Here is a 55,480-nt window from a genome sequence, read left to right on the forward strand (position 1 = left end):
GCACGCTGGAGGCGTCCAGCGGGTCGTCGCCGCCGGGGATGCGCAGGAAGCCGGCGCACTGCTCGAAGGCCTTCGGCCCGAGCCTGGCCACGCCCTTGAGGTCCTTGCGGGTGCGGAACGGGCCGTTGGCGTCGCGGTGGGCGACGATGTTGTCGGCGAGGGTGGCGGTGACGCCCGAGACCCGGGTGAGCAGCGGGGCGGAGGCGGTGTTGACGTCCACGCCGACGGCGTTGACGCAGTCCTCGACCACGGCGTCCAGCGAGCGGGAGAGCTTCACCTCGCTGAGGTCGTGCTGGTACTGGCCGACGCCGATCGACTTGGGGTCGATCTTGACCAGTTCGGCCAGCGGGTCCTGGAGCCGGCGGGCGATGGAGACCGCGCCCCGGATGGAGACGTCCAGGTCGGGCAGTTCCTGGGAGGCGAACGCGGAGGCCGAGTACACCGAGGCGCCGGCCTCGGAGACCATCGCCTTGGTGAGGTTCAGCTCGGGATGGCGCTTGATCAGGTCGTCGGCGAGCTTGTCGGTCTCCCGGGAGGCGGTGCCGTTGCCGATGGCGACCAGATCCACCGAGTGCTTCTTCGCCAGCTCGGCGAGGGTGGCCAGGGCGGCGTCCCACTTGTTGGCGGGCTGGTGCGGGTAGATGGTGCTGTGCGCGACGACCTTGCCGGTGGCGTCCACCACGGCGACCTTCACACCGGTGCGGAAGCCGGGGTCCAGGCCCATCGTGGCGCGGGTGCCGGCGGGGGCGGCGAGCAGCAGGTCGCGCAGGTTGGCGGCGAAGACCCGGACCGCCTCGTCCTCGGCCTCCTGGCGCAGCCGGGTGCGCAGGTCGATGCCGAGCCGGACCAGGATGCGGGTGCGCCAGGCCCAGCGGACGGTGTCGGTGAGCCACTTGTCGGCGGGGCGGCCCCGGTCGGCGATGCCGAAGCGGGCGGCGATCCGCTGCTCGTAGTCGCTCATCCCGGGCAGGTCGGTGCTCTCCTCGCCGTCCAGGGGCGAGAGTTCGAGGTCGAGGATCTCCTCCTTCTCACCGCGCAGCATGGCCAGGATGCGGTGCGAGGGGAGCTTGGTGTAGGGCTCGGCGAAGTCGAAGTAGTCGGCGAACTTGGCGCCTTCCTGCTCCTTGCCCTCGCGGACGGTGGCGACCAGCCGGCCGCGGGTCCACATCCGCTCGCGCAGGCCGCCCACCAGGTCGGCGTCCTCGCCGAAGCGCTCCACCAGGATGGCGCGGGCGCCCTCCAGCGCGGCGGCATGGTCGGCGACGGACTCGCACAGGTAGCCGGCGGCCACCGCCTGGGGGTCCTGGCCGGGGTCGGCGAGCAGGGTCTCGGCGAGCGGTTCGAGCCCGGCCTCGCGGGCGATCTGCGCCTTGGTCCGCCGCTTGGGCTTGTACGGCAGGTAGATGTCCTCCAGCCGTGCCTTGGAATCGGCCGCGAGGATCCGGGCGCGCAGGGTGTCGTCCAGCTTGCCCTGGGCCTCGATGGAGTCCAGGACGGCGGTGCGCCGCTCCTCCAACTCGCGCAGGTAGCGCAGCCGCTCCTCCAGGGTGCGCAGCTGGGCGTCGTCGAGCGAACCGGTGGCTTCCTTGCGGTAGCGGGCGACGAAGGGGACGGTGGCTCCGCCGTCGAGCAGGTCGACGGCCGCCTTCACCTGCCCTTCGCGGACGCCCAGTTCTTCGGCGATCTTGCGTTCGACTGGCATGGTCACGAAGCCGGCCACCTTCTCCTGGTTCAGAGTTGAGCGTTCCGCACCGGTGGTCTCACACGGCGTGCGGACGTCCTGCGGTTCGCCCTGCATTCTGGCAGGTACCCCCGCCCGGAGGGCGGTGCGGGCGTGTCCTTCGAGCGGCGTGGCGCGTTGTGCTGACGGTCGGTGACACGCAACCGAACGGTGATCATCCGACCTGATCCTTCTGATATGAGATAGATCACACAGCACCTTCTCGTGGAGGCGATGGTGGCTCAGGCCCCGACACCGGTCACCCAGTGGGGCATGCCCCAGGCGGGTCCGTTCCGCTGGACCAGACCGGAAACCTGGCCGCGCGAGGCGCTCGCCCTGGCCGGCTACTGGCTCGCCAGCCGCATGGTCATGATCGGGATGCTCAAGTCGGGCAAGGCCGAACAGGCCATCGAGGTCCACCGGACCTACCACGGCTGGTTCCAGGTCCTCCAGACCGGCACCTTCCCCGTCGGAGACGTCACCTGGCAGTACCCGCCCGGTGCCGCGCTGGCGATGCTCGCCCCCGGCCTGCTGCCCTTCCTGACCTACCTCCAGGCGTTCGCGCTGCTGATGCTCGCCACCGACGCGGTCACCCAGGCCGCCCTGGTCCGGGTCTCGCTGCGCCGCAACGGCGGTGTGCACCGCGGCCGTTCCACCGCCGGGGCGTGGATGTGGGCGATGGCGCTGCCGCTGATGCTCGGCCTGCCCTACGGCCGGTACGACCTGCCGGTCACCGCCCTCGCGATGGCCGCACTGCTGCTGCTGCCCAGCCGCCCGAGGATGGGCGGAGCGCTCGCCGGGATCGCCACCATGGTCAAGGTCTGGCCCGCGCTGGTGGTGCTCGGTGCGCCGCGCGGCCGCGGCAGCCGACAGGCCTGGGCGGCGATGTGCGCCTCGGCCGCCGCGCTGCTGCTGGTGCTGGCCACGCTCTTCCACGGCGCGTTCGACTTCCTCACCGCCCAGAAGGGGCGCGGCGTGGAGATCGAGTCGCTGGGCGGCAGCCTGCTCCAGGTGGCCCGTGTCCTCGGCTGGCCCGGTGACGTCGACCAGCACTACGGCTCGCTGGAGTTCCTCGGCCCGTACGTCCACACCGTTGCCCGGGCCTCGCTGCTGCTCACCGCGCTCGCCTTCGGCTGGCTGCTGCTCTGGCGCTTCCGCGCGCAGCGCTGGAGTGCCGCCACGCCGTACGACGCGGCGCTCACCGCGGTGCTGCTGTTCACCGTGACCAGCCGGGTGATCAGCCCGCAGTACCTGATCTGGCTGATCGGGCTCGCGGCGGTCTGCCTCACCCAGCGCGGCTCCAGCCAGCGGCCGGTCGCGCTGCTGGTCCTGCTCGCGACCGCGGTCACCACCGTCGACTACCCGCTCTTCTTCGACGCGCTGATCAGCGGCGGTTGGAAGGGCACCGTGGTCATCATGGTGCGCAACGGTCTGCTGCTGGCCGCCTCGCTCTCGTCCGCCGCCCGCCTCTGGCGTGCCACCGTCTCCCCGGCGGCCGCGCGGCAGCCGGCTCCGCAGCTGCGCCGCGGGCCCATCCGGGTGGCCTGACCGAGGAACGCCCAGGGGTTCGGGAAGCCCGTACGGCTTCCCGTGCCCCTGGGCGACCGGGGTTTCCCCGCCCGCGCCGCGCTGCCCCGCCTTCGCTCTCCGCCTGCCCGATCCCGTAATCACCCAGGTGTATACACCACGCGTATACACCTGGTGTATGGTCCTGCCATGGCAATCGGACAGGCATTTCTCGGGCTCCTGGAAGCCGGGCCCAGACACGGTTACGACCTCAAGCGCGCCTACGACCAGCGCTTCGGCCAGGGCCGCCCGCTCGCGTACGGGCAGGTGTACGCGACCCTCTCGCGACTGCTGAAGAACGGGCTGGTCGAGGTCGACGGCACCGAGCCGGGCGACGGCCCCGAGCGCAAGCGGTACGCGATCACCGCCGCCGGGGTGACCGACATGGCCGAGTGGCTCGGCCGCCCCGAGAAGCCCGAGCCGTACCTGCAGAGCGCCCTCTACACCAAGGTGGTGCTCGCGCTGCTCACCGGCCGCCCGGCCGCCGAGATCCTGGACGTCCAGCGCGCCGAGCACCTGCGGCTGATGCGCGAACTCACCCGCCGCAAGGTCGGCGGCGACCTCGCCGACCAACTGGTCTGCGACCACGCCCTGTTCCACCTGGAGGCCGACCTGCGCTGGCTGGAGCTCACCGCCGCGCGGCTCGACCAGCTGGCCGAGGAGGTCCGCCGATGACCGGCATACCGACGAACGGAACCTCCGACCTTTCCACGCCCCCGCCGCTGCTCTCCGCCCTCGACCTGCACAAGTCCTTCGGCCCCACCAAGGCCCTGGTCGGCGCCGAGATGCACGTCCGGGCCGGTGAGATGGTCGCCGTGATGGGCCCCTCCGGCTCCGGCAAGTCCACCATGCTGCACTGCCTGGCCGGGATCGTCCCGCCGGACTCCGGTGAGGTCCGCTACGACGGGCGGCTGCTGACCGGGATGAGCGACGCCGAGCGCAGTGCGCTGCGCCGCGGCGAGTTCGGCTTCGTCTTCCAGTTCGGCCAGCTGGTACCGGAGTTGAGCTGCCTGGAGAACGTCGCCCTGCCGCTGCGGCTGGCCGGCATGCGGCGCGGCGAGGCCGAACGGCGGGCCGCCGAGTGGATGGCCCGTCTGGAGGTCGACGACCTGAGCCGCAAGCGTCCCGGCGAGGTCTCCGGCGGGCAGGGCCAGCGGGTGGCGGTCGCGCGCTCGCTGGTCACCGGCCCTCGGGTGATCTTCGCCGACGAGCCGACCGGCGCCCTGGACTCGCTCAACGGCGAGCGGGTGATGCAGCTGTTCACCGCCGCCGCCAAGGAGTCCGGCGCGGCCGTGGTGCTGGTGACGCACGAGCCCCGGGTCGCGGCCTACTCGGACCGCGAGGTGATCGTCCGGGACGGCCGGGCGCTGAACGCGGAGCGGATCGGATGAGCCCGACCACCGCCGACCTGACCGGCGGCCCCGGTCCGACCGGGAGCACCGACCCCAACGCACCCGACCGGAAGGGGACTTCGGCCCGCACCCCGGTCCCGGCCCGCGGGCCGCTCCGGGTCTGGGCCGCCGACCTGCTTTTCGGCGGCCGGCTGGCGCTGAGCGGCGGCCGCCAGGGCTGGCTTCGCACCGCGATGACCGCCTTCGGGGTCGGTCTCGGCGTCGCCCTGCTGCTGGTCGCGACCTCGATCCCGGACGCCCTCCAGGCCCGCCACGACCGGAGCTACGCCCGGCTCGACTTCGACCGGGCGGACAAGCCCGCCGCGGACACCCTGGTCCTCTACACCGTCTCCACCAAGTTCCGCGGCGAGGACATCACCGGCCGCCTGCTCCAGCCCGACGGCCCCGGGGCCCCGCTGCCGCCCGGCCTCGGCACCATCCCGCGGCCCGGTGAGATGGTCGTCTCACCCGCGCTGCGCGGGCTGCTGGAGGCCCCCGGCAGCGCACTGCTGCGCGAACGCCTCCCACAGCGGATCATCGGCACCATCGGCGACGCGGGACTGATCGGCCCGGCCGAGTACTACTACTACGCGGGCACCGACCGGCTCGATCCCGCGGGCGGGGTGGGCCACCGGATCAGCTCCTTCGGGAGCCGGCCCGAGACCGAGCCGATGAGTCCGATCCTGGTGCTACTGGTGATCATCAGCTTCGTGGTGCTGCTGCTGCCGGTCGCCGTGTTCGTGGCCGCGGCCGTCCGGTTCGGCAGCGAGCGCCGCGACCGCCGGCTGGCGGCACTGCGGCTGGTCGGCGCGGACACCCGGATGATCCGGCGGATCGCCGCCGGGGAGGCCGCGTTCGGGGCGCTGATCGGTGTGCTGGCCGGTGCGGTGATGTTCCTCTTCGGCCGTCAACTCGTGCGCGGCATCGCACTGTTCGACATCAGCCTGTTCCCGGCCGACCTCCGGCCCAGCCCGCTGCTGGCCGCGCTCACCGTACTGGCCGTCCCGGCGGCCGCCATCGCGGTCACCCTGCTCGCCATGCGCGGCGTGGTGGTGGAGCCGCTCGGCGTGTTCCGGCAGGCCCAGGCGCCGCGCCGGCGGGTCTGGTGGCGGCTGCTGCCGCCGGTCGCCGGTGTCGCCCTGCTGACCCCGCTGTTCAGCGGCTCGGGCACCCGACAGGGCTTCAACGAGTACCAGGTGGCCGGCGGCGTGGTGCTGGTCCTGGTCGGCGTCGCCGCGCTGCTGCCGTGGCTGATCGAGTCCGTGGTGGCCCGGCTGCACGGCGGACCGGTTGCCTGGCAGCTGGCGGTCCGCCGGCTCCAGCTGGACAGCGGCACCTCGGCCCGGGTGGTCAGCGGCATCGCCGTCGCGGCGGCCGGGGCGATCTCGCTGCAGATGCTGTTCAGCGGGGTCGAGGGCGACTTCCGCCGGAGCACCGGCCGCGATCTGAGCAAGGCCCAGGCCTTTGTGACGGTCTCGGCCGGCCAGGGCCGGCTCGTCCCGACCGAGTTCGACCGGCGGCTGCGCGCCACCCCGGGGGTCACCGGCGCCCACTCCCTGCTGGAGCTCAACGTCGCCACCGGCGGCGACGCCCCCGAGCAACTCACCACCCGGTCGTTCTCCGTCGGCTCGTGCGAGGCGCTGCAGAGCCTCGCCGAGGTCGGTGACTGCCGCGACGGCGACGCCTTCTCGGTCGACAGCACCGACGAGCAGTCCGCCAAGGCGACCGGGTTCGCGCCGGGCCGACGGGTCGAGGTGGGCTACGACTTCGGCTCCGAGCCGCACGCACCCCGCCCGAACTGGACCCTGCCGGCCTCGATCCGCCCGATCACTCCGCGACTGGATTCGGTGCTCGGGATGCGCTCCGGGTTCCTGCTCACGCCCGGCGCCGCCAAGGACATACCACTGCTCAGAGCCCGGATCTCCGGCTACGTCAAGGTGGACGAGGGCGACCCGGACGCCTACGACCGGCTGCGCAACTCCGTCGCCGCGGTGGACCCGACCGGCACAGTGTTCCAGTTCAAGTCGGTCGACGAGAACCGCCGGTTCGCCGAGATCAGGCGCGCACTGTTCGCCGGGGTCACCGCCACCCTGCTGCTGATCGGCGCGAGCATGCTGGTCGGCACGGTCGAGCAGCTGCGCGAGCGGCGCAGGCTGCTGGCGGTGCTGATCGCCTTCGGTACCCGGCGCGGCACGCTCTGCGCCTCGGTGCTCTGGCAGACGGCCGTGCCCGTGGTGCTCGGCATCGCGCTGGCGGTCCTCACCGGGATCGGCCTGGGCACGGCCCTGCTGAGCATGGTCGACCACCCGGTGAGCCCGGACTGGGGCTCGGTCCTCGGTCTCGGCCTGATCGGCGCCTCGGTGGTCCTGCTGGTCACGGCGGCCAGCCTGCCGTCCCTGTGGCGGATGATGCGCGCCGAGGGCCTGCGCACGGAGTGACCCGTACGGCACGCAGGAGCGGTGCCGCCTGGACCGCAACGGCCGGGCGGCACCGCTCCGGTGCGTCATCGGACGTCAGACCGCGATCACCCGCAGCGCCGGGTGGTCGACCGTGTTGAGGTACAGCTTCTCCTTGGTGCCCTCCTGCTCCAGCTCGACCACCAGCCGGTACCGGTACAGGCCGGGCTTCGCGGTGCTCAGCACGGTGCCGGCCCAGTAGTAGTAGACCGGGGTCAGCGGGGACCGCATCCGGTCGGGCATCCCGTAGATCTTGAGCTCGGTGAAGAGCTTCCGCTCGGCGACGTCCTCCTCGTCACCCAGCTCGGTGTCGAGGACCACGATGTTGTTGATCTTGGGCATGGGCGGCCAGGTGCCGTCCGGCCGCCGTTCCATGTCGATCGGGCGGATGATCCAGTTCAGGACCTGGCCCTGCTTGCAGACCGTCTCCAGCTGCCGGGTGCCCTGGCCGGAGCCGCCGACGCTGTTGTCCATCATGTGCATCGCGTCGCTCAGCGAGCCCGTCGCCGTCGCCCGTTCCATGTTCACGAAGGTGACGATGTTGAGCTGTACCGAGTTCAGCTGACCGGGGTTCTGCTTCTGCTCCACGGTGTTGCGCGTACTGGTGGTCAAGGTTCCTCCTTCGGGCGCGCCGCCCGGAGTCGTCCGGGGCGCTAGCCGACCAGGGCGGGCGACAGGGTGGTGGTGATCGGCTCGGCCTGCGTGCCCAGCCTGAACTTGATCTGGTACGGGACGGCGGACAGGCCGTCCTTCTTCACCGTCCCGGTCCAGTACGCGACATCGGTGCCCGGGAAGACCTTGCGGACCGGCTCGCACACCTCCGGGTCGATCACGATGTCGTCGATCGCGACGAAGGCCTCGCACTCGAGCGCCAGCACGTTCCACAGCAGCTGGTCGCCGGTCCTGACCTTGGTCTTCAACTCCTCGGTGCCGAAGCCGACCGAACCGCCGGCCTTGTTGGTGTCGTACAGGTACAGGTGGCCGCTGGTGCTCCGGGCCGCCAGCATCCCGACGCAGTCCACCACCGCGGTGATCGAGATCGGGCGCTTCGGTGCGGTCTTCTGCCTTGGCTTGGTGGTCATCTGCTCCTCCTCGTCCTTGCTGGATCAGGGCTTAGGCGAACGTGGCCGGGGCGATGGGCAGGTAGCCCACACCGGCTCCGGTGAAGCCGTTCCGCCGGGGCTGCGAGGTGATCCGGAGCTTCGACTCGCAGGTGAGGTTGACCGGCTCCCAGGTCCAGTCACCGGCCCGCTGGATCAGCTCGTGCAGCTGGATCCGCATCTTGTAGACGTACGTCCCGGGCCTGGAGGTGTCGACCGTCGCGGACCAGTACCAGCCGTCGGTCACCAGGTCCGGGGAGCCGTACTCGGCCGGGTAGATGATCTTCTCGTCCACCGCCTCGCCGAAGATGTCGGTGATGACCGGAGCCGGGTAGCTGTGCGCACCCTGGCCGTGGTCGGAGACCACCTGACCGGTGACGTCCAGGACCTTCTGCCCGGACAGCGCGCGGGTGCGGGCCGTGGTCCTGACCCGGGTGCCGACGCTCTTCTGGATCCTGGCGAGCGCGGCGTCGGTGTCACCGTTGGCCGACGGCCGGTTCGCCAGCGCCGCCAGCTCGGCCAGCGCCTCCTGGTCGGCCTGCCGCGCCCGGGTGGTGTGGTAACCGCGGGGCACCGTCGGCGGGATCGAACCGAGGCTGTACGGCAGCCAGTTGAGCACCTGCTCGCCGGCCTGTGAACCGTCGCTCCAGTAGGCGCCGTTGACCGCGGTCACCAGCTCGCCGGTGCCCTGGTTCACCGAGCCCTGCAGCTTCATGTTGTCGAACAGGTAGGTGTTGCCGGTCAGCGTCCTGGACTCCAGCGCGCTGCCGACGTCCACGAGCACGATGATCGCTAGCTGTTGGGCCATGAGCCCACCCCTCCTTGTTGGTTGTCGCCTACAGGCACATCAGCGCGGGCGAGTCGATGTGCAGCACGCTGTGCTCGCCCTCGTACATCTGCAGCTCCAGCCGGTACCGGTACGGCACCCCGGGCGTCATGAAGTACGGCACCACGCCGGACCAGACGTTCAGGTCCAGCTGCCCACCCTCCGCCCGCCCGCCGGCCGGCGCCGCACCCTCGCCCTCGCCCTCGCCCTCGCCCTCGCCGGCGTACTCGGTCACGCTCGCGCCCTCGTCGGCCCCGAGGAAGGTGATGCTCCTGATCTCGACCGGCGTCTGCAGATCCACCGCCAGGGCGGACCACTGGACCACCTGGCCCGGGGTCACGACGGTGCACAGCCCCGGCGTCCCCTGGCCCTTGCTGTCGAACGCACCGTCATCGATCAGGCAGAGGTTTCCGCCCTGAAGCGCCCTGTCCGAGAGCGCCCCGATGACATCCACGACGACGGCGATGTTCACTTGCGGCTTCATACCCAACTCCATTCCTCATGCGTGACTGCCGGACCGGCAGTTGCTAGCCCCGGTCCCGCACCAGCGGGACCTTGCCGACATCCGTCCGCTCGATCTCGGCGGACGACCGGTGCACGAACCTGATCTGGAACCGGTAACCGGTCTTCTCGATCGAGGCGGGGTTCGCCTCGCCCTGGTTGAACAGTGAGAGCGAGCGGGGCAGCGCGTTTTAGCACCAGCGCGTCCTGGATCTCGTGCGGGATCTCGCTGTACGGCGTCCGGCAGATCCGCTCGCACTCCTGGAGCTTGCTCGCGAACGACGGGAGCTTCACGACGGTGTCGACGGAGTCCGGCTTCAGCTCCCAGTCCGGGATCAGCCGGCTCGCCAGCTCGGCGACGCCGCCGGGCGCCGGGCGGGCCTGCGCAGCACTCACTGCACTCATTGTCACTTCCCTGCTCATCGTTGACTTCGATTGACTTCGCGGCCCGGATCCGGGCAGCACGAATTCGCCGCGTGAACCGGCTTGTGGGAATTCCCGGGTCACTTGCCGCTGTCGAGCAGGTCGCGGCCGAGCCGCCTGATCTCGCCCAGCAGCATCCGGAAGTGTTCGGCGTTGATCTGGTGGTTCATCATGACCACGCGCAGCGCGGCGACACCGTCGATGTTCACCTTGGAGATGAAGAAATTTCCCTGGATTTTGATCCGGTTCCGGATCGCCACCTGGAAGCGGTGAACGTCCTCGTCCCTGAGATCGGCGGGGCGGTAGCGGAAGCACATGATATTGGCCTCCGGGCGGTGCACCGCCTCGAAATCCGGCTCGTCGAGGACGATCCGGTGGATTTCCTCCGTCAGCTCGCAGAGATACTCGATCTTCTCGGCGAAAAGGGCCCGGCCGTAGACCGACCACAGCGTCCACAGCGGCATGATCATCGGACGCTTGGTGCACTCGAAGTTCACACCGCCGCTGTCGAGCTCGGTGTAGCGGTCCGGCTCCTCGTCGAAGACGTAGCTGGCGCGCTGCTGGAACGCGCCGAGGCTGTCCTGCCGGTTCCGGTAGAACAGCAGGGTGCACGGCGCCGGAACGAACATCATCTTGTGCGCGTCCCAGGCCAGGGAGTCGGCCTTCTCGATCCCCTTCAGCCTCCCGCGGAGCTGGTCCGACACCAGCAGGCTCGCCCCGTGTGCGCCGTCGACGTGCAGCCAGATGTCCTTCTCGCGGGCCAGGTCGCCGAGTTCGTCGAGCGGGTCGAAGGCGCCGTCGAACGATCCGTTCGCACGGAATCGCAATCATTCGAACGTAACGCCAGCGGCAGGCCAAGTGGATGGGGTGCCACCGCAGCAAGAAGCCCGACTCGGACGGTGTCCGAGCCGGGCGCTTTCAGTTGTCCTGGATGACCGTCACCAGATCGGTCGCAGCCGGCCGCTGGGCGCCAGCCGGGCCAGGTCGTCCCGCAGCCCGCGCAGCCGCTCCTCGCCCAGCACCGCCGCCCACGGCCGGACGGCCTCGGCCGCCGCCCGGTCCGCCGCCCGGGTACAGGCCCAGCCGCGCTCGGTGAGCACCACGAGCCGGGCACGGGCGTCACCGGGATGCGGCCGCCGCTCCACGTACCCCTTGCGGACCAGCTCCTCGACCAGCTGGCTCGCCGCCTGCTTGGTCACCCCGAGATGCTCTGCCAGTTCGCCCACACTGGCCCCGTCGGGGGCGAGCCGCGCGAAGGCGAAGCCGTGCGCCGGGCGGACGTCGTCGAAGCCGCGCTCGCGGACACCGTCGTCGATCGCCCGGACCAGGTCGGCGGCCAGACTGAGCAGCAGCGGCGGGAGACTCAGGGCGACGGTCTCGGGCGCGGCCTCGGGTCCGGTCTCAGCTTCGGTCATGCCGGAATTCTGCCAGGCCACCACTCCTGAAGGGCAAGGAGCTTGACTATATGGGCAAGCAGCTTGACTATATAGTCAAGCTCCTTGCCCATCTCGAACGATCACGAAGGGGAATCCCATGCCCGTCATCAGTGCCGGCCAGGCCACCGTCCACGAGATCCACGGCGCCCGGTTCGTCTCGTACGCGTCCTCGGCCACCGGCAGCACCGAACTGTGCGCCTGGCGGCTGGAGATCGCCGGCGGGACGCCGGGGGTCGAGCACACCATCACCCGTGAGGAGGTCCTCCACGTGCTCTCCGGCACGCCGGCGATCGCCCTCGACGGTGAGCGGACGGTGCTCGCCCCGGGCGACACCGTGATCGCCCCGGCCGGGGTCCGGCTGAAGGTCGACAACCCCGGCGAGCAGCCCGCCCACGCCTGGGTCACCACCGGCTCCGGGCTGCAGGCCGTCCTGTCCGACGGTTCGGTGATCAGCCCGCCCTGGGCGAGCTGACCGCCGGATCAGCCTTCGTAGCGGAGGAGTTCGGCACGCTTGGGCGGGAGGTTGTCGCCGGAGGAGCGGCCGGTGAGGCGGCGGCCGATCCACGGGCCCAGGTGGATCCGCAGCCAGCGCAGGTCGGACCGGAGCCGTTCGGTCCGACCGCGCGGGGCGGCCGGCGGCAGCGGCGCACGCCAGTCGAAGCCGACCGGACGGCCGAGCACCTCCAGCACGGCGGCCGCGACCCGGCGGTGCCCCTCCGGGGAGAGGTGAAGCCGGTCCTCCGCCCACAGCCGCCGGTCGTCGAAGCAGGGCGCCGAGAACAAGTCCACCACCAGGACGTTCGGGTGCTGCCTGGCCAGCGACTCGACGAAGGCCTTCATCTCCAGGATCGCCGGGAGCAGCCGGGCGCTTTGGGCCAGCCTGCGGGTCGGATCGGTGCTGGTGAACATCACCACGGTCGGGGCCGGTCCGGTGCCGTCGCCGGCCAGCAGTCCGGTGGCCGCCGCGCCGAGCAGCCGTTTGACCTCGGCGATGTCGCAGCCGGGCCGCAGCACGTCGTTCAGTCCGCCCGCCAGGGTGACCAGTTCGGTGTTCATCGCGGCGGCCCGGCCCACCTGTTCCGCGTGGATCTGGCCGATGAGCTTGCCGCGCACGGCGAGGTTGGCGTAGCGGAACTCCTCCCCGGGCCGCTCGGCCGCCAGCACGGCGGCGACCCGGTCGGCCCAGCCCCGGAACTGGCCGCCGGGCAACAGCTCGTCGCACATCCCCTCGGTGAAGGAGTCGCCCACGGCGACGTAGCGGGAGTACGCGGCGCTCCCGGGCGCCAGCGCCCGACCGTCGCAACTGCCGTGCGGGACCGGGGTGGTGGAGGTGGTCTCGTTCATCGGTACAGGATTCATCGGTACTGGATCGTACGCGCGGCATTTGCCGGCCGGGACCGGAGCCCCGGTGCTCGCGGTCCGGCGGTGGGACGGTGCGGTGGTACGGCTGTGGGGCTGGACCGTGCCGGGGCCGCCCGAGGCCGGCGGGTCCGGCTCCGCCGGCCGGTGAAATCCCGTGACAACACCGGCTCCCCCTGCTTTGATGCGGCGCGTGACTTCAACCGATCGCCACGATTCCGAGTCCACACCCGTGCTGGACGCCCTTGAGCAGTACTACGACGGCGTGCCGAGGAGCAGCGCCCGGGTCGAGGACTTCGGCCCGCTCTCGCTGTTCGTCCGCGAGGGTGCGGGCTGGCCGTTCTACGCCCGGCCGACGCTGGGCTTCGCCGGGTCGGTGGGGGCCGAGGACGTCGAGCGGGTCCGGTCCCGGCAGCGGGAGCTGGGCCAGCCGGAGGCCTTCGAGTGGGTCGCCGAGACGACCCCGTCGCTGCGCGCCGCCGCCGAGGCCGCCGGGCTGCGGGTGCACGCGCACCCGCTGATGGTGCTCGGCCCGGACGAGCCGGCGGCCCGGCCCGCGGCAGGCGCCGGCGTGACCGTCCGGCTGCTCGACGCCGGTGACCCGGCGCTGGCCGCCGCGGTGGCGGTGCCTCAGCTGGCCTTCGCCGAACCCGGCACCCGGCTCGGCACCGCGGGCCCGGCCGAGCTCGCCACGGCGACGCTGACCGCCGCCAGGGACGGCTCGCTCGACCGCGTCGCCGGCCGGATCCGCGCGGGTCTCACCCGGGTCGCGGCCGCGAGCGAGGACGGCGTCGTGCTGTGCTCGGGCATGCACCAGCCGGTGGACGGGGTCAGCGAGATCGTCGGCGTCGGCACCCTGCCCACCGCCCGCCGCCGGGGGCTCGCCCGCGCGGTCACGGCCGCCCTGGTGGCCGACGCCCGTGCCCGCGGCGTCCGCACCGTCTTCCTCTCCGCCGGGGACGAGGACGTCGCCCGGGTCTACGCCGCCGTCGGTTTCCGTCCGGTCGGCACCGCCCTGATCGCCGAACCCGCCTGACGCTCCCGGCCGCCGGCCCGTCAGGCCCAAGCCCTGTCAGGGCCCGGGGCGGGCGGCTTCAGGGCTTTCCCTTGGAGACGAAGACGACGACGGCGGTGCTGGGGGCGACGACAGCGCCGGGCCGGGGCTCGGTGCTGATCACGGCGCCGACCGAGGTCTTCCAGTCGGTGAACTGCTGGACGCGATCGATCTTCAGTCCGGCCTCGGTGAGGAGCTTCTCGGCCTGGGCCTGGGACATGCCGATCACCGACGGCACGGTGACGGAGGCTTCGCCCGGCCCCGGCCTGGTGTCGGCGCCGGGCGAGGGTGTACCGGTTCCCATCGGCGTACCGGTCCCTGTCGGCGGTCCGGGGGACGCTGTGGCGGTGGAGCCGCTCGCGGTCGGCTCCGGGACCGCGGGGGAGGGTGTCGCGGGAGCGGGTGTCGCGCTGCCGCCGGGCGCTGCGGCGCTCGGCCGGGCGGGTGGCTCGCCGGAGCCGTTCAGGGCGAAGGCGGTACCCGCCGCCAGGACGATGGCGGCCGCCGACGCGGTGACCGCGAGCACTCCGCGCCGGCGGCGGGTGCGGCGCAGAATGGCGGTGCCGTCGATCGCGGGGGCGTGCGCGTCGGTTGCGAAGCTGTCCATCGCCTGGATCAGTGCCTCTCTGAAGTCGTGGTCCGGGGTGGAGCCGAGGTGGTCGTCGGGCGGGAACGAGGTCATCACGCACCTTCGAACTGGGGCAGAGGAGTGGGCCGGCCGTCGTCCGGTGCGCGCGGAGGCGGTTCGGACCGGGGCACCGCGGTGCGCAGTTTGGCCAGCCCGCGGGCGAGTTGCGAGCGCACGGCGGAGGGCGAGATCCGGAGGGTTTCGGCGATCTCCTGGTCCCCCATGTCGTGCAGGAAGTGCAGCACCACGACGGTGCGCATCCCGATCGGCAGGGCGTGCAGCGCCTGGACCAGTTCGTCGCGAAGGTCCACCAGCCGGTACGGGTCACGGAGGTCCGCGTGGTCCACGGGATCCGAACGCTCACCGGCCCGGCGGAGTCTGCGCCACCGGTCGTTGGCCAGGTTCACCACGATCCGGCGCACATAGGCCTCCGGCGAGTCCGCGACGGCGACCCGGTTCCAGTGCCGGCATGCCTTCTCCAGTGCCTCCTGCAGCAGGTCCTCCGCGGTGTCCTGGCTTCCGGTCAGGACGTAGGCGGTCCGGAACAGCGCCGCGGAGCGCTGCCGGACGAACTCGACGAAGTCGATCCGTCCGGTGTCCCTGCCGCGCCTGCGTATCCTCACCAGGCGCCCGCCGATGCACTCATGCTCTCCTCCTTGAGCGTTCCTGCACCCATGACGGCCGCTCACCGCGTCCTGCTGCACCGATCAGCCCGAAGTGACGCGCATCACTCCGGATCGGAAGCAGAGAACCCGGCGCCCCGTCCGGACCGTCAGGGCCGGTGGGGCGCCGGGTTGTCGTCGTCGTGCGAAGGCCCGCAGGCCTAGGCTCCCGTCACCCAGTGCGAGCGGACGGCGTCGGTGGGCCGGGGTTCGCCGAGGGCCTCCAGGCCCCAGCTTCCGAGGGCATCGATGACCTGGCGGAGCGCCAGGCCGCGTTCGGTCAGCTGATAGACCGTTCCGCTGGCCGGGCGTTCCAGCTTGCGACGGACCGCCAGGCCCTCGCTCTCCAGCTGCTTGAGGCGCGCGGCCAGGATGTCGGTGGAGACACCGGGCAGATCCGCGTGCAGGTCGGTGTAGCGGCGTGGGCCGCCGAGGAGTTCACGGACGATCAGGAGGCTCCAGCGCTCCCCCACCGCGTCCAGGGCCCGGGCGACGGCGCAGTACTGGTCGTAGCTTCGGCGTGGCATGTGGATCAGCATAGCCAATAGGTTGGACTTTCCAAGTGGATACTTGGTAGAACAAAGCGACCAGACTGACCCTGCGATGACGGACGCCTCGGGAGACCACTGATGGAGTTTCGGCAGTCCAGCAAGCTGAAGGACGTGTGCTACGAGATCCGTGGCCCGGTGGTCGACCAGGCCAACGCGCTGGAGGAGGCCGGCCACACCGTCCTGCGACTGAACACCGGCAACCCGGCACCGTTCGGCTTCGAGGCGCCGGCGGAGATCCTCCAGGACATCATCCGCAACCTCCCGAACGCGCACGGCTACAGCGACTCGCGCGGCATCCTGCCGGCACGCCGGGCCGTGGTGCAGTACTACCAGCAGCGCGGCGTCAAGGGCGTCACGGTCGACGACGTCTTCCTCGGCAACGGAGCCTCCGAGCTGATCCAGATGAGCGTGCAGGCGCTGGTGGACGACGGCGACGAGGTACTGGTCCCGATGCCGGACTACCCGCTCTGGACGGCGGTGGTGCGGTTCGCCGGCGGGAAGGCGGTGCACTACATGTGCGACGAGGAGGCGGACTGGTTCCCCGACCTCGACGACATCGCCGCCAAGATCACCAGCCGCACCAAGGCCATCGTCGTGATCAACCCCAACAACCCGACCGGCGCGGTCTACTCGAAGGAGCTGCTGGAGGGCATCCTCGAACTCGCCCGCCGCCACGGGCTGATGGTCTTCGCCGACGAGATCTACGACAAGATCCTCTACGACGGCATCGAGCACCACTGCCTGGCCGCGCTCTCCGACGACGTCCTCACGCTCACCTTCAACGGCCTCTCCAAGGCGTACCGGGTAGCGGGTTTCCGCAGCGGCTGGCTGACGGTCTCCGGCCCCAAGCAGCACGCCCAGGACTACCTGGAGGGCCTCACCATGCTCGCCGGGATGCGGCTGTGCCCCAACGTCCCGGCCCAGTACGCGGTGCAGGCGGCACTCGGCGGCCACCAGTCCATCCACGACCTCACCCTGCCGAACGGCCGGCTCACCGAGCAGCGCGACGTCGCCTGGCGGGCGCTCAACGAGCTGCCCGGCGTCAGCTGCGTCAAGCCCAAGGGCGCGCTGTACGCCTTCGCCAAGCTGGACCCGGCGGTGCACAAGATCGTGGACGACGAGCAGTTCGTGCTGGACCTGCTGCTCCGCGAGAAGATCCACATCGTCCAGGGCACCGGCTTCAACTGGCCCCGCCCGGACCACTTCCGCTTCGTCACCCTCCCGCGCACCGACGACCTGGAGACCGCGATCAGCCGCATCGGCCGGTTCCTGGCCACCTACCGGCAGTAGGCGGCGCCGGGGCTCAACGCCCCCGCGGTCCGTACATGATGACGGCGACACCGGCCAGGCAGATCAGCGCACCGATGACGTCCGCCCGGTCCGGCCGGTAGCCGTCCATCAGCACGCCCCACAGCAGCGAGCCCGCCACGAACACCCCGCCGTAGGCGGCCAGCACCCGCCCGAAGTGGCTGTCCGCCTGCAGCGTCGCCACGAACCCGTACGCCCCGAGGGTGACCACGCCCGCCCCGACCCAGGCCGGCCCCCGGTGCTCGCGGACCCCCTGCCACACCATCCACGCACCCCCGATCTCCAGGATCGCGGCGAGGACGAACAGCAGGGCGGAGCGTACGACGGTCATGACCAGCGAGCCTAGCGGTGCGACCGGGGTGTCCTCAGCGCACGTAGCTCTTGAGGGTTTCGGTCTCCAGCACGAATCCCACCGGGCTCGGCAGCTCCACGTCATCGCCGAGTGCCGTGGTCACGCAGGTCCGGTACTTCCCGCCTTCCGGCCGGCTGTACACGGTGACCTCGCAGCTCTCCCGATCGACGAGCAGGTACACCGGGATACCGGTCTCGGCATACGCCGACGGCTTCTCCACCCGGTCGCGTCGGTCGGTATCCCGATCGTAGGAGGTGACATCCACCGCCATCAGGACTCCGGATGGATCCGCCCATTCGCCCTGGCCGACGAAGTAGTCGATCGGCACAAGCGAGGCATCCGGCCTGGCGCAGCCGTTGCGGTACCGCTCCACTCGGAGGCCCTGCTCGCTGTACAGATCGAGATCGGGCCGGTGCTGCATGCACCGCCGCGTCAGCCACACGACGATGGCACCGTGGTCACCGTCGGGCACCGCCTTGACCCCCAGCTTTCCGTTGATGAACTCCAGCCTCACCGTCTCCGGTGCCGAAGCTGCGATCTGCTCGAACTCCTCGACCCTCATCTGCGGCCGGTCGGTGGCCATCGCGGTCATCATGGGCTCCTCGGCGATCGACTGGGTGGCGGGCTCGTGCACGGCTCTGCCAGGGCAGACACCACTCCTGTGCCACCGTACTACCACAACGACCGCCTGCCCTGGAGTGAGTTCGATGGCCAAGTCGCCCGGAATCGGAAGCAAGGCTCCCGTGTTCGTACTGGACGGTGTACTGCTCACCGACGGGGAGGTGGAGCGGCGCTCCTACCGGCTGGCGGAGGCCAACGGCCGGCCGCTGGTGCTGGTGTTCTACCCGGGCGACGACACCCCGGTGTGCACCAGGCAACTGTGCTCGTACACCTCGGACTTGGAGCGGTTCAAGGGGCTGGGCGCACAGCTCTGGGGGATCAGCCCGCAGGATCTGGACAGCCATGAGCGGTTCGCGCGCAAGCACGGCCTGGGTTTCCCGCTGCTGGCCGATCCGGACCGGGCGGTGGCCCGGGCGTACGGGATCGCGGTGCCCGGGCTCGGCCTGCGCCGCTCGGTGTTCGTCCTGGACGAGGACGGGGCGGTGCGCTGGAAGCACGTGGCGCTGGCCGGACTGACCTTCCAGCACAGCGACACCCTCGCCGAGCAGTTGGCGGCGCTGAAGGCCTGACCACGTGCACGGCGAAGGCGGCGCCACCGGGTGCGGTCCAGTGGCGCCACCTTCGGATCGGGGTCAGGCGGAGAGGGTCAGCGGCTCAGCCACGACCAGTCGTCGCCGTCGTCGTCCCAGCTCTCACCGGCCTTGCGCAGGATGGTGTAGTGGTCGATCTGGGTGCCGTCCTCCGCCAGGGCGGTGACCTTCATCGAGGACTTACGGCCGGGGTGGGCCGGGGTGACGTCCACCTTGATGAAGGAGTAGCCGGTGTAGCGGACCCGGGACCACTCGACGGTCTCCTCGACCTTCGCGCCGCCCTTGCCGAAGTGGAAGGTCTTGACCTCGTCCACCCGGTGCTCGTGGCCCTCGTAGGTGTCGGGGTAGTCGAAGCTGTACAGGCTTCGGCCGGCCGCACCGGCGGTGACGTAGACGACGCCGTCCTTGGCCGGTTCGATGCTCTCACCGCTCGGCACGGCCTTGGAGACCTTGTTTCCGAGGATCGCGTCGGTGCGCTCGTAGACGTGGTTGTGGCCGTTGATCACCAGGTCCACGCGGTACTTCTCGAAGAGCGGCACCCAGGCCTCGCGGACACCGCCCTCGGAGGCGTGCTGGTGGGTGGTGGAGAAGGCGCAGTGGTGGAAGAAGACCACGATGAAGTCGATGCTGTCGTCCGAGCGCAGCTCGCACAGCTTGCGGTCCAGCCACTTGGTCTGCTTGCCCGCGGTGAGGCCGAGGTTGGCCGGGATCTCGTACGAGACGTCGTTGGCGTCCAGCGAGATGACGCCGACGTTGCCGTACTTGAAGGCGTAGACACCGGGGGCCTTGCGCGGGTCCGGGCCGTTGTCGGGCAGGTAGAAGCGGGCGTCCTCGCCGCCGTACCCGTTGTGCGAGTACCAGGCCTCCATGTCGTGGTTGCCGTAGGAGACCATCCACGGGATCTTCGAGGCGACGGTCTCGGTCTGGACCAGGAAGTCGTCCCAGGTCTTGGCGTTGTACGCGGTCCTGTCCGAGTCCTGGCCCTGGCCCATCGGGTCGGCGTAGCAGATGTCGCCGGCGTGCAGGTGGAAGGACGGCTTCTGGGCCAGGATGACGTGGTCGTTCCCGGCGGCGTGCGAGCTGACGCCCTGGTCACCGAAGGCGGTGAAGGTGAACGGCGCGTACGGCTTGCCCCAGCGCCAGTCCCGGGACGGCGCGGTGCGGAAGGTGCTGAGGGTGGAGATGGCCTGCTGCGAGGCCGGGTCGAAGCCGTCGTGGCCGACACCGTAGTAGTAGGTGGAGTCCGGGTCGAGGTCGTCCAGCGAGACATGCAGGTAGTACTGGTCGACCGGGGTGCCGGTCGGGGTCAGCGCAGGGGTGTGCAGGGCGCGCACCTCGGCCTGGATCTTGTGACTGAGCGACCAGGGGTGCTTGCCGAAGCGCAGGAACGGCCGCTTGACCGGGGCCGGGACCTGCCAGGAGATCCGGAACCGGGTGTCCGGCTCGGCGCCGAAGGCCAGGTGGCGGCCGATCGGGGCGACCAGCGAACCGTTGATGCCCTCCGTGGCGCTCGCCGTGGGCAGGCCCGGAGTGGCGGGGGCCGCGAAAGCGGTGCCACTGCCCAATGCGCCGCCGACGGCCACCGCGCCGACCGAGATGGCGCCGATCCGCAGCGCCTTGCGACGGGAGAACCTGCTGCGCAGGTACTCGTGCTGCTCGGCCATGCTCATCCGGTCGGCGAGCTTCTCGGGCACGCCCATGCGTGGGATATCCATGGCGTGGAGATTCGCAGCGGTGGATTGCCCGCACACGGACATTCGGTGAACAACCGTTGTCGTGTCGATGTGCCAGACCGCAAGTTTCGCCCATGCGTTCGCAAAGAATCGGTGATTCACCTGTGATGGCAGACCTCTTGACTGGCGGTCATTTGACGCTGGTTTGACCGAAGAACCCTCACCGGGCTCGGCGCGAAGCCGGACGACGAAGGGGACACCCCGGCACATTGGGCGATATGACCGTTTTGTAGTGGTGCTGTGAGAGGCTGACCCGCGAAACCGGGCCATGGTCACCACAACAGCCGCCGCAGTCGCTGAAGTCGCACCAGCCGCCGGAGTTGCACACCAGTCACCGAAGTCGCACCAGAAGGAGCCGAACCGATGTACGGAGTCAAGAGCCCCCTGCCGGAGGCCGACCGCAAGGTGGTCGGGGAGGCACTGCAGGGCGCACTGGTCGATCTGATCGATCTGTCCCTGGTGGCGAAGCAGTTGCACTGGAACGTGGTCGGGCCGCGCTTCCGCTCGGTGCACCTCCAGCTGGACGAGGTGGTCGGCATCGCCCGGCAGCACGCCGACACCGTGGCCGAGCGGGCGGCGGCCATCGGCGTCTCCCCGGACGGCCGGGCGAAGACGGTGTCCGGGAGCAGCGGCATCGCCACCGCTCCCGAGGGCGCCGTCACCGACTCCGCCACGGTGGGCACCCTGGTCGCGGCGCTGGGCGCGGTGATCGTCCGGATGCGCGAGCGGATCGCCGCCACCGCCGACCCCGACCCGGTCAGTCAGGACATCCTGATCGGGCTCACCGCCGATCTGGAGAAGTACTCCTGGATGGCCCAGGCCGAGAACACCGCCTGACCGCTCGGCTCCACCCTCAGACGGCGGTCGCCGCCGCGGCCTTCAGTGCGGCGGCGGCGCCGCTGGTGATCGGCTCGCCGTGACCGAAGACCGCCACCCGCACGTCCAGTTCCGCCAGCCGGCGGAAGGACTCGATCGCCCGCGCCCGGTCCAGGTTGAAGACCCCGAGCATGGTCTGTCCGGCGACGTTGGCCACCGCGTCCCCCGTGAACAGCACGCCCGGGCCGGGCAGGTGGAACGCGACGCTCCCGTCCGTGTGCCCCGGCACCGCCACCACCCTCGCTCCACCGCCGAACTCGACGGTGTCGCCGTCCGTCAGCTCGACGTCCACCCGAGCGGGCGGTGCCGCCGGCAACTCGGGCTTGGCCATCCAGAGTTCACGCTCCCATGTCGGGGCGTCGTCGAACACCGGTGGCAGCACGGGCCGTTCGCCCCGGATCACCGGGGCGTCCAGCCGGTGCGCCAGCACCTGGACCGAACCGCCGTTCCACGCGCCGATCTCGGCTGCCGAACCCGTGTGGTCCTCGTGACAGTGGGTCAGCAGCACTCGGCGCAGCTCGCCGGGGTCGCGTCCGATCCCCCGGATCGCCTCCGCGATCACCTCCCCGGAGCCGGCCACTCCCGTGTCGACCAGCGTCAACTCCCCAGGGTCACACCACAGATAGACGTGCCCGATCTCGCAGCCCAACAGGTACAGCCGTTCCGGAAGGATCTCCAACGTCTCCATGCCGCCGATCCTTCATCACGGCCCGCCCGATCGGGACCCGACTTCGTTGTGAGCGAACCGGATCCGCTCAGAGCTGATCACCGGGCAGCGCCGTGTACTGTGCGCGCAGTTCCTCGATCACCGGGTGCTCGGCCCGCAGGGTGAGGCCGTCCAGCCTGCCGACGACCCGGACGCCGATGGCGGCATTGGTCGCGAACGCGGCATCGAAACCCGCCGCCTCCGCCAGGCCCACCCGCTCGAAGTCGCAGCGGTAGAGCCCCCGTAGCAGCTCCATCGTGGTCCCCACCAGGTGCTCGGCCTCGGGCCAGACCACCTGCCGGCCGCGGACGAACCCGATGTTCCAGGTGCTGCCCTCGGAGATCCCCCGCTCACCGTCCACGAACAGCACGTCGTCGAAGCCCGCCCGCTGCGCCTGGCGGCGGTGCCAGAGCGAGCCGAACAGGCCCACGCTCTTCACCGCGGGCAGGTCCCTGCGGTACGCCACCGAACGGACCCGCAGCGGCGGGAGCGGCCCCGCCCCGCCCGCCGGGCGGGAGGTCACCAGCAGCTGCGGCTCGGCGGGCGAGCCGATCGTGCCGAGGTCCAGCGCCGGGTCGAAGACGGTCACCCGGACCACCACCGCTCCCCGGACCGGTACCGCCCGGCGCGCGAACTCCCGTACCCGGCCGAGGTCCAGTTCGGTCCCGAAGACCGTGCGGCAGTCCCGGGCCAGCCGCTCCAGGTGCAGCGGCAGGCCGCGCACCCTGCCGTCCTCCACCAGCATGGTGGTGAAGTGCCCGTACCCGGTGAGCGCCAGCGCCTGGAGCTCCGCCGGGCTCACCGGCCTTCCGTTCAGCTCCGCCGTGCCGGGTGCGCGCTGGTCCTCCATGCGGCCCATCATGGCAGCTCGTCGCGGAGCCCGTGCGGCCGAGGCGCTCGGGTGCGGGCCCTGCGGCGGGCTCGCGCGACTCGCCGTGCCCCCGGGTACGGCACGGGAACCGGCCCCCGGGACCCGTACCGGGGCGCACCGCACCGTCAGTCGCGCAGGCCCTCGCGGACGCGACGGGAGACCGCGAACTCCTGGAGGTCCAGGGTGCCCGGCGGTTCGGCGACGCCGGGGCCGCCCGCCCGTACCCACTCGGTTATCTCGTCCAGCATGTCGTCGGCCAGCACCCAGCCGAGCCAGACCGGGCGGCCGCCCGCCAGCCGTCCGGCCGCCGAGGGGCTGACCACGACCACGTTGGAGTGGTCGCAGGCGTCCAGGCAGGGCACCGCCCGCACCCGGCCCGCCTCGCCGACGCCCTCGCGCAGCCGTACCAGCTGTGCCGCGTGGTCCACCTCGGGGTGCTTGGCCGTGGTGCCGCAGCAGCAACCCCGGCAGACCGTCACCGTGCAGCCCGCGTCGGCACCGGACGCCTTCGAACGCCGGGCCTGCTTGGACGCGTTGGCCGCAGCCGGGTCGGTGGGCTGCTGCTTACCGGCGGCACGACGAGCCATCGGTTTCCTTCCGTCAGGGCCCGCCGCCGCACCCGATCGCGCGGCAGCCGCAGGCCGTTGAGACCGACGATCACGGTGGGCCCCGTGCTCCCGCGACACCGGGCGGCAGCTGAAGCGCCGACCAGGTCCCGGGTCGCCGGGGCGGCGATGAACACCCCCGTGATCACAAGATTCTGCACCACCGACCGCCGGGGCCGAACCGGTGGTGCGGGCGGCGGCCAGTGGGCAGCGCCTGAGCGGACCGCCCGCCACGACGGAGGGACAGCTGCCCTCGCCCCTCCTCCACCCGCTCCGCCGCGCGCGCCGGCGCGCCGGTGCTTATGGTGACCACATCGCCACTCTCCGCCCGCGTCTCGAGCGGTTGCGAACGGCGCTGCCGCCGGAGCGGAGCGACCGAGGAGGATTAAACCGTGATCACAGCACGTGACGTCATGCACGCCGGCGCCCAGTGCATCAACGCCGACGAGACCCTGGACAAGGCCGCGAAGATCATGCGGGACAAGGGCGTCGGCGCCCTGCCCATCTGCGGTACCGACCAGAAGCTCAAGGGCATCATCACCGACCGGGACATCGTCGTCCGATGTATCGCCGAGGGCAAGGACCCGGCCGACATGAAGGCCATGGACCTGGCCGGCCATCTGCACTGCGTCCGCGCCGACGACGACATGGAGACAGTGCTGAAGAAGATGGAGCAGCACCAGATCCGCCGCATCCCGGTGATCGAGAACGAGCGACTGGTCGGCATGATCAGCGAGGCCGACCTGGCCATGGGCCACCGTGAGGGGCAGCGCCTCACGGACAAGCAGCTCATGGACTTCATGGACAGCGTCTACGTCAACCGCTGACGCCACCGCTCGCCGGGAGCGTCACCCCGCGGCCCGTTCGGCCGCGTCGGGTGGCGCTCCTTCGCCGCTTGTCGCGCCGGCGCACCGCCCCGGACGCCCGCCTGGGCGTCTCGGGGTACGGAGGGAGCGCACCAGCGCCTGCTCGCGCCCCGGGACGGCGTTCGGTGAGGGGCCGCAGGCGAGCGGGTGCGGGTCTCACGCCGTGGCGCGGGCCGCCGCCCGGCCCGCGATCCGGCCGGAGAACAGGCAGCCGCCGAGGAAGGTCCCCTCCAGGGAGCGGTAACCGTGCACCCCGCCGCCGCCGAAGCCGGCCGCCTCCCCGGCCGCGTACACGCCCTCCAGCGGCGATCCGTCCGCCCGCAGCACCCGGGCCAAGAGGTCGGTCTCCAGTCCGCCGAGCGACTTTCGGGTGAGGATGTTGAGCCGTACCGCGATCAGCGGGCCCGCCCCGGGGTCGAGCAGCCGGTGCGGGGCGGCGGTACGGGTCAGCCGGTCACCCAGATAGCGGCGGGCGCCGTGGATCGCGGTCACCTGGAGATCCTTGCTGAACGGGTTGGCCATCTCGCGGTCGCGCGCCTCGATCTCGCGGCGCAGCTCGGCCTCGTCGATGAGCGGCTGGTCCGTCTTCGCGTTCATCCCCCGGACCAGCTCCGGCAGTGTAGGGGCGACCACGAAGTCCGCACCGTTGCGCTTGAACGCCTCGACCGGTCCCGGTGCGCCCGACCGCGCCCGACCCAGGACGTCCTTGATGCTGCGGCCGGTCAGGTCGGGGTTCTGCTCGGAGCCGGAGAGGGCGAACTCCTTCTCGATGATCTTCTGGGTGAGCACGAACCAGGTGTGGTCATGGCCGGTGGTCATGATGTGTTCGAGCGTGCCGAGGGTGTCGAAGCCCGGGAACAGCGGTACGGGAAGGCGCCGTCCGCGCGCGTCCAGCCAGAGCGAGGAGGGTCCGGGCAGGATCCGGATGCCGTGGCTCGGCCAGATCGGGTTCCAGTTCCGGATGCCTTCGGTGTAGTGCCACATCCGGTCGCCGTTGATCAGATGGCCGCCGGCCTCGCCCGCGATCTCCAGCATCAGACCGTCCACGTGCGCGGGCACGCCCGAGAGCATCCGCTCCGGCGGTGTGCCGAGCCGGGCGGGCCACGCCTTGCGGACCAGGTCGTGGTTGCCGCCGATACCGCCCGAGGCGACGATCACCGCCTGCGCGCGCAGCTCGAAGCTCCCCGTGACCTCGCGTGAACTGGCCCGGCCGCGCGGGACGTTGCTCGGCGCCAGCACCTCCCCGCTGACGGTGTCCGTCACCCCGGCGCTCGCCGACAGGCCGGTGACCCGGTGGCGGAAGCGCAGTTCCACCCGCCCGCGGGCGGCGGCCGCCGACACCCTCCTGGCGAACGGCTCCACGACGCCGGGGCCGGTCCCCCAGGTGATGTGGAAGCGGGGCACCGAGTTGCCCGGGCCGCTGGCCAGCAGCCCGCCGCGCTCGGCCCAGCCGACCACCGGGAAGAACCGGATCCCCTGTGCGCGCAGCCAGTTGCGCTTCTCGCCGGCCGCGAAGTCGACGTACGCCTCGGCCCAGCGGCGCGGCCAGTGGTCCTCGGCCCGGTCGAAGCCCGCCGTTCCGAGCCAGTCCTGCCAGGCGAGTTGGTGCGAGTCGCGGATCCGCATCCGGCGCTGCTCGGGCGAGTCGACCAGGAACAGGCCGCCGAAGGACCAGTGCGCCTGACCGCCGAGCGAGGCCCGCGGCTCCTGGTCCAGCAGGATCACCTTCCGCCCGGCGTCAGCGAGTTCGGCGGTGGCCACCAGGCCGGCCAGGCCGGCTCCGATGACGATGACGTCGGCGTCCAGTGCCATGCGGGATCCTCCGGAGGTCGGCCGGGCTGAACTGGTGGGCGGGGTGGTCCGATCCTGCGCCTCGGGCCGCCGCCGGTCAACCGGCCGGTAACAAGCGCTCGGCGCATTTCGCTCCACGGCGTATCCGAATTGCCAATTCGCTCCACCGAGGAGCGTAATTCCGCGAATGCCCCGCGGTGATTCCCGGATTTCCACGACCGAATATCTGGACAAGCTGTTAACGCATCAGTAACTTACTAAGCGGTAGCCGGAAACGTCCATGACAAGGCCGCCCCCACCCGACCGCCTGTTTCTCTCCCCCAGGAGGAACCCGTGCTCCGCCATGCCCTGAAGCGCACAACCGCCCTGGTCAGCGGCGTTCTCGCGGCCGCCGCGCTCACCGCGTTCGGTGCGCCGGCCGCCCACGCCTCCACGGGCCGCAACTACGTCGCACTCGGCGACTCCTACGCCGCCGGGGCCGGCGTGCCCGGCCAGTCGGCCGGGCTCTGCCTGCGCTCCGACCACAACTACGGACATCTGGTCGCGGCCGCCCTCGGCACCACCAGCTACACCGATGTGACCTGTGCGGCCGCCAAGATAAAGGCGATGACCTCACCCCAGTACGACGCCTTCATCCGGGTCAACGACCCGCAGCTGGACGCGGTGAAGGCCGACACCGACCTGGTCACCCTCGGCATCGGCGGCAACGATCTCGGCACCTCGGACATCGGCATCGGCGATGTCATCGCCACCTGCATCGCCGGTGCCGTGGTCAACCCGCTCGGCACCCCCTGCCACGACCACTACGCCCACGGCCACTGGGACTTCAGCACCTGGTCCTGGCAGTACGGCGAGGACACCCTGGTGGACCGCATCAACGCCGCCGCCCCGCAACTCGCGGACACCCTCCAGCGGATCCACGCCAAGGCCCCGGGCGCCAAGGTCCTGCTGGTCGGTTACCCGGCCGTCCTCCCCGACGACGAGCACGACTGCTTCGGCCGCCAACCCGTCACCACCGGCGACGTCGCCTACCTGCGCTCCATCCTCGGCCGGCTCAACACCATGCTCGCCACCACCGCCGCTGCGGGCGGCGCCACCTACGTCGACACCCTCACCGCCACCAGGGGCCACGACGCCTGTTCCACGGACCGCTGGATCGAGGGCGCCCTCCCCGGCTCCCCCGCCGTGCCGTTCCACCCGAACGCGACCGGCGAGCGGGCGATGGCCAAGGCGGTACTGGCGGCGCTGGGCCGCTGACCGGACGGCCGGCCCGCCCCGGGCTCCGCCGACGCACAGCCGCAGACGCACCGCAGGGCCGCGATCGGGGCAACCCCGGTCGCGGCCCTGCGGTGTGCGGCTTCGGCTCCTACTCGCCGTCGCCGGCCACCGGAACGGCCTCGCGCATGCCTGCGGACCACTTCTGCTCGACCTTGCCGAGCTTCCAGAAGGCGAGCGCCCCGGCCCAGGTGACCACGAAGAGACCGACGATCGCGTAGCCGACCAGGTTGAGGTCGAGGGAGGCGATCCAGCCGATCGGGCCGGTGGCGATGTCGAACTTCTCACCGAGCAGGCCGATCAGTTCGATCAGGCCGATCACCAAGGCGACCAGAACGGACAGCCCGGTGACGGTGAGGTTGTAGTAGATCTTGCGGACCGGCTTGGAGAAGGCCCACTCGTAGGCGAAGTTCATGAACGAGCCGTCGATGGTGTCGAGCAGGCTCATACCGGCCGCGAACAGGACCGGCAGCACCAGCAGCGCGTACCAGGGCAGCGAGAAGGCCGCCGCACCGCCGGCCAGGACCAGCAGCGAGACCTCGGTCGCGGTGTCGAAGCCGAGACCGAAGAGCAAGCCGACCGGGTACATGTGCCAGGGCTTGGTGACGGCCCTGGTGACCCGGCCGAGGATGCGGTTCAGGAAGCCGCGCTTGTCGAGTTGCTTCTCCAACTCGGCCTCGTCGAACTCGCCGTGCCGCATCCTGCGGAAGACCTTGAGGATGCCGTTGAACGCGCCGAGGTTGATCAGGCCGATCAGCAGCAGGAAGGTGCCGGAGACGCCAGTGCCGATCAGGCCGGTGACCTTGTGCAGGTTGGAGTCGTCGGACTCGACCTGGCCGGCCAGTGAGCGGATGCCGAAGGCGAGCAGGGCGCAGAGGCCGAAGACGATCGAGGAGTGCCCGAGCGAGAACCAGAAGCCGACCGAGAGCGGCCGCTTGCCCTGACCCATCAGCTTGCGGGTGGTGTTGTCGATGGCGGCGATGTGGTCGGCGTCGAAGGCGTGGCGCATGCCCAAGGTGTAGGCGGTCAGGCCCATCCCGGCGCCGAAGACCTGTCCGCCGACGTCGTAGTGCTTGGGCGCGATGACCGCGAGCAGGGTGAACCACCCGATGACATGGAGCGCGAGGACGAAGCCTCCCATACCGGCGAGGCGGATCCACTCGTCCCGGGTGAGCCGGTCACGGAGACGGCTTGGCGCAGACATGAAGGGGTCCTCTCCGAATAACGGCACGGCTGAGCTGGGACATCCTTCCCCCTACCGATGCGTATTTGCAAGCTATGTGCAACTACAGGACGCCCGCACACGGCTCCCGCAAATTCCCCGGGCGGCCACTCGTGCATGGATTCCCGTCCGCGAACAGTCGCTCCGAACGCCATCGCCCGGCCGGGCAAGGCGAGCTGACGATCGGCCATTCCCGTCTCAATTGGGGCGAAGTGTCCATTATTGTCTGATTCGGTCGTCGATCAGGCACCGTGGACACTGACCGCTCGGGAGCCCCGCCATGCAGCACCCCGCCTCGTATCCGTACCCCACCGTCCGCGAGGACCGGCGCATCCCGCTCGCGGACGGCGTGGAACTGTTCGCCCGGATCTGGCGGCCGGTGACCGACGAGCCGGTGCCCGCACTGCTGGAGTACCTGCCGTACCGGCTCAGCGACCGGACCGCGCCGCGCGACGCCCAGCGCCACCCGTGGTACGCCGGGCACGGCTACGCGAGCGTCCGGGTCGACATCCGGGGACACGGCAACTCGGGCGGGGTCCCCGGCGACCAGTACTGCGAGCAGGAGACCGCCGACGGCGTCGCCGTGGTCGAGTGGCTGGCCACGCAGCCCTGGTGCAGCGGCCGGGTGGGCCTGTTCGGGATCGGCTGGGGCGGCAGCAACAGCCTGCAGATCGCGGCACGGGCCCCCGAGGCGCTCAGGGCCGTGGTGACCGTCTGCTCCACCGACGACCGCTATGACAACGACGTCCACTACCTCGGCGGCTCGCTGCTGGCGGTGGACATGCACTCCCGGTCGGCCGCGATGCTGGCCTTCACCGCGCGCCCGCCGGACCCCCGGTACGTCGGGGACGACTGGCGCCGGATGTGGCTGGAGCGGCTGGCGGCGGTGGAACCGCCCGTCCACCGCTGGCTGGGCCACCAGACCCGCGACGAGCAGTGGCGGCGCGGCAGCGTCCGGGAGGACTACGGCGCGATCAGGGCCGCGGTGCTGGCCGTAGGCGGCTGGGCCGACCCGTACCGGGACACCGTGCTGCGGCTGGTCGAGCACCTGGACGCGCCCGTCCGCGGGATCATCGGCCCGTGGCCGCACCAGTACCCCGACCGCGGCCTGCCGCCCGGACCGGCGATCGGTTTCCTCCAGGAGACCCTGCGCTGGTGGGACCACTGGCTGAAGGACGTCGACACCAATGCCTTGAAGGAGCCGGCGCTGCGCGGCTGGATGAACGAGTCCGTGCCGCCGGCCACTCGCTACGCCAACCGCCCCGGGCGGTGGGTGGGCGAGGAGTCCTGGCCCTCGCCGGACGTGCGGGAGATGCACTACGACCTGGACGAGGTGCTGCGGACGGCCGGGACACCGTCCGACGACCGCTTCGTCCATGTCCGCTCGCCGCAGCACGCCGGGGTCGACGCCGGGCGGTTCGTCCCGTTCGGGCACGCCGCCGACCTGCCGCCCGACCAGCGCGCCGAGGACGGGCGCTCGGTCTGCTTCGACTCGCCGCCGCTGCCGGAACCGGTCGAGATCCTCGGCCGGGCCGGACTGCGGCTGCGGGTTCGGAGCGAGGGGCGGCGCGGGCAGGTGATCGCCCGGCTCTGCGACGTGGCTCCGGACGGGTCGTCCACGCTGGTCACCCGGGGAGCGCTCAACCTGACGGCCCGCCACGGCCCCGACCGCGTGGTGGAGTGGACCCCGGGTGCCGTCGAGGACGTGGAGTTCGAGCTGGCCGGGATCGCGCACGCGTTCCCGGCCGGGCACCGGATCAGGCTGGCGCTGTCCTCCGCGTACTGGCCCTGGATGTGGCCGCAGCCGTGGGCCGGCGGCTTCGAACTGGACCCCGGGCACAGTGTGCTGGCACTGCCGGTGCGCCGGACGGCCGCCGACACCGGCAAGGCGCCGATCGCCTTCGAGTCGCCCGAGCAGGCGGGCGGCCTGGCGGTTCACATCACCGAACCGCTGGTCGCCCGGCCCGAGCGCCAGGTGGTCCACGACGTCGCCACCGGGGAGTGGCGACTGGAGGTCGACCCCGGCTACGGCGGCTCGCGCACCTATCCGGACGGGCTGGTCTACGACGAGCACGCGGTGGAGGCGTACCGGATCCTGAGCGACGACCCGCTCAGCGCCGAGACCCGCACGGACTGGACGATCCGTCTGGAGCGCCCCGACCTCGGGTGGGACGTCACCGTCCGCGCCCGCTCGCAGATCACCTGCGACGCGACCCACTTCACCACGCACAGCCATCTGAGTGCACTGGAGGGCGGCTCGGTCGTCTTCGAACGCGACTGGGAGCAGCGGATCCCGCGGACGGCCTCGTAGGCCCGCGGCTCACACCGCTCGCACCGTCACACCTGACGCGCGGAGGGCGGCCGTCTCCTCCTCCGGGGCCGCCTCGTCGGTGATCACGGCGTGCAGGGCGGCGGCCGGGGTGACGTGGGCGAGCGCGGTGCGGGAGAACTTGGCGGCGTCCGCGACGACGACGACCCGGCGGGCCGAGGCGATCGCGGCCCGCTTGACCGCGGCGTCGGCCAGGTCGTAGGCGGTCAGGCCGTTCGCCGTGCTCAGCCCGCAGCAGCCGATGACGGCGGTGTCGAAGCGCAGCGCGGCCAGCGAGGCCTCGGCCAGCGGACCGGTCAGGCCGAGCTCGCCCGGGCGCGGCTCCCCGCCGGGCAGCAGCAGCTTCAGCCGGGGTGCGCCGACCAGCGCGTTGACGGCGTGCACGGACAGCGGCATGACGGTCAGCCGACGCTCGCGCAGAGCGCGGGCCACCTCCAGGCAGGTGGTGCCGCTGTCCAGGACCACCGACTCACCGTCGGCGATCAGCCTCGCGACCTCGGCGGCTATCCGCCGCTTGACCTCCACCCCCTCCTGCGCCCGCAGCGCGAACGGGGGTTCCTCGCCGCGCAGCAGCAGGCTTCTGGCCCCGCCCCGGTAGCGCTCCAGCACCCCCTGGTCGGCCAGGACCTCCAGGTCGCGCCGGATGGTCATCTCCGAGGCGCCGGTGAGGTCGGCCAGTTCCGCCACGCTCAGCTGTCCGTGCCCGCGCACGGCCTCGGTGATCTGCCGCAGTCGATCTGTGCTCGCCATGCCGCCAATTGAACACATGCTCTGTTCTGATATCAAGCTTACGAACACAGACCATGTTCGATATGTTCGCAGGCATGGAGAAAACACTTCGCGCCGGCCGGCTTGCCACCTTCGCCTTCTTCGCGCTCAACGGCTTCGTGATGGGGATGTGGATCGTGCACATCCCCGCCGTCGAACACCGGGTCGGCATCAGCCACGCCGTACTCGGCTGGCTCCTGCTGCTGCTCGGCGGCGGCTCCTTCGCGGGCATGCAGCTGACCGGGCCGCTCACCGACCGTTTCGGCGCCCGCCGGGTGGTGCCGGTGAGCGCGGCCCTGTGCAGCGCGACGCTGGTCCTGCCGGCGCTGGCCGGGCGGGCCTGGACCCTGGGCGCGGCCCTGCTGCTGCTCGGTTTCGGCAACGGCTGCCTGGACGTCAGCATGAACACCCACGCCGTCCAGGTCGAGCGCGGCTACCGGCGGCCGGTCATGTCCGCCTTCCACGCGGTGTTCTCGATCGGCGGGGTGCTCGCGGCCCTGGTCGGCGCCCGCACCCTGAGCTGGGGCTGGAGCGCGACGACGACCCTCACCGGGGTGAGCGCCCTCGGCCTCCTCCTCGCGGCGCTGGCCACCCCCGCACTGCTGCCTCCCCCGGGGCCCACCGAGAGGCCCGCCGCGGACCAGCCGTCCACCGCCGCCCGGCGCAGGACGCCGGCCCGGATCTGGGCCCTGGCCGCACTGGCGCTGATGCTCATGCTCTGCGAGGGGGTGGCCGGCGATTGGAGCGCGCTCCACCTGCGCGACGTCCTGGACGCCTCCCCCGCCACCGCGGCCCTCGCGTACGGCTCCTTCGCCACCGCCATGACCGTCGGACGCCTGCTCACCGACCGGGCCTCCGAGCGCTTCGGCCCCGCCGCCGTGGTCCGCCACGGCGCGGCACTGGCCGCACTCGGGCTGACCACGGCCGCCCTCTCCGCGTGGATCGCGCCGGCCCTGCTCGGCTGGACCCTCTTCGGCCTCGGACTCTCCGGCTGCATCCCCCAACTCTTCAGTGCTGCAGGTCACTTCGACCAGGACGCCGCGGGCGCCAATGTCTCCCGAGTGGCCGGCCTCGGCTACCTCGGCATGCTCGCCGGCCCGGCCGTCATCGGACCGCTGACCCACTTCGTCCCGCTCAACCTCACCTTCTTCCTCCCGGTCGCCTTCTGCGTCACGGCGGCCGGCACGGCCCGCCTGCTGCGCCCCGCGCCCGGGGCGACCGGCTGATCCGCCCCGGCCCGGCCACGGGTGCGCGGAGCGCGACGGCCGGCGGCGGCCCGGCGGTTGCGGCGTGCGAGGACCGGTACGGGGGTCCGGTCCCCGCACCTGCACCTGTTCGCCGCCCGGGCCCACCTCGCCGACGCCGCTCCACCGGCCGGCTCCGCACATCACCCGCACATCACCCGCACAGTACTCAACAGCGGTACGAAGAACGGCCTTTGGCATAGAAGCAGCAAAATCTCCGCGCAGTGTCATCCCAACCTATGGACGGTGGGGGACCCAGCTGATTGGGTGTCGGCGCTCGGAACGCACGCAGTTCGCCCCTCCCCCACCCTCACACCCGGGAGCAGACGCATGCGCATCAGCCCGCTCAAGGCCGCCACCCGCATCCTGGCCGCAGTGGCCCTGGCCGCCCTCGGCACCACCTCGCTCACCGCCGCCACCGCCGAGGCGCAACCCGCCCCGGCCGCCGCCCACCACGGCGTCAAGCCGCTGGTCCACGGCGCCGCGCAGCAGCAGCGCGCCTCCACCGACACCCTGAAGGTCGGCTCCAGCGCCAGCCAGGGCGTGGTCTCCCCCACCCCCAAGGTCTACCTGGTCTTCTGGGGCGCGCAGTGGTCCTCGGACCCGGCCGGGGTGGCCACCGACATGCAGAACCTGTTCAAAGGCCTCTACGGCGCCCAGGACACCTGGGGCACCATCCTCGACCAGTACTGCGAGGGTGTCGCCAAGGGCACCGTCACCTGCGGCAGCAAGGGGATCCACGTCAACCACCCGGGCTCCTCGCCGCTGGGCGGGGTCTGGTTCGACAACTCGGCCGCGGCGCCGGGCAGTGCGACCACCGCGCAGATCGCCGCCGAGGCCGGCAAGGCCGCCGCGCACTTCGGCAACACCACCCAGACACCCAACCTCAACGCCCAGTACGTGGTGCTCTCCCCCACCGGCACCCACCCGGACGGCTTCCCCAACTCCGGCTTCTGCGCCTGGCACGACTACACCACCACCAGCTACGGCAAGCTCGCCTACACCAACCTGCCGTACATCCCGGACAGCGGCGCCGGCGCCTGCACCACCTTCACCGACGGCCGTCCGCTCTCCGGCATCGAGTCGACCGAGACCCACGAGTACGCCGAGACCGTCACCGACTTCTGGCCCAGCATCGGCTGGAACGGCGGCGGCGGTGAGATCGGTGACGCCTGCGTGCAGCTCGACGCCTACGTCCCCCTGAGCACCGGCACCTTCGACCTCCAGGGCCTGTGGTCCAACAGCGCCGGCAAGTGCGTGACGCACGGCTGACACCGGATCGCGGCGGACTCCCCCGTGCCCCGGGCCGGAGGAGTCCGCCGGCCCAGGGCACCCGGCTGCCCCGGAGCGACCTCGAAGCCCCGCCCAACCGGGCCGATTTGCACACCATTTCGGCGGACGGCCCGTCGGCCCGCTGATTCACGAGTGCCTGGATACGCTCCCGTTGTCGCGTGATCCACCGCCACTCACCACCATCGGGGCCCGAATGTCCGACAGCGATCGGCAACAGAATCCGCGAACCGCCACCAAGGGACGGCGACGGGTGGCCAGAGCGGCGGCGACGGCGCTCGCCGCCGTCACCGCCTGCACCTCGCTCGCCTGGGGCGCCGTCCTGCTGACCGGCGAGAGCGCCGGCGCCAAGCCGCCGGCCCCGCCGCCGCCCGACTGCGCCTACACCCCCACCGGGACCGGAAAGTCCGCGCTCCCCTCCTTCGACTCCGCGGCCGCGGCCCGGCCGTACACGGCGACGCTGGTCACCAATCTGGGCACCGTCACCATCGAGGCCCTGACCGGGCGCGCGCCGTGCGCCACCAACTCCTTCGCCTTCCTCGCCCGGAAGGGCTACTTCGACGGCAGCAGGTGCCATCGGCTGACCACCAAGGGGATCTTCGTCCTGGACTGCGGGGATCCCACCGGGGACGGCAAGGCCGATCCGGGGTACTTCTTCCGCGACGAGAACCTGGCCGGCGCCTCGTACCCGGCCGGCACGGTGGCGATGTCCAAGGTCGTCCCGGGCCGGAACGGCAGCCAGTTCTTCATCAGTTACGCCGACCCCGAGCTCCGGATGCCGCCCGAGTGGACCCCGTTCGGAAAGGTCACGAGCGGCCTGGACGTCCTGAAGAAGATCGCCGGGAACGGGACGGCGGACGGCTCGAGTGACGGAAAGCCGAAGGACCCCGTCGTCATCCAGTCGGTGACGGTGCAACAGCGGGCCGACGGCCGTTAGCGGTACGCCGGGCGAACGGACGAGTGGGGTGCCGGTCGGGCTCGACCGGCACCCCACTCGTCTGCTCCGCCCTCCGCTCAGCCCGGGCGGTTGAGCAGGACGAAACCGTCCTCCGCGGCGACGGTGCGGTAGCCGTGCGAGAGGGCCCGGCCCAGGGCGGCCTGCTCGTCCGGGATGCTCAGCGGCCACCGCTTGTTCATCGGCATCCGGGTGTCCACCATGATCCACTGGGGGTCGGGACGGCTCGCGGCCCAGCCGAAGAGGCTGACGCTGGTGCGGTTGGTGAGCTGGGGCACCAGGAAGGTGGATGCCTGCACCGTGGCCCCGTCGGGGATGCGGTTCATCAGGCTGTGCGCCACGGCGACCCGGGGATCGGACCGCCAGGTGGCCGACTGGACCAGCTGCCAGAACGGGAACTGCGGCAGGAGCAGGCAGGTGATCGCGGCGGAGCCCGCGAGGTAGCGGCGCACACTGGCCGGGTGCGAGCTGCGCAGGTTCAGCGCGTCGACGAAGGCCGCGAAGACGATCGGCATCAGCACCAGCGAGTAGTGGAAGCCGGTGCCCCAGTGCGGGGACAGACCCGAGGCGAACCGCCAGAGCAGGGTCGGCACGGCGGTCCACAGCAGCGACGAGCGCAGCGCCAGGAACAGGGTCGGGGCCAGCACCAGCAGCAGGGTCATGACCTTGGTGTCCGGGGTGATCATTCCGATCGTGCCCTGGAACAGCAGACCCGCCGGTCCGCCTCTGCCTCCGCCCGAGCCGTCCGGCAGGAACCAGTGGGCCATCACCCCGTCCGGGCTGAGGGCGGACAGCACGGCCAGCCCCAGCACCGTGCCGGTCAGACCGGCCATGACGGTGCCGAACCCGAGCCGGCCCCCGCCGCGGCGGGCGACCAGCACGCCGATCACCGCCACCGTGACCCCGAGGTCCTCCTTCACCAGCAGCAGCGGCAGCGCCCACCACACCGCGGCGCGCAGCCGGCCGCTGCCGAGCGCGGACAGCGAGCAGGCGAGGAGCGGGACGGCGAAGGCCACCTCGTGGAAGTCGTAGCCGACCCCGCTCGCGAGCCCCCAGGAGAGCCCGTAGCAGACACCGATGACCGCGGCGGCCGGCGAGCCGAGCGTCCGCCGGGCCCAGCAGGTCAGCGGGAGGACACTGGAAGCGACCAGCGCCGCCTGCGCCACCAGCAGGGCCATCGCCGACGGCCACAGCCGGTACAGGGGTGCCAGCAGGGCCAGCACCGGGGAGAAGTGGTCCCCGAGGACGGGGAAGCCCGGTGCCTTCAGCTCGGAGACGGGCAGATGGCCCTCCGCGTAGGAGCGGACGGCCTGTTCGAAGACTCCCAGGTCGTAGCTGTTGGAGAGGATCCGCTGATGGATGCGCAGGGACAGCAGCATGTAGACGACGAACAGCGCCGCGGCCAGGGTCCAGATCCACCAGGTGAGTTGGGTGCGGTTCTCGGCGGACGGGTCCGGTACGGGCCGTTGCTCGCGAGTCGTTTGCTGCGGTACCGACGTGATGCCGTCGGTGGGGGGTGCCTGCATGGCTGCGCCTTCCGGGAACTGCGACTTTTCCCCTCAAGATGCCAGCAAGCAGCGGCACATGACTCGCCGTCATTTTCCGTGTGGCCAGAATCCTTCTAATGGCCGCGCGGCCGCCGCACAGGTCATATGACCGCACGTCACGGCCGTGCCGTTCCGGGCACCACCACGTCCGGTCCTTGAGCGCGGCACCCCCACCGCCGCGGCCCTGCCGCCGTTCCCGGCCCTTGTGCCCCGGCCGTACCACCCGGGAACTCGCGCGCCCGGCGGTCCGACTGGTGTGGTGTGGAAGCAACCGAACCGGGCACCCGCCCATCCGTCGTCCTGCTGGGCTTCGCCCTGCTCCTCCTCGTCGTCTTCCTGGGCGCCTTCGCGGCGGGCCGGGCGGCCGGCCCGGTCGCCCCCGGCCTGGCACCGGGCAGCAGCGGCCCGGCCGACCCGGGTGACCCGATGCCCGGCATGGGCGGGCATGGCATGGGGGCGGACCGATGAGCGCCCCCGCCAAGGCCGGTGAGGTCACCACCACGGACCTGGCCGTCGGCGGTATGACCTGCGCGGCGTGCGTCTCCCGGGTGGAGAAGCGGCTGGCCCGCATCGCGGGCGTGAGTGCGGGCGTCAACCTGGCCACCGGCCGGGCCAGGGTGGTGCACCCGGTCGAGGTCGGCGCGGCCGAGTTGGTCGCGGCGGTCGAGCGCGCCGGTTACACCGCCGAACCGGTCCCAGGCCACGCCGCCGCCTGGGCCGAACCCGCCGAGGACCGACCGAGGCTGGTGGTGACGGCCGTCCTGGCGAGCGTGGTCATCGTGCTGTCGATGGTGCCCCCGCTCCAGTTCCGGGCCTGGCAGTGGGTCTGCTTCGCGCTGGCGCTGCCGGTGGTCGGCTGGGGCTCGTACGGCTTCCACCGCCGCGCCTGGCAGGGGCTGCGGCACGCCACCGCGACCATGGACACCCTGGTGAGCCTGGGCGTTCTGGCCGCCTTCGGCTGGTCCGCGTACGCGCTGTTCCTGGGCGGGGCGGGCGAGCCCGGCATGCGGATGCCCCTCTCGCTGACCGCCGCCGGCGGTGCGGCACACGTCTATCTGGAGGCCGCGGTCGGCGTCCCGGCGTTCGTGCTGTGCGGACGGATGCTGGAGGGCCGGGTACGGCGGCGCAGCGCCTCGGCGCTCCGGGCGCTCGCCGAGCTGGGGGCGAAGGAGGTCTGCGTCCGCCAGGCGGGGGCCGAGCGGCTGATCCCGGTCGAACAGCTGCTGCCGGGACAGGAGTTCGTGGTCCGGCCGGGCGAGAAGGTGGCCACCGACGGGGTGGTGGTGGAGGGCACCTCGGCGCTCGATCTGAGCCTGCTGACCGGGGAGAGCGTCCCGGTGGAGGTCGGCCCGGGCGACCGGGTGGCCGGCGGCACCGTGAACGCCGGCGGCTCGCTGCGGGTACGCGCCACCGCGGTCGGCGCGGACACCCGGCTCGCCCGGATAACCGCGCTGGTGGCCGACGCCCAGAGCGGCAAGGCGCGCGCCCAGCGGCTGGCGGACGCCGTCGCCGGGGTGTTCGTCCCCTGTGTGCTGGCGGTCGCCGTGTGCGTGCTGGGCTTCTGGCTGGGGGCGGGCGCCGATCCGCAGGCGGCGGTCACCGCGGCGGTGGCGGTGCTGGTGGTCGCCTGCCCGTGCGCGCTCGGCCTCGCCACCCCGACCGCGCTGCTCGCGGCCACCGGACGCGGCGCCGAACTCGGCGTCCTGGTCCGGGGTCCCGAGGTGCTGGAGAGCCTGCGCCGGATCGACACCGTGGTGCTGGACAAGACCGGCACCCTGACCAGCGGGCACATGGAGCTCACCGAAACGGTCACCGCCCCGGGCGAGTCGGCCGACGAGGTGCTGCTGCTGGCCGGCGCCGTCGAACACCACTCCGAGCATCCGATCGGCCGCGCCGTCGCGGCGGCGGCCCGCCGGCGGTGCGGGCCCGAGCTGCCGAGGACCACCGGCTTCGCGGCCACCCCGGGTGACGGCGTCCACGGCACGGTCTGCGGCCGGAGCGTACGGATCCAGCGGCCCGGCGACCCCACGGCCCTGCCGCCGGCCCTGAGGGACGCCCTGAACCGGGCCGAGTCCGACGGCCGGACCGCGGTGGTGGTGGAGCTGGACGGCCGCGCGGCGGCGGTCCTGCTGGTCGGCGACCGGCTGCGGCCCGGCAGCTACCGGGCGGTGCACCGGCTGCGCGGGCTGGGTCTGGAGACCGTACTGCTGACCGGCGACCGGCCGGGCGCGGCCCGCGCCGTCGCCGGGCAGCTGGGGATCACCGAGGTGCACGCCGACGCCTCGCCGGAGCGCAAGGCCGAGGTGGTGGCCGGACTGCGCGCGGCGGGCCGGGTGGTGGCGGTGGTCGGCGACGGCGTCAACGACGCGGTCGCGCTGGCCTCGGCGGACCTCGGCATCGCGCTCGACTCCGGCACCGACGCGGCGATCGGCGCGGCAGGGCTGACCCTGATGCGCGGCGACATCGAGGCGGTGGTCGACGCGGTGCGCCTGGCCCGGCGCACCCTGGCCACCATCCGGGTCAACCTGCTCTGGGCCTTCGGCTACAACGCCGCCCTGCTGCCGCTGGCGGCGGTCGGCCTGCTCAACCCGATGCTCGCCGCCCTCGCGATGTCGGCCAGCTCGCTCCTGGTGGTCGGCAACAGCCTGCGGCTGCGCACCTGGCGGCCTGCCCCCGGCCGCACCGGCACCGCCGCCCGGAGGCCGCGATGAAGCGGGCCGCGCTCCCACCGCTGGCGGCGGCCGCCGCGTGCCTGGTCCTGCTGTCCGGCTGGACGGCGTTCGGCGGCGCCGGCCGGGCTCGGCCGGTCCGGGCGGAGGGAACGGGCTGGATCCTGCTCCCGGCCGGCGCGGGACCGGCCTCCGCCTTCCTCACCGTCCGCAACCCCGGTGACGTGCCCGACGAACTGACCGGCGTCAGCTGGGACCGGTCCGGCCGGCTCGCGCTGAAGGAGCACCGGATGCTCGGCGCCACCGGCAGCTGGTCCTACGCGCCGACCGTCACCGTCCCGGCCAGGGGCGAGCTGGCGATGTCACCGGACGGCGCGGACATCCTGATATCCGACCCACCCGCGCTGCGCGCCGGGCAGTGGGCGGAGTTCACGCTCCGCTTCCGCCGCAGCCCCGAACTGCGGGTCCGCGCCCGGGCCGTCCGGGCAGGCGAACTCTCCGCCGTGCTCGGACGGGCGGCCGGCTGACCGCGCCCCCGGGCCGGCCCCGGCCAGGCCCGGGTGGCCTTCCGGCTGGTGCTGGACCGGGGCCTCCGGTAGCCCGGCCGCCCACGGGTGGGCGCGTCCGTTCGGGCGGCCATCCGTCTTGAGATGTAGTCGGGCTGCATCGCGCGTCGCACCGGCGCGCGGGGTGAATCGTCCTGGCGCCGCTCGTCCCGGCCGATCTCGGAAAATAGCGTTGGACTGCCCCGACAGTCCCTCCCCCGAGGACCACGCCATGATCGAAGCCGTCGGCCTGAGCAAGCGCTACGGCCCCAAAACCGCCGTCCACGACCTGAGCTTCACCGTCCGCCCCGGTGCCGTCACCGGATTCCTCGGCCCCAACGGCGCCGGGAAGTCCACCACCATGCGGATGCTGGTCGGCCTGGACACGCCGAGCTCCGGCCACGCCACGCTGAACGGCCGGCGGTACGCCGACCACGCCGCCCCGCTGCACGAGGTCGGCGCGATGCTGGAGGCCCGCGCGGTGCACACCGGCCGCAGCGCCTTCAACCACCTGCTCGCCCTCGCCGCCACCCACGGCATCCCGCGCCGCCGGGTGGAGGAGGTGGTTGACCTGGTCGGTCTGCGCCAGGTCGCCCGCAAGCGGGCCGGCGGCTTCTCGCTGGGCATGGGGCAGCGCCTGGGCATCGCCTCCGCGCTGCTCGGCGACCCGGCCACGCTGATCCTCGACGAGCCGGTCAACGGACTCGACCCCGAGGGCATCCTGTGGATCCGCAACCTGCTCAAGTCCCTTGCCGCCGAAGGCCGTACGGTGCTCGTCTCCTCGCACCTGATGAGCGAGATGGCGCTCACCGCCGAGCACCTGATCGTGATCGGCCGGGGCCGGCTGATCGCCGACACCTCGGTCGAGGAGTTCACCCGCCAGGCGTCCAGCGGCAAGGTGCACGTCCGCACCCCGGACGCGGAGCGCCTGGGCAAGCTGCTGCGCGACCTCCCGGGCGTCGAGGTGGCGGCCGAGCAGGGCACGGAGGTGCTGGAGGTCTCCGGTGCCGACGGCGAGCGGATCGGCCGGCTGGCCGCCGAGCACGGACTGGTCCTGTTCGAGCTGACCCCGCAGCAGGCCTCGCTGGAGGAGGCGTTCATGGAACTGACCAGGGACGCCGTCGAGTACGAGGCCACCGTCACCACCACCGCGCCGGCCCAGGAGGTCGCAGCATGAGCACCGCCACCGTGACCTCGACCAGGGCCGGCGACGGCCGGGTCACCCTGCCCCGGGTGATCAACTCCGAGTGGATCAAGTTCCGTTCGCTGCGCTCCAGTTACATCACCCTCGCGGTGAGCGTGGCGCTCACCGTCGGTTTCGGTGCACTGTTCTGCTGGGCCACCATGAGCCGCTGGGACCACCTCCCGGCCGAGGAGCGGGCCCACTTCACCCCGGTCGAGCACAGCCTGCGCGGCTACTTCATGGCCCAGATGGCGATCGGCGTGCTCGGTGTCCTGGTGGTCACCGGCGAGTACTCCACCGGCATGATCCGCGCCTCGCTGGCCGCCGTGCCCAAGCGGCTGCCGGTGCTGTGGGCCAAGACCGCCGTGTTCGGCGCGATCACCTGGGTGGTCGCCACCGTCTCCTGCCTGATCGCGTTCTTCGTCGGCCAGGCCATCCTGGCCGGCAAGCACCTGGACACCACGCTCTCCGCGCCCGGCGTCACCCGGGTCGTCCTCGGCATGGGCCTCTACCTGACGGCGGTCGGCCTGCTCGCCATCGGGATCGGCACCCTGATCCGCAACACGGCCGGTGGCATCGCCGCCGTCTTCGGCACCCTGCTGGTCCTGCCGCTGCTGGCCGAGGCCCTGCCCAGCTCCTGGCAGGACGACATCGTCCCGTACCTGCCCGGCAACGCCGGCCAGGCCCTCGCCACCCTGCACCAGGGCCCGCACGACCTGGCTCCGTGGACGGGCTTCGGGGTGATGTGCCTCTACGTCCTGGCGTCCCTGGTCGGCGCCGCCGTCGTGCTCAAGCGGCGCGACGCGTGACGGCCCGCGCCGCCGGCTGGGAGAGAATGGCCCGGTGACCGGCCTCGACCAGACCTCCGCAGCCCCCGGGGCGCGCCGCACCGGCGCGCCCCGGGGGCTCGCCGGGTTCGGGGGGCTCGGGGAGCTCGTCGCCCGGCTGCGGGGGCAGCTCGGTCAGCTGCGGGTACGGATCCTCACCGAGCGCTACCCCACCCTGGTCGACTTCGGCTGTGCCCTCGCCCTGCTGCTGGTCACCTCGGCGCCCCAGCACCGCTACCTCTCCGCGCACTCGTGGCTGTGGGCCCTGCAGATCGGCCTGATCCTGCCGCTGACCTTCCGCCGCCGGGTGCCGTTCGCGGTCTTCGGGGTCACCGCGGCCGTCGCCTTCGTGCAGTGGCTCACCGCCTGGGGCATGCCCGCCGACATCGCCGTGCTGTTCGCGCTCTACACCGTCGGCGCCCACTGCAGGCGCCGGCGCACCATGATCGCGTACCTGGTCGCCGAGCTCGGCGTGGTGCTGGCCGTACTGCGCTGGACACCGATCACCGAACACGGCGGCAGCCCGCTCGCCACCTCGGTCAAGGTCTTCGTCATGCTCTCCGGCACCGTCACCGCGGCAGCGGTGCTCGGCCTCAACCTCCGGGCCCGGCGCGCCCAGCTGGCCGCCCTGCGGCAGCGCGCCCACGACCTGGAGCGGCAGCGCGACCAGCAGGCGGCGCTCGCGGTGGCCGAGGAGCGCTCCCGGATCGCCCGGGAGATGCACGACATCGTCACCCACAACCTGTCCGTGATGGTCGCCCTGGCCGACGGCGCGGTCTACGCCAACGCCCACGCGCCCGAGAAGGCCACCGCCGCGATGCGGCAGTCCGCCGAGACCGGCCGCCGCGCCCTCACCGACATGCGGCGCTTCCTCGGTGTGCTGCGCTCCGACGAACCCGACGCGCTGCGGCATCCGCAGCCCGGCATCGCCCAGCTCACCGCGCTGGTCGAGCAGGTCAGGGCGGCCGGGCTGCGCACCGGACTCCACCTGGAGGGCGACCACTCCACCGTCTCGGCCGGCGCCCAGCTCACCGTCTACCGGCTGGTCCAGGAGTCACTGACCAACACCCTCAAGCACACCGCCCCCGGCGCCACCGCCCGGGTCCGGGTGGCCTGCGGCCCGTCCACCGTCATGGTCGAGGTCTGCGACAACGGGTTCCCCGAACCCCACCAGGGCCACACCAGTCCGATCGGCCACACCGGCCAGGGGCTCACCGGTATGCGTTCGCGCGCGGCCTCGTACGGCGGCGAGCTCGTCGCCGGCCCGCTGCCCGGCGGCGGCTGGCGGGTGGCCACCACCCTGGTGCTGGACGACACCGGACTGGACTCCGGCGACGGCGCACCGGACTTCGACGGCCCCGGGCCGGACACCGCCCCCGACGACAGGAGCTGAACACCCGATGACCATCCGAGTCCTGCTGGTCGATGACCAACCCCTGATGCGGGTCGCCTTCTCACTGGTGCTCGGTTCCCAGCCGGACATGGCGGTGGCCGGGGAGGCCGAGGACGGCGCCGAGGCCGTCCGCCTGGTCGCCGAGGGCCATGTGGACGTGGTGCTGATGGACGTCCGGATGCCCGGGATGGACGGCATCGAGGCCACCAGCCGGATCGTCGCGGCCAACCCCGACACCAAGGTCCTCATCCTCACCACCTTCGACCTGGACGAGTACGCCTTCGCCGGGCTGCGTGCCGGTGCCTCCGGCTTCCTGCTCAAGAACGCCCAGCCGGACGAGCTGCTCGCGGCGATCCGCTCCGTCGCAGCCGGGGACGCGGTGGTCGCCCCCCGCATCACCCGCCGCCTGCTCGACACCTTCGCCTCCCAGCTGCCCACCGACGGTGGCAGCCGGGCCCGCGCCGACGAGGCGGTCGAGGCCCTCACCGCCCGGGAGCGCAGCGTCCTGGTCCTGCTCGCCCGGGGCCTGTCCAACGCCGAGATCGCCGCCGAGCTCAACCTCGCCGAGGCCACCGTGAAGACCCACGTCAGCCGGATCCTGCTCAAGCTCGGCCTGCGCGACCGCGTCCAGGCCGTGGTCTTCGCCTACGAGAACCGCCTGGTCCTCCCCGCCTGACCGCCTACGGCTCCCCGGCCGTCTCAGCTGCCGACGGCGGTGGGGGTGTCCTCGGACTCGTCCAGCGGGTGGGCGAGGCCCTGCGCCCGGACGTAGGCGTCGTCGTGCGGCCACGGGCCGTCCGTGTAGGCGATCAGGCTACCGGGCAGGCCGTCCTGCGGGTCCGGTCGGAGTTCGACGCGGTGGTCGTGGCCGCGGAAGTGGGAGCGGGTCACCCGGGCCCGGACGGCCCCGGGGAGGGGGTCGGCCGTGAGGGAGAGCTGGCGGGGGCGCAGCAGGACCAGGCCCCGGCGGGCCGTACCCGCGTCGGCGGTCAGCGGGAGGCTGCCGAAGGCGGTGTCGGCCTTGGCCCCGTCCAGCCGGGCGGGGACCAGGTTGGCCTCGCCGAGGAAGCCGGCGACGGCGGCGTCGGCGGGTGCGTGGTACAGCTCGTGCGGGGCGGCCTGCTGGGCGATCCGGCCCGTGCGCATCACGGCGATGGTGTCGGCGAAGGAGAGCGCCTCCTCCTGGTCGTGGGTGACCAGGATCGCGGTGGCACCGGCCCTGCGCAGGGTGGCCGCGACCTCGGTCCGCAGCTCGGTGCGCAGCGCGGCGTCCAGTGCCGCGAACGGCTCGTCCAGCAGCAGGAGTTCCGGTTCGGTGGCGAGCGCGCGGGCGAGCGCCACGCGCTGCTGCTGACCGCCGGAGAGCTGGTGCGGGTGGCGGTCGCCGAGGCCGTCGAGGCCGACCAGGGCCAGGAGTTCGGCGGCCTTCTCGCGGCGCCTGCCGCGCGGCAGGCCGAAGCCGATGTTGCCCGCGACGGTGAGGTGCGGGAAGAGCGCGCCGTCCTGCGGCACGTACCCGATCCGCCGCCGTTCGGCCGGCAGTCGTGACCGGCCGTCGTCCAGGGTCCGTTCCCCGAGGGACACCCGGCCGGCCGCGGCCGGGTGGAACCCGGCGATCACCCGCAGCAGGGTGCTCTTCCCGCAGCCGGACGGCCCCAGGACGCAGGCCAGCGCCCCGTCCTCGACCACCAGGTCGACCCCGGAGAGGATCTCGGCCCGGCCGTGCCCGGCGCGCAGTCCACTGACCATGAGTCCACTCAACGCGAATCCTCCGTACGGGAGTTGGTGCCGAGCGTGCGGCGGGTGAGCAGCAGCACGGGCGGCACGGACATCGCCGTCATCAGTGCCGCGTAGGGTGCGGCCGCGCCGTACGCGAGGCCGCTGGTGTAGACCCAGAACTGGGTCGCCAGGGTCTGGGTGCCGGTCGGGCGGAGCAGCAGGGTGGCGGTGAGCTCGGTGCCCGCGGTGAGCGCGACCATCGCGGCGGCCGCACCGAGGCCGGGCAGCACGAGCGGCAGGGTGACCCGCAGCAGCACGCCGAGCGGTGGCGTACCCAGCGAGCGGGCCACCTCCTCGACGCCGGGCGGCACCTGGGCGAGTGCGGCCCGTACGGCGGTGAGCGCGAGCGGGAAGAACAGGATCACGTACCCGGCGACCAGCAGCGGCGGCTGCTGGTACACCGGCTCGGCGTAGCGGATCGCGAAGTGCACCACCGAGAGCGCGACGGCGATCCCGGGCAGCGCGCGGGTGAGGTAGGCGGCGCGCTCGGCGGCCCTGGCCAGACGGGTGCCGCGCCGCCAGCCGTACAGCGCCACGGGGACGGCGGCCGCGGTGGCCACCAGCGCGGCGGTGGCGGCGTAGCCGAGGGTGGTGAGCGCGGCGGAGAGCACGGACGCGGACGGCAGGGTGGTGGAGCTGCCGACCACCAGCCAGTAGCCGAGGGCGTACAGCGGTACGCCGACCGCGGTGCCGACCAGGGCGGCCAGCGCCGCGAGGGCCGGCAGCTTCCAGCGCCCGAGCGGGGCCGCGGCCGCCCGGCGACCCACAGCGCCCCTGCGGGCGACCCGTCCCCGACGGCCGCATCCGGCCTCCAGCAGGACCAGCAGCAGGGCGAGCGCCACCAGGACCAGGGTGAGCTGGGCGGCCGAGGCGGCGTCGAAGCCCAGCTTGTACTGGGTGAAGATGGCGGTGGCGAAGGTGGTGAAGCGCAGCATCGCGAAGGCGCCGTACTCACCGAGCAGGTAGAGCGAGACCAGCAGCGCGCCGCCGGCCAGCGCGGGCCGGGTCAGCGGCAGGGTGACCCGCCACAGGGTGGCGAGCGGGCCTCGGCCGAGGCTGCGGGAGACCTCCTCCGCGGCGGTGTCGGCGCGCCGCAGGGTGGCGGCGACCGGCAGGAAGACCAGCGGGTAGAGGGAGCAGGTCATCACCAGGACCGCGCCCCAGTAGCCGCGTACCGAGGAGAACAGCGAGACCCAGGAGTAGCCGCGGACGAACTCCGGTACGGCGAGCGGGAGTACGAGGGCGACGGTCCACCAGCGGCGGCCTGGCAGGTCGGTGCGCTCGACCAGGTAGGCGGCACCGAAGCCGAGCACGGCGGTGGCCGCGGTCACGGCGGCGGCGAGGGTGGCGGTGTTCCAGAGCAGGGTGGCGATCAGCGGGCGGCCGAGCAGCCGCTGCGCCTGGTCCCAGCCCGCCTGCCCGGCCTGGACCACGACGAAGGCCAGCGGCGAGGCGACCACGGCGACGATCGCGAAGGCGAGCGGTGCGAGCAGGCCGGCGGCCCGCCACCGCGGCAGCGGTGACGGGCTGTCGGCGCTCCGTGCGGAGTGCGGGGTGCTCACGCGAGGAGACCGGTGTCCTGGAGCAGCTGGAGGGCCTCCTTGCCGTCGCCGAGGTCGGCGGCGGAGGCGACCTGGCCGACGGTGTCCAGCGCGGGCAGTTCGGCCTTCCCCTTGACGCCTGCGACCAGCGGGTACTCGTAGCTCTCCGAGGTGGCGATCAGCGTCTGCGCGGGGGCGCTGTCGAGGTAGGCGAGGAAGGCCTGGGCGGCCTGCTGGTGCTTGCCGCCCTTGAGCACGCCGGCACCGGAGACGTCGACCAGGGCGCCCGGGTCGGTCTTGGTGAAGTAGTGCAGCTTGGCGTGGGTCTGGGCGGCGGTCTTCTCGTCGCGCAGGCGGTAGAAGTAGTAGTGGTCGATCACGCCGCCCTCGACCTCACCGCTGTTGATCGCGGCCGACAGGCTCTCGTTGCTGTCGTAGCTCTTGGCGTTGGCCTTGAGACCGAGCAGCCACTGCTTGGTGGCGTCCGCGCCGTCGGTCTTGATCATCCGGGTGACGATCGGCGCGAAGTCGGTCTCACTGGGTGCGATGCCCAGGCGGCCCTTCCACTCGGGCTTGGCCAGGTCGCGGACCGAGGCCGGCGGCGCGGTGTCGGCGGGCTTGCCCTCGGCGGCCAGGAAGGCGGCGGTGCGGGCGGACACGCCGACCCAGTCGCCCTTGGGTGAACTGTCCCCGGCGGGAACGGACTTGAGGGTGTCCGACTGGACGGCGGCGAGCAGGCCCTGCTCTTCCAGGACGGTGAGCGCGGGCGGGTTCTCGGCGTAGAAGACGTCGGCCGGGGAGGCCTTGCCCTCCTGGAGGATCTGGTTGGCGAGTTCGGCCTCGTCACCGGAGCGCAGGTCGACCTTGACGCCGGTGCGCTTCTCGAAGTCGGCGGCCAGCGCCTTGACGGTCTGCTCGTGCTGGCCGCTGTAGACGGTGATGGTCTGTCCGGCGAGCGCCTGGGCTCCGGTGGCGGCCTGCGAGGGGCCGTCCGACGAGCTGCCGCCCGAGCTGGAGCAGGCGGCCAGCGCGAGCACGCACGCGGCCGCCAGCGACAGCGCCGCGGCCGGCCGGACAGCACCGATCCTGGTTCCGAACATGGTGAGGGTCCTCCGCGATGAGCGGGGCCGGCCTGACGGCGGCACCCCGAGTGGCTGGGCCAGTCGGATGCGGGGGCACCCCCGCACGCCCCGGGCGGGAAGCGCCGGGACCGGCCTGGCGAGACAGCAACCTAGGACAGGAAAGGCTTGCCTAACAAGTTTCGAGCCGTCAGATCTCGGCCCGGCCTCGGCGCAGACACGCTTCGATCCCCGAAGCGTCAACCCCCGGCAAAACCAGCGGGGACATCGCAGCTCAGAGGGCATACGCACCGTCTGGGGAACGGCCACCCCAGCCGCCTGGGCACCCTCGCGCGGCCGCCTTCACCATCCCCGCACACGCCAATTCGCTGGATTGCGCTCGGAGATGCCGCAATGATCCCGGTATGTCACAGATGACGCGAAGCTTTGACGAACTGGTGACCGAGGCCGAAGCCGCCCCGGTGGAAGGCTGGGACTTCTCCTGGCTGGAGGGCCGGGCGACCGAGCAGCGGCCCTCCTGGGGCTACCAGCGACTGCTGGGCGAGCACCTGGCCCTCGCCTCGGCCGCGCTGGACATCCAGACCGGTGGCGGGGAGGTCCTGGCGGGCGCGGGGAACTTCCCCCGGCTGATGGTGGCGACCGAGGGCTGGCCGCCCAACGTCGCCAAGGCGACCAGGCTGCTGCACCCGCGCGGGGTCGTGGTGGTCGCCGACCGGGACGAGCCGCCGCTGCCGTTCGCCGACGAGGCGTTCGACCTGGTGACCTCCCGGCACCCCGTGACCGCCCACTGGACGGAGATCGCCCGCGTCCTGCGGCCCGGCGGGACGTACCTCGCCCAGCACGTCGGCCACTCCAGCGTCTTCGAGCTGGTGGAGTACTTCCTCGGACCGCAGTCCGAGGAAGTACGGCGCGGGCGCCACCACGGGGAGGCCCGCGCGGCCGCCGAGGCCGCCGGCCTCGAGGTCCTGGACCTGCGGTTCGAGTCCCTGCGGACGGAGTTCTTCGACATCGGCGCCGTGGTCTACTTCCTGCGGAAGGTGATCTGGATGGTGCCGGGCTTCACCGTCGCCGAGTACCGGGACCGCCTCGCGGAACTGCACGAGCTGATCCAGCGCGAGGGGCCGTTCGTCGCCCACGCCACCCGGTTCCTGATCGAGGCCCGCAAGCCCGGACGGACGGACGCCTGAGCCGGCGTGCGGCCCGGGGCACAGCGCCCCGGGCCGCACCGGTCCCGCGTCAGGCCAGTGCCACCAGGTCCAGGTACTCCTCGCTCCAAAGGTCCTCGGTGCCGTCCGGCAGCAGCAGCACCCGGTCCGGGCGCAGCGCCTCGATCGCCCCCGCATCGTGCGTCACCATGACGATCGCGCCGGGGTACGAGCCGACCGCCGCCAGGACCTCGCCGCGCGAGGCCGGATCCAGGTTGTTGGTGGGCTCGTCCAGCAGCAGCACGTTGGCGCCGGAGTGGACCAGGCCTGCCAGGGCGAGCCTGGTCTTCTCGCCACCGGAGAGCACCCGGGCCGGCTTGTCCGCGTCGTCACCGGTGAACAGGAAGGCTCCGAGCACCTGGCGCACCTCGCCGTGGTCGAGGTGCGGCGCGGCGGCGGACAGGTTCTCGCCCACCGTGCGGTCGGGGGCGAGGGTGTCGTGCTCCTGGGCGAAGTAGCCGAGCCGCAGGCCGTGGCCGCGCACCACCCGGCCCGAGTCCGGTGTCTCGTGCCCGGCCAGGGTGCGCAGCAGGGTGGTCTTGCCCGCGCCGTTGAGCCCGAGCACCACCAGCCGGCTGCCCCGGTCGACGGCGAGGTCGACGCCGGTGAGCACCCGGTGGTCGCCGTACGCCTTGGCGAGGCTGATCGCACCGAGCGGCATCCGCCCGCACGGAGCGGGTTCGGGCAGCCGGATCCGGGCCGTCCGCTCGGCGCGCCGGACGGGTTCCAGCTCGGCGAGCATCCGGTCGGCCCGGCGCACCATGTTCCTGGCGGCGACGGCGGTCGCCACGTGCGAACGCATCCGGTCGGCCTGGGTGCGCAGCGCGGCCGCCTTGCGTTCGGCGTTGGCGCGCTCGCGGGCGCGGCGCCGCTCGTCGGCCTCGCGCTGGGCGAGGTAGGCGTGCCAGCCGGTGTTGTGCACGTCGATGGTGCGGCGGGCGGGGTCGAGGTGGAAGACCCGGTTGACGGTGTCGGCGAGCAGACCGGTGTCGTGGCTGATCACCACCAGGCCGCCGCGGTGGCCGGCCAGGAAGCCGCGCAGCCAGGCGAGGGAGTCGGCGTCCAGGTGGTTGGTCGGCTCGTCCAGCAGCAGCGTGCCGTGGTCGGCGAACAGGATCCGGGCCAGTTCGACCCGGCGCCGCTGCCCGCCGGAGAGCGCTCCCAGCGGCTGGTCCATCAGCCGGGCCGGCAGCCCGACCCCGGCGGCGACCTGGGCCGCCTCGGCTTCGGCGGCGTACCCGCCGCGGGCCTGGAACTCGGCCTCGGCGCGGGTGTAGCGGCGCATCGCGCTCTCCTGCGCGGCCGCTCCAACTGCCTCGGCCATCGCCTCCTCGGCGGCCCGCAGGGCTCCGACCGCCCGGTCCAGGCCGCGGGCGGAGAGGATCCGGTCGCAGACGGTGGTGACCGGGTCGGCCACGCGGGAGTCCTGCGGCAGGTGGCCGAGCGAGCCGGTGACGGTGACGGACCCGGCGGCGGGCCGCTCCTGGCCGGCCAGGGTCCTCATCAGGCTGGTCTTGCCCGCGCCGTTGCGGCCGACCAAGCCGATGCGGTCGCCGGGGGCGATGTGGAAGGAGATGTCGGACAGCAGCAGACGGGCGCCGACGCGCACGTCGACACCGCGGACGGTGATCATGGGATTACGCTCCGAACAAGCAGAAGGACACACGGGTGGCGTGGAAGCGGGTCCTTGAGCTAGGAAATTCGGGGCGTGGACATGCGGCCCAGGCTAACCGGGCCGCGCGGCGGACGCATCCGCATTTCGCGGAGCGTCCGCCGCGTTCACCGGGCGCCGGGCGCGCCCGCCGTCAGGCATTCGACGGGACGCGGCACGGCCGGTTGTGCGCCGCGACCGGCGGGGACCGGAAGGTCCACACTCCTGCAGCCGGCGCGCCTCCGCTCAACTCACCCAGGTGGCGGCCGAGTTCGCTGTCGGCTTCGGGGACGTGCAACTCCCGTTCACCCCGCGTCCCCGGCCGCGGGCACCGCCGCCGCCACGGCCGACGGCCGGGTGACCGCGGAGACCGCCAGCAGCACGACGGTGTTCACCAGCAGCGCGATCACCCCGATGTTGACGTCCTTCACCGCCTGCGGCAGGAAGGGCAGCAGGCCGCCGACGGTGGTGTGGGCCAGCGTGGTGGCGGCGACCGTGGTCACGCCCGCGACGATCCCGGCCGCGGCGCCCTGCTTGGTGACCGACCGCCGGGCGGCCAGCGCGAACAGCAGTGCCGGGAACAGCTGGGTGACCAGCGCGTACCCCATGAGCAGCAGGTTCACGATGGTGCTGCCGCCGTTGAAGGTGAACACCAGGGCCAGGGCCGCGAGCAGCGGGACCAGCAGCTTGGCGAGCCGGCCTGCGGTCCGCTCGTCGGTACCCGGCCGCAGCGGCAGGAGGACGTTCCTGGCCAGGCAGGTGGCCGAGGTCATCAGCAGCAGTGAGCCGGGCACCAGCGCGGTCAGCAGCCCGGCGCCGCCGACGACCCCCACGAACCACGGGTCGAAGGATTTGACCGTGACCTTCAGCAGCGAGAGGTCCCCGTCGGCGCCCTTGAGGCCGGGCACCGCGATCACGGCGGCGAACCCGGCGAAGAACACGAACAGCAGGATCAGCTGGTACAGCGGCAGGACGACCGCGTTGCGCCGGAACACGCTCGGGTCCCTGGCGCTGAAGGTGGCGCTGAAGGTGTGCGGCCACATGTAGAAGCCGAGCGCCGAGAGCAGCACCGTGGAGACGAACCACCACGGACTCAGCCCCTGGTGCGGCAGGGTCAAGAAGCCCGGCCTGGCGGCATCGATGGCGTGGAACATCCGCCCGATCCCGCCGGAGTAGTGCAGCGGCAGGTAGATCCCGAGGAACACCACGACCCCGAGGATCAGCACGTCCTTGACCACCGCGGTCCAGGCCGCGCCGTGGATCCCGGAGATGGTGACGTACCCGGTGAGCGCGACCGTGCCGATCACCACCGCGGTGTGCGGCGAGATGTGCCCGTACGAGGCGGTGGAGACGATGATGCCCAGCCCGGTGAGCTGCAGCACCAGGTACGGGACCATCGCCACCACGCCCACCAGCGCGACCAGCGCTCCGAGCGCCGGGCTGTCGAACTTCCGCGCGAAGAAGTCGGACTGGGACAGCAGCCGGTGCTCCTTGGCGAACCGCCAGACCACCGGCAGCAGCCAGTACGAGATCGCATACGCGAGCGAGGCGTAGGCGAGGACGTAGAAGGCCGGTCCGCCCTTCCCGTACGCCCAGCCCGAGGCCCCGAGCAAGGTGAAGGTGGTGTAGATCTCCCCGGCCAGCAGCAGGAAGACGAAGACCGAACCGAAGCCCCGGCCGCCGACCGACCACTGCTCCAGGTCCATGTCCTTGCCCCGCCGTGCCCGCAGCCCCAGGCCGACGGCGAGCAGCAGGAAGGCCGCGATGACGGCGAGTGCGGTCACGGGCCGGCCTCCTCGGCCTCGGCCGGCTCCCGGTTGCTCGGATCCAGCCGGTAGACCACCCCCGTCACCACGGATCCCAGCACCAGCCAGAGGACCATCCAGAACAGCAGGAAGGGCATCCCGAGCACGTAGGGCGTCACCCGGTTGGCGAAGAAGACGCCGCCGAGGATCCCGGCGAACGGCACGGCACTGAGCAGCGGGAGCAGCGCCCCGCGGGCTCCGGTGGATCTGGTCCTGCGCGCAGAGTGCATCCGGTCATCCCCTGGAGGTCGGCCGCCCGGTCGGTCGCCCGGCCGGTCGGCTGGTCGGTCGGCTGGAGCCGGTGGCGGCCGGTCGTCCTCGGGCCGGCACCAACCGCGAACCTCCAGGACCTACCACCGGCGCGGCCGCTCCATGCGGACTCCACCGATACTCCGTCATGACCATGCCGCTTCGGAGCGCGGATCTCCGGGGGCGGTCCGGCTCAGTCCAGCCGGCGGGCCAGGGTGAGCCCGTCCGCAACCGTGAGCAGCACCGCCTCGACCCTCTTGTCGGTGCGGACCACCTCGTTGAAGTCCCGGATCGCCCCCGCGCTGCCGGTGGCGTCCGGGTCGACGACCTGCCCCTGGAAGAGGGTGTTGTCCAGGACGATCAGCCCGCCGGGCCGCGTCCGGCGGACCAGTTCCTCCCAGTACAGCGGGTAGTTGGCCTTGTCGGCGTCGATGAAGGACAGGTCGATCCAGCGCTCCTCGGGCAGCGCGCGCAGCGTCTGGATCGCGGGCGCGATCCGCAGCTCGATCCGGTCGGCGACACCCGCCTTGGCCCACACCCGCCGGCCGACCCCGGTCCACTCCTCGGAGATGTCGCAGGTGATCAACTTGCCGTCCTCGGGCAGCGCCTGGGCCATCGACAGCGTGGACAGCCCGGTGAAGGTGCCGACCTCGACGATCCTGCGGGCCCCGATCAGCCTGACCAGGAACGCCAGCAGCGGCCCCTGCTCCTGGGCGGTCTGCAGGCCGGCGCTGCCGGCGTACGTGCTGTGGGTGATCTCGACCAGCTCCTGCTGCGCCGCATCGAGCGGTGGGTTCTGGCTCAGCACGTAGGCGTAGAGCTCGGGCGTCAGCGTGGGGTTCTTGGTCTCGGTCACCGGCGTCTCCGATCAGGGGGCGTGCGCTCGGGCCACAGCATTCCATCGAGCCGCTCGTGCATCACGTTCCAACTCGGACACGTGATGATGAATCAGATGAATTCAGATATCCCGTCCGCCGTTGCGCCGCAGCCGTAGCGCGCGCCCCTTCGCCCCCGTGCGCCCCGTGGCGCGCCCGCGGTTGTGTGGAAGGCTGCCTGGGCAGTTGTCTCATTCCGATCGCACTCCCCCGTACCTGTTCCCGGCCGGGTCCCCGGCCGAGTTGAGGAGTCGTCATGGCAGACGCGCACGCCGCCCAAGGGCACACGGATCCCTCGCTGTACCGGACCCCCGCGGAGGCGGTGGCCGCACCACCGGAGAAGCTCGCGTACGTCGCCGGGTTCGACCGGTCCGCGAGCCGTCCGGACGCCCTGATCACCGTCGACACCGATCCCGACTCACCCGGCTACGGCCGGGTGCTCAACTTCGCCGAACTTCCGGAGACCGGCGACGAGTTGCACCACTTCGGCTGGAACGCCTGCTCCAGCGCGCTGGCCCACGCCTGCCACACCAACCCCGAGCGGCGGTTCCTGCTGCTGCCCGGGCTGCGGTCCTCCCGGCTGCACGTCATGGACACCCGTCCCGACCCGGTGCGGCCGAAGCTGGTGAAGACCGTGAGCGCCAAGGAGCTCGCCGCCAAGGCCGGGTACTCGCGCCCGCACACACTGCACTGCGGTCCGGACGGCGTCTTCCTCTCCTGCCTGGGCGGTGCGGACGGCGCGGACGGCCCCGGCGGCGTGGCACTGCTGGACCACACCAGTTTCGAGGTGCTGCGCGCCTGGGAGACCGACCGTGGCCCCCAGCACCTCGCCTACGACGTCTGGTGGCACCTGGCCGGCAACGTCGGGATCACCAGCGAGTGGGGCACCCCGTCGATGGTGGAGGAGGGAGTGGTGCCCGAACTGCTGCTGGGCCGCCGCTACGGCCACGCCCTGCACTTCTGGGAGCTCGACTCCGGCCGGCACCTGCAGCGGATCGACCTCGGCGACGAGCACCAGATGGTGCTGGAACTCCGTCCGGCGCACGACCCGGAGCAGCAGTGGGGCTTCGTCGGGGTGGTGACCAACGTCGAGGACCTGTCCGCCTCGGTCTGGCTCTGGTACCGCGACGGCGCCGCCTTCGCCGCCCGCAAGGTGATCGAAATCCCTGCCGAGCCGGCCAGGACCGAGGACCTGCCGCCGGCCCTGCAGCCCTTCGGCGCGGTACCGCCGCTGGTCACCGACATCAACCTGTCGGTGGACGACCGCTGGCTGTACGTCTCGGCCTGGGGCACCGGCGAGCTCTTCCAGTACGACGTGACCGACCCGTTCCACCCCAGGAAGACCGGCTCGGTCCGGCTCGGCGGCATCACCGGCCGGGCCCCGCACCCCACCGCGCCCGACGTCCCGCTGACCGGCGGCCCGCAGATGGTCGAGCTGAGCCGGGACGGGAAGCGGGTCTACCTGACCAACTCCCTCTACGGCTCCTGGGACGACCAGTTCTACCCCGGCGGCATCGACCCGTGGATGATCAAGCTCGACGCGGACACCGTCGACGGCGGGCTCACCGTGGATCCGCGCTTCTTCCCGCACGGCGCGGACTTCCGGGGCCTGCGGGTGCACCAGACCCACCTGAGCGGCGGTGACGCCTCCTCGGACTCGTACTGCTTCCGCTGACCGCTACCCGCCCGGGACACCGCCGGCCGTCGCCACCAGCGCGGTGACCGCCGGATGCCAGGGTCGGTCCGCCGGCCCGGTGAGGACGAGCCGGCGGGTCACCCGCGGGAGCAGCGGGACCAGCACACAGCCCGCCGGGATCATGGCGTTAGCCAGCGCGGGCATCACCGAGACCCCGATGCCCGCGTGCACCATGCTGATCAGGGTGCCCACGTCGCGGATCCGGTGGGTGGGGGTGAAGCGGGCGCCGATCCGGCGGTAGATCTCCCGGATGTGGCGCTCGCAGCCGCCCTCGGAGAGCAGGAAGGCGTCGTCCTCCAGGTCCCGGATGTCGACCACCGGCTGCCCGGCCAGCGGATGGTCCCGGCGCAGCAGCGCGTGC

General features: G+C 72.1%; 52 protein-coding genes and 1 pseudogene (2 of these 53 only partly in view). 24 read left to right on the forward strand and 29 right to left on the reverse strand.

Annotation, left to right across the window (positions count from 1 at the left end; genetic code table 11):
• Nucleotides 1-1,702 carry the 5' portion of a Tex family protein gene (locus tag ACWDAK_RS18120; protein WP_344635723.1) on the reverse strand. 683 nt of this gene lie to the left of the window's left edge, so 1,702 of the gene's 2,385 nt are visible here — the first part of the coding sequence; its start codon is at nt 1,700-1,702; the stop codon falls past the left edge of the window.
• A 252-nt stretch (nt 1,703-1,954) separates the two neighbouring features.
• Between ACWDAK_RS18120 and ACWDAK_RS18125 the strand changes: the two genes are divergently transcribed.
• The 4 genes from ACWDAK_RS18125 (at nt 1,955) to ACWDAK_RS18140 (ending at nt 7,115) form a co-directional block, all read left to right on the forward strand.
• Complete coding sequence (locus ACWDAK_RS18125) at nt 1,955-3,268, forward strand: glycosyltransferase family 87 protein (RefSeq protein WP_344635635.1); 1,314 nt, start codon at nt 1,955-1,957, stop codon at nt 3,266-3,268.
• A gap of 168 nt (nt 3,269-3,436) precedes the next feature.
• The gene (locus ACWDAK_RS18130; protein ID WP_344635636.1) at nt 3,437-3,961 is read left to right on the forward strand and encodes a PadR family transcriptional regulator; all 525 of its coding nucleotides are present in this window, start codon (nt 3,437-3,439) and stop codon (nt 3,959-3,961) included.
• Nucleotides 3,958-4,677, forward strand: a complete 720-nt coding sequence (locus tag ACWDAK_RS18135) for an ABC transporter ATP-binding protein (RefSeq protein ID WP_344635637.1) — start codon at nt 3,958-3,960, stop codon at nt 4,675-4,677. The genes ACWDAK_RS18130 and ACWDAK_RS18135 overlap by 4 nt, the downstream gene beginning before the upstream one ends.
• On the forward strand, nt 4,674-7,115 hold the full coding sequence (locus tag ACWDAK_RS18140) for an FtsX-like permease family protein (protein ID WP_344635638.1): 2,442 nt from the start codon (nt 4,674-4,676) through the stop codon (nt 7,113-7,115). Before ACWDAK_RS18135 ends, ACWDAK_RS18140 begins: the two co-directional genes overlap by 4 nt.
• A gap of 75 nt (nt 7,116-7,190) precedes the next feature.
• Here ACWDAK_RS18140 and ACWDAK_RS18145 read toward each other — a convergent pair whose 3' ends face one another.
• From ACWDAK_RS18145 to ACWDAK_RS18170, 6 genes are all read right to left on the reverse strand, one after another.
• Entirely contained in the window at nt 7,191-7,745 is a 555-nt protein-coding gene (locus ACWDAK_RS18145; protein WP_344635639.1) for a hypothetical protein, read from the reverse strand.
• A 41-nt stretch (nt 7,746-7,786) separates the two neighbouring features.
• A complete protein-coding gene (locus tag ACWDAK_RS18150) occupies nt 7,787-8,215 on the reverse strand; it encodes a hypothetical protein (protein ID WP_344635640.1) in 429 nt (142 codons plus the stop codon).
• Nucleotides 8,216-8,246: 31 nt separating this feature from the next.
• Nucleotides 8,247-9,041, reverse strand: coding sequence for a hypothetical protein (locus ACWDAK_RS18155; protein ID WP_344635641.1), 795 nt, complete (start codon nt 9,039-9,041; stop codon nt 8,247-8,249).
• Between the two features lie 28 nt (nt 9,042-9,069).
• The gene (locus tag ACWDAK_RS18160) at nt 9,070-9,543 is read right to left on the reverse strand and encodes a hypothetical protein (RefSeq protein WP_427393005.1); all 474 of its coding nucleotides are present in this window, start codon (nt 9,541-9,543) and stop codon (nt 9,070-9,072) included.
• 520 nt (nt 9,544-10,063) lie between these two features.
• Nucleotides 10,064-10,810, reverse strand: a complete 747-nt coding sequence (locus ACWDAK_RS18165; RefSeq protein ID WP_344635643.1) for a pyridoxal phosphate-dependent decarboxylase family protein — start codon at nt 10,808-10,810, stop codon at nt 10,064-10,066.
• A gap of 111 nt (nt 10,811-10,921) precedes the next feature.
• A complete protein-coding gene (locus ACWDAK_RS18170) occupies nt 10,922-11,398 on the reverse strand; it encodes a MarR family winged helix-turn-helix transcriptional regulator (protein ID WP_344635644.1) in 477 nt (158 codons plus the stop codon).
• A gap of 118 nt (nt 11,399-11,516) precedes the next feature.
• On the opposite strand from ACWDAK_RS18170, the gene ACWDAK_RS18175 reads away from it, so the two are divergent.
• Nucleotides 11,517-11,891, forward strand: a complete 375-nt coding sequence (locus ACWDAK_RS18175; RefSeq protein ID WP_344635645.1) for a cupin domain-containing protein — start codon at nt 11,517-11,519, stop codon at nt 11,889-11,891.
• Nucleotides 11,892-11,899: 8 nt separating this feature from the next.
• Here ACWDAK_RS18175 and ACWDAK_RS18180 read toward each other — a convergent pair whose 3' ends face one another.
• On the reverse strand, nt 11,900-12,763 hold the full coding sequence (locus tag ACWDAK_RS18180; protein WP_344635646.1) for an SGNH/GDSL hydrolase family protein: 864 nt from the start codon (nt 12,761-12,763) through the stop codon (nt 11,900-11,902).
• 199 nt (nt 12,764-12,962) lie between these two features.
• On the opposite strand from ACWDAK_RS18180, the gene ACWDAK_RS18185 reads away from it, so the two are divergent.
• A complete protein-coding gene (locus tag ACWDAK_RS18185) occupies nt 12,963-13,814 on the forward strand; it encodes a GNAT family N-acetyltransferase (protein ID WP_425557558.1) in 852 nt (283 codons plus the stop codon).
• A 58-nt stretch (nt 13,815-13,872) separates the two neighbouring features.
• Here the strand turns inward: ACWDAK_RS18185 and ACWDAK_RS18190 are convergent, their stop codons facing one another.
• From ACWDAK_RS18190 to ACWDAK_RS18200, 3 genes and pseudogenes are all read right to left on the reverse strand, one after another.
• Nucleotides 13,873-14,514: a PASTA domain-containing protein gene (locus tag ACWDAK_RS18190; protein ID WP_344635648.1), complete on the reverse strand. Its 642-nt coding sequence runs from the start codon at nt 14,512-14,514 to the stop codon at nt 13,873-13,875.
• The gene (locus tag ACWDAK_RS18195; RefSeq protein WP_425557559.1) at nt 14,514-15,083 is read right to left on the reverse strand and encodes a SigE family RNA polymerase sigma factor; all 570 of its coding nucleotides are present in this window, start codon (nt 15,081-15,083) and stop codon (nt 14,514-14,516) included. The genes ACWDAK_RS18190 and ACWDAK_RS18195 overlap by 1 nt, the downstream gene beginning before the upstream one ends.
• Before the next feature lie 215 nt (nt 15,084-15,298).
• A pseudogene (locus ACWDAK_RS18200) lies at nt 15,299-15,649 on the reverse strand (winged helix-turn-helix transcriptional regulator); the annotation flags it as partial.
• Between the two features lie 102 nt (nt 15,650-15,751).
• On the opposite strand from ACWDAK_RS18200, the gene ACWDAK_RS18205 reads away from it, so the two are divergent.
• Nucleotides 15,752-16,963 carry a pyridoxal phosphate-dependent aminotransferase gene (locus ACWDAK_RS18205; RefSeq protein WP_344635649.1) on the forward strand — a complete coding sequence of 404 codons (1,212 nt, stop codon included), beginning with the start codon at nt 15,752-15,754 and terminating at the stop codon, nt 16,961-16,963.
• A gap of 13 nt (nt 16,964-16,976) precedes the next feature.
• Here ACWDAK_RS18205 and ACWDAK_RS18210 read toward each other — a convergent pair whose 3' ends face one another.
• A complete protein-coding gene (locus tag ACWDAK_RS18210) occupies nt 16,977-17,312 on the reverse strand; it encodes a YnfA family protein (protein ID WP_344635650.1) in 336 nt (111 codons plus the stop codon).
• Between the two features lie 34 nt (nt 17,313-17,346).
• On the reverse strand, nt 17,347-17,925 hold the full coding sequence (locus ACWDAK_RS18215) for a Uma2 family endonuclease (RefSeq protein WP_427393004.1): 579 nt from the start codon (nt 17,923-17,925) through the stop codon (nt 17,347-17,349).
• A 115-nt stretch (nt 17,926-18,040) separates the two neighbouring features.
• On the opposite strand from ACWDAK_RS18215, the gene ACWDAK_RS18220 reads away from it, so the two are divergent.
• Complete coding sequence (locus ACWDAK_RS18220; protein WP_427393003.1) at nt 18,041-18,523, forward strand: peroxiredoxin; 483 nt, start codon at nt 18,041-18,043, stop codon at nt 18,521-18,523.
• Nucleotides 18,524-18,600: 77 nt separating this feature from the next.
• Here the strand turns inward: ACWDAK_RS18220 and ACWDAK_RS18225 are convergent, their stop codons facing one another.
• Nucleotides 18,601-20,259 carry a metallophosphoesterase family protein gene (locus ACWDAK_RS18225; protein WP_344635653.1) on the reverse strand — a complete coding sequence of 553 codons (1,659 nt, stop codon included), beginning with the start codon at nt 20,257-20,259 and terminating at the stop codon, nt 18,601-18,603.
• Between the two features lie 381 nt (nt 20,260-20,640).
• Here ACWDAK_RS18225 and ACWDAK_RS18230 point away from each other — a divergent pair, with 381 nt between their 5' ends.
• Nucleotides 20,641-21,114: a Dps family protein gene (locus ACWDAK_RS18230; protein WP_344635654.1), complete on the forward strand. Its 474-nt coding sequence runs from the start codon at nt 20,641-20,643 to the stop codon at nt 21,112-21,114.
• Nucleotides 21,115-21,130: 16 nt separating this feature from the next.
• Here ACWDAK_RS18230 and ACWDAK_RS18235 read toward each other — a convergent pair whose 3' ends face one another.
• The 3 genes from ACWDAK_RS18235 to ACWDAK_RS18245 all read right to left on the reverse strand — a co-directional run bounded on the left by ACWDAK_RS18235 (nt 21,131) and on the right by ACWDAK_RS18245 (nt 23,317).
• On the reverse strand, nt 21,131-21,841 hold the full coding sequence (locus tag ACWDAK_RS18235; protein ID WP_427393002.1) for an MBL fold metallo-hydrolase: 711 nt from the start codon (nt 21,839-21,841) through the stop codon (nt 21,131-21,133).
• Nucleotides 21,842-21,908: 67 nt separating this feature from the next.
• Entirely contained in the window at nt 21,909-22,709 is an 801-nt protein-coding gene (locus ACWDAK_RS18240) for an aminotransferase class IV (protein WP_427393001.1), read from the reverse strand.
• Between the two features lie 146 nt (nt 22,710-22,855).
• Nucleotides 22,856-23,317, reverse strand: a complete 462-nt coding sequence (locus tag ACWDAK_RS18245; protein ID WP_344635657.1) for a (2Fe-2S) ferredoxin domain-containing protein — start codon at nt 23,315-23,317, stop codon at nt 22,856-22,858.
• A gap of 410 nt (nt 23,318-23,727) precedes the next feature.
• Here ACWDAK_RS18245 and ACWDAK_RS18250 point away from each other — a divergent pair, with 410 nt between their 5' ends.
• Nucleotides 23,728-24,162 carry a CBS domain-containing protein gene (locus ACWDAK_RS18250; protein ID WP_344635658.1) on the forward strand — a complete coding sequence of 145 codons (435 nt, stop codon included), beginning with the start codon at nt 23,728-23,730 and terminating at the stop codon, nt 24,160-24,162.
• 195 nt (nt 24,163-24,357) lie between these two features.
• Here ACWDAK_RS18250 and ACWDAK_RS18255 read toward each other — a convergent pair whose 3' ends face one another.
• On the reverse strand, nt 24,358-26,013 hold the full coding sequence (locus tag ACWDAK_RS18255) for an FAD-binding dehydrogenase (RefSeq protein ID WP_344635659.1): 1,656 nt from the start codon (nt 26,011-26,013) through the stop codon (nt 24,358-24,360).
• 312 nt (nt 26,014-26,325) lie between these two features.
• Between ACWDAK_RS18255 and ACWDAK_RS18260 the strand changes: the two genes are divergently transcribed.
• On the forward strand, nt 26,326-27,249 hold the full coding sequence (locus tag ACWDAK_RS18260; protein ID WP_344635660.1) for an SGNH/GDSL hydrolase family protein: 924 nt from the start codon (nt 26,326-26,328) through the stop codon (nt 27,247-27,249).
• Nucleotides 27,250-27,358: 109 nt separating this feature from the next.
• Here the strand turns inward: ACWDAK_RS18260 and ACWDAK_RS18265 are convergent, their stop codons facing one another.
• Nucleotides 27,359-28,471 (reverse strand): Nickel transporter NicT, encoded by a 1,113-nt coding sequence (locus tag ACWDAK_RS18265; protein WP_427393000.1) that lies wholly within the window; start codon nt 28,469-28,471, stop codon nt 27,359-27,361.
• Between the two features lie 298 nt (nt 28,472-28,769).
• Here ACWDAK_RS18265 and ACWDAK_RS18270 point away from each other — a divergent pair, with 298 nt between their 5' ends.
• A complete protein-coding gene (locus ACWDAK_RS18270) occupies nt 28,770-30,800 on the forward strand; it encodes a CocE/NonD family hydrolase (RefSeq protein ID WP_427392999.1) in 2,031 nt (676 codons plus the stop codon).
• Nucleotides 30,801-30,809: 9 nt separating this feature from the next.
• On the opposite strand, the gene ACWDAK_RS18275 is transcribed toward ACWDAK_RS18270, so the two are convergent.
• Nucleotides 30,810-31,568: a DeoR/GlpR family DNA-binding transcription regulator gene (locus ACWDAK_RS18275; RefSeq protein ID WP_344635663.1), complete on the reverse strand. Its 759-nt coding sequence runs from the start codon at nt 31,566-31,568 to the stop codon at nt 30,810-30,812.
• Between the two features lie 74 nt (nt 31,569-31,642).
• On the opposite strand from ACWDAK_RS18275, the gene ACWDAK_RS18280 reads away from it, so the two are divergent.
• The 3 genes from ACWDAK_RS18280 to ACWDAK_RS18290 all read left to right on the forward strand — a co-directional run bounded on the left by ACWDAK_RS18280 (nt 31,643) and on the right by ACWDAK_RS18290 (nt 35,057).
• Nucleotides 31,643-32,812, forward strand: coding sequence for an MFS transporter (locus ACWDAK_RS18280; protein ID WP_344635664.1), 1,170 nt, complete (start codon nt 31,643-31,645; stop codon nt 32,810-32,812).
• 348 nt (nt 32,813-33,160) lie between these two features.
• The gene (locus ACWDAK_RS18285) at nt 33,161-34,102 is read left to right on the forward strand and encodes a hypothetical protein (RefSeq protein WP_427392998.1); all 942 of its coding nucleotides are present in this window, start codon (nt 33,161-33,163) and stop codon (nt 34,100-34,102) included.
• A 214-nt stretch (nt 34,103-34,316) separates the two neighbouring features.
• Nucleotides 34,317-35,057, forward strand: coding sequence for a peptidylprolyl isomerase (locus ACWDAK_RS18290; protein ID WP_427392997.1), 741 nt, complete (start codon nt 34,317-34,319; stop codon nt 35,055-35,057).
• Nucleotides 35,058-35,134: 77 nt separating this feature from the next.
• Here ACWDAK_RS18290 and ACWDAK_RS18295 read toward each other — a convergent pair whose 3' ends face one another.
• Nucleotides 35,135-36,601, reverse strand: a complete 1,467-nt coding sequence (locus ACWDAK_RS18295) for a DUF2079 domain-containing protein (RefSeq protein WP_427392996.1) — start codon at nt 36,599-36,601, stop codon at nt 35,135-35,137.
• Between the two features lie 282 nt (nt 36,602-36,883).
• Between ACWDAK_RS18295 and ACWDAK_RS18300 the strand changes: the two genes are divergently transcribed.
• The 7 genes from ACWDAK_RS18300 to ACWDAK_RS18330 all read left to right on the forward strand — a co-directional run bounded on the left by ACWDAK_RS18300 (nt 36,884) and on the right by ACWDAK_RS18330 (nt 43,915).
• A complete protein-coding gene (locus tag ACWDAK_RS18300; protein WP_344635668.1) occupies nt 36,884-37,090 on the forward strand; it encodes a hypothetical protein in 207 nt (68 codons plus the stop codon).
• Nucleotides 37,087-39,333: a heavy metal translocating P-type ATPase gene (locus ACWDAK_RS18305; protein ID WP_427392995.1), complete on the forward strand. Its 2,247-nt coding sequence runs from the start codon at nt 37,087-37,089 to the stop codon at nt 39,331-39,333. The genes ACWDAK_RS18300 and ACWDAK_RS18305 overlap by 4 nt, the downstream gene beginning before the upstream one ends.
• Nucleotides 39,330-39,818, forward strand: a complete 489-nt coding sequence (locus ACWDAK_RS18310; protein ID WP_344635670.1) for a copper chaperone PCu(A)C — start codon at nt 39,330-39,332, stop codon at nt 39,816-39,818. Before ACWDAK_RS18305 ends, ACWDAK_RS18310 begins: the two co-directional genes overlap by 4 nt.
• A gap of 250 nt (nt 39,819-40,068) precedes the next feature.
• On the forward strand, nt 40,069-41,013 hold the full coding sequence (locus ACWDAK_RS18315; RefSeq protein ID WP_344635671.1) for an ATP-binding cassette domain-containing protein: 945 nt from the start codon (nt 40,069-40,071) through the stop codon (nt 41,011-41,013).
• Entirely contained in the window at nt 41,010-41,828 is an 819-nt protein-coding gene (locus tag ACWDAK_RS18320; RefSeq protein WP_344635672.1) for an ABC transporter permease, read from the forward strand. Before ACWDAK_RS18315 ends, ACWDAK_RS18320 begins: the two co-directional genes overlap by 4 nt.
• Before the next feature lie 34 nt (nt 41,829-41,862).
• On the forward strand, nt 41,863-43,239 hold the full coding sequence (locus ACWDAK_RS18325; protein ID WP_344635673.1) for a sensor histidine kinase: 1,377 nt from the start codon (nt 41,863-41,865) through the stop codon (nt 43,237-43,239).
• Between the two features lie 7 nt (nt 43,240-43,246).
• The gene (locus ACWDAK_RS18330) at nt 43,247-43,915 is read left to right on the forward strand and encodes a response regulator (protein ID WP_427392994.1); all 669 of its coding nucleotides are present in this window, start codon (nt 43,247-43,249) and stop codon (nt 43,913-43,915) included.
• Between the two features lie 23 nt (nt 43,916-43,938).
• Here ACWDAK_RS18330 and ACWDAK_RS18335 read toward each other — a convergent pair whose 3' ends face one another.
• The 3 genes from ACWDAK_RS18335 to ACWDAK_RS18345 are packed head-to-tail and all read right to left on the reverse strand — an operon-like array spanning nt 43,939 to nt 47,659.
• Nucleotides 43,939-45,000, reverse strand: a complete 1,062-nt coding sequence (locus ACWDAK_RS18335; RefSeq protein ID WP_427392993.1) for an ABC transporter ATP-binding protein — start codon at nt 44,998-45,000, stop codon at nt 43,939-43,941.
• Nucleotides 44,997-46,580, reverse strand: a complete 1,584-nt coding sequence (locus ACWDAK_RS18340) for an ABC transporter permease (RefSeq protein WP_344635676.1) — start codon at nt 46,578-46,580, stop codon at nt 44,997-44,999. The genes ACWDAK_RS18335 and ACWDAK_RS18340 overlap by 4 nt, the downstream gene beginning before the upstream one ends.
• On the reverse strand, nt 46,577-47,659 hold the full coding sequence (locus tag ACWDAK_RS18345) for an iron ABC transporter substrate-binding protein (protein WP_427392992.1): 1,083 nt from the start codon (nt 47,657-47,659) through the stop codon (nt 46,577-46,579). The genes ACWDAK_RS18340 and ACWDAK_RS18345 overlap by 4 nt, the downstream gene beginning before the upstream one ends.
• Nucleotides 47,660-48,051: 392 nt before the next feature.
• Between ACWDAK_RS18345 and ACWDAK_RS18350 the strand changes: the two genes are divergently transcribed.
• Nucleotides 48,052-48,825 carry a class I SAM-dependent methyltransferase gene (locus ACWDAK_RS18350; RefSeq protein ID WP_427393057.1) on the forward strand — a complete coding sequence of 258 codons (774 nt, stop codon included), beginning with the start codon at nt 48,052-48,054 and terminating at the stop codon, nt 48,823-48,825.
• A 49-nt stretch (nt 48,826-48,874) separates the two neighbouring features.
• Here ACWDAK_RS18350 and ACWDAK_RS18355 read toward each other — a convergent pair whose 3' ends face one another.
• From ACWDAK_RS18355 to ACWDAK_RS18370, 4 genes are all read right to left on the reverse strand, one after another.
• Nucleotides 48,875-50,476, reverse strand: a complete 1,602-nt coding sequence (locus tag ACWDAK_RS18355; protein WP_344635678.1) for an ABC-F family ATP-binding cassette domain-containing protein — start codon at nt 50,474-50,476, stop codon at nt 48,875-48,877.
• A 323-nt stretch (nt 50,477-50,799) separates the two neighbouring features.
• Nucleotides 50,800-52,278, reverse strand: a complete 1,479-nt coding sequence (locus ACWDAK_RS18360) for a sodium:solute symporter family protein (protein WP_344635679.1) — start codon at nt 52,276-52,278, stop codon at nt 50,800-50,802.
• Entirely contained in the window at nt 52,275-52,529 is a 255-nt protein-coding gene (locus ACWDAK_RS18365; protein WP_344635680.1) for a DUF3311 domain-containing protein, read from the reverse strand. The genes ACWDAK_RS18360 and ACWDAK_RS18365 overlap by 4 nt, the downstream gene beginning before the upstream one ends.
• Nucleotides 52,530-52,741: 212 nt before the next feature.
• A complete protein-coding gene (locus ACWDAK_RS18370) occupies nt 52,742-53,404 on the reverse strand; it encodes an O-methyltransferase (RefSeq protein ID WP_344635681.1) in 663 nt (220 codons plus the stop codon).
• A 275-nt stretch (nt 53,405-53,679) separates the two neighbouring features.
• On the opposite strand from ACWDAK_RS18370, the gene ACWDAK_RS18375 reads away from it, so the two are divergent.
• Nucleotides 53,680-55,098 carry a selenium-binding protein SBP56-related protein gene (locus ACWDAK_RS18375; protein WP_427392991.1) on the forward strand — a complete coding sequence of 473 codons (1,419 nt, stop codon included), beginning with the start codon at nt 53,680-53,682 and terminating at the stop codon, nt 55,096-55,098.
• 3 nt (nt 55,099-55,101) lie between these two features.
• Here ACWDAK_RS18375 and ACWDAK_RS18380 read toward each other — a convergent pair whose 3' ends face one another.
• On the reverse strand, nt 55,102-55,480 hold the 3' end of the coding sequence (locus tag ACWDAK_RS18380; protein ID WP_427392990.1) for a LysR family transcriptional regulator. Its footprint extends 500 nt past the window's final position; only the last 379 of its 879 coding nucleotides appear in the window; its start codon lies off the right edge, out of view; its stop codon occupies nt 55,102-55,104.

The sequence above is a fragment of the Kitasatospora sp. NPDC001175 genome, assembly GCF_053598215.1.

Bases quoted from the DNA above. Each gene is read 5' to 3' on its own strand.
- ACWDAK_RS18125 (WP_344635635.1), top strand. From the start codon at position 1,955: ATGGTGGCTCAGGCCCCGACACCGGTCACCCAGTGGGGCATGCCCCAG.
- ACWDAK_RS18130 (WP_344635636.1), top strand. From the start codon at position 3,437: ATGGCAATCGGACAGGCATTTCTCGGGCTCCTGGAAGCCGGGCCCAGA.
- ACWDAK_RS18135 (WP_344635637.1), top strand. From the start codon at position 3,958: ATGACCGGCATACCGACGAACGGAACCTCCGACCTTTCCACGCCCCCG.
- ACWDAK_RS18140 (WP_344635638.1), top strand. From the start codon at position 4,674: ATGAGCCCGACCACCGCCGACCTGACCGGCGGCCCCGGTCCGACCGGG.
- ACWDAK_RS18150 (WP_344635640.1), bottom strand. From the start codon at position 8,215: ATGACCACCAAGCCAAGGCAGAAGACCGCACCGAAGCGCCCGATCTCG.
- ACWDAK_RS18155 (WP_344635641.1), bottom strand. From the start codon at position 9,041: ATGGCCCAACAGCTAGCGATCATCGTGCTCGTGGACGTCGGCAGCGCG.
- ACWDAK_RS18160 (WP_427393005.1), bottom strand. From the start codon at position 9,543: ATGAAGCCGCAAGTGAACATCGCCGTCGTCGTGGATGTCATCGGGGCG.
- ACWDAK_RS18170 (WP_344635644.1), bottom strand. From the start codon at position 11,398: ATGACCGAAGCTGAGACCGGACCCGAGGCCGCGCCCGAGACCGTCGCC.
- ACWDAK_RS18175 (WP_344635645.1), top strand. From the start codon at position 11,517: ATGCCCGTCATCAGTGCCGGCCAGGCCACCGTCCACGAGATCCACGGC.
- ACWDAK_RS18180 (WP_344635646.1), bottom strand. From the start codon at position 12,763: ATGAACGAGACCACCTCCACCACCCCGGTCCCGCACGGCAGTTGCGAC.
- ACWDAK_RS18185 (WP_425557558.1), top strand. From the start codon at position 12,963: ATGCGGCGCGTGACTTCAACCGATCGCCACGATTCCGAGTCCACACCC.
- ACWDAK_RS18190 (WP_344635648.1), bottom strand. From the start codon at position 14,514: ATGACCTCGTTCCCGCCCGACGACCACCTCGGCTCCACCCCGGACCAC.
- ACWDAK_RS18205 (WP_344635649.1), top strand. From the start codon at position 15,752: ATGGAGTTTCGGCAGTCCAGCAAGCTGAAGGACGTGTGCTACGAGATC.
- ACWDAK_RS18210 (WP_344635650.1), bottom strand. From the start codon at position 17,312: ATGACCGTCGTACGCTCCGCCCTGCTGTTCGTCCTCGCCGCGATCCTG.
- ACWDAK_RS18215 (WP_427393004.1), bottom strand. From the start codon at position 17,925: ATGACCGCGATGGCCACCGACCGGCCGCAGATGAGGGTCGAGGAGTTC.
- ACWDAK_RS18220 (WP_427393003.1), top strand. From the start codon at position 18,041: ATGGCCAAGTCGCCCGGAATCGGAAGCAAGGCTCCCGTGTTCGTACTG.
- ACWDAK_RS18225 (WP_344635653.1), bottom strand. From the start codon at position 20,259: ATGGATATCCCACGCATGGGCGTGCCCGAGAAGCTCGCCGACCGGATG.
- ACWDAK_RS18230 (WP_344635654.1), top strand. From the start codon at position 20,641: ATGTACGGAGTCAAGAGCCCCCTGCCGGAGGCCGACCGCAAGGTGGTC.
- ACWDAK_RS18235 (WP_427393002.1), bottom strand. From the start codon at position 21,841: ATGGAGACGTTGGAGATCCTTCCGGAACGGCTGTACCTGTTGGGCTGC.
- ACWDAK_RS18240 (WP_427393001.1), bottom strand. From the start codon at position 22,709: ATGGAGGACCAGCGCGCACCCGGCACGGCGGAGCTGAACGGAAGGCCG.
- ACWDAK_RS18245 (WP_344635657.1), bottom strand. From the start codon at position 23,317: ATGGCTCGTCGTGCCGCCGGTAAGCAGCAGCCCACCGACCCGGCTGCG.
- ACWDAK_RS18255 (WP_344635659.1), bottom strand. From the start codon at position 26,013: ATGGCACTGGACGCCGACGTCATCGTCATCGGAGCCGGCCTGGCCGGC.
- ACWDAK_RS18265 (WP_427393000.1), bottom strand. From the start codon at position 28,471: ATGTCTGCGCCAAGCCGTCTCCGTGACCGGCTCACCCGGGACGAGTGG.
- ACWDAK_RS18270 (WP_427392999.1), top strand. From the start codon at position 28,770: ATGCAGCACCCCGCCTCGTATCCGTACCCCACCGTCCGCGAGGACCGG.
- ACWDAK_RS18275 (WP_344635663.1), bottom strand. From the start codon at position 31,568: ATGGCGAGCACAGATCGACTGCGGCAGATCACCGAGGCCGTGCGCGGG.
- ACWDAK_RS18280 (WP_344635664.1), top strand. From the start codon at position 31,643: ATGGAGAAAACACTTCGCGCCGGCCGGCTTGCCACCTTCGCCTTCTTC.
- ACWDAK_RS18285 (WP_427392998.1), top strand. From the start codon at position 33,161: ATGCGCATCAGCCCGCTCAAGGCCGCCACCCGCATCCTGGCCGCAGTG.
- ACWDAK_RS18290 (WP_427392997.1), top strand. From the start codon at position 34,317: ATGTCCGACAGCGATCGGCAACAGAATCCGCGAACCGCCACCAAGGGA.
- ACWDAK_RS18295 (WP_427392996.1), bottom strand. From the start codon at position 36,601: ATGCAGGCACCCCCCACCGACGGCATCACGTCGGTACCGCAGCAAACG.
- ACWDAK_RS18305 (WP_427392995.1), top strand. From the start codon at position 37,087: ATGAGCGCCCCCGCCAAGGCCGGTGAGGTCACCACCACGGACCTGGCC.
- ACWDAK_RS18310 (WP_344635670.1), top strand. From the start codon at position 39,330: ATGAAGCGGGCCGCGCTCCCACCGCTGGCGGCGGCCGCCGCGTGCCTG.
- ACWDAK_RS18315 (WP_344635671.1), top strand. From the start codon at position 40,069: ATGATCGAAGCCGTCGGCCTGAGCAAGCGCTACGGCCCCAAAACCGCC.
- ACWDAK_RS18320 (WP_344635672.1), top strand. From the start codon at position 41,010: ATGAGCACCGCCACCGTGACCTCGACCAGGGCCGGCGACGGCCGGGTC.
- ACWDAK_RS18330 (WP_427392994.1), top strand. From the start codon at position 43,247: ATGACCATCCGAGTCCTGCTGGTCGATGACCAACCCCTGATGCGGGTC.
- ACWDAK_RS18345 (WP_427392992.1), bottom strand. From the start codon at position 47,659: ATGTTCGGAACCAGGATCGGTGCTGTCCGGCCGGCCGCGGCGCTGTCG.
- ACWDAK_RS18350 (WP_427393057.1), top strand. From the start codon at position 48,052: ATGACGCGAAGCTTTGACGAACTGGTGACCGAGGCCGAAGCCGCCCCG.
- ACWDAK_RS18355 (WP_344635678.1), bottom strand. From the start codon at position 50,476: ATGATCACCGTCCGCGGTGTCGACGTGCGCGTCGGCGCCCGTCTGCTG.
- ACWDAK_RS18365 (WP_344635680.1), bottom strand. From the start codon at position 52,529: ATGCACTCTGCGCGCAGGACCAGATCCACCGGAGCCCGCGGGGCGCTG.
- ACWDAK_RS18375 (WP_427392991.1), top strand. From the start codon at position 53,680: ATGGCAGACGCGCACGCCGCCCAAGGGCACACGGATCCCTCGCTGTAC.